General features: G+C 54.8%; 59 protein-coding genes and 1 pseudogene. 59 read left to right on the forward strand and 1 reads right to left on the reverse strand.

Features of this window, described 5'->3' with window-relative positions; translation table 11 throughout:
• Positions 1-79 precede the first annotated feature (79 nt).
• The 18 genes from AB8804_RS20250 to AB8804_RS20335 all read left to right on the forward strand — a co-directional run bounded on the left by AB8804_RS20250 (position 80) and on the right by AB8804_RS20335 (position 12,876).
• On the forward strand, positions 80-760 hold the full coding sequence (locus tag AB8804_RS20250) for a DNA methylase (protein WP_371189729.1): 681 nt from the start codon (positions 80-82) through the stop codon (positions 758-760).
• Positions 757-981 (forward strand): hypothetical protein, encoded by a 225-nt coding sequence (locus AB8804_RS20255; RefSeq protein ID WP_371189730.1) that lies wholly within the window; start codon positions 757-759, stop codon positions 979-981. The genes AB8804_RS20250 and AB8804_RS20255 overlap by 4 nt, the downstream gene beginning before the upstream one ends.
• A 48-nt stretch (positions 982-1,029) precedes the next feature.
• Positions 1,030-1,446: a DUF1380 family protein gene (locus AB8804_RS20260; protein WP_371189731.1), complete on the forward strand. Its 417-nt coding sequence runs from the start codon at positions 1,030-1,032 to the stop codon at positions 1,444-1,446.
• Positions 1,447-1,818: 372 nt separating this feature from the next.
• Positions 1,819-2,598: a hypothetical protein gene (locus AB8804_RS20265; protein ID WP_371189732.1), complete on the forward strand. Its 780-nt coding sequence runs from the start codon at positions 1,819-1,821 to the stop codon at positions 2,596-2,598.
• 402 nt (positions 2,599-3,000) lie between these two features.
• Positions 3,001-3,507 carry an antirestriction protein ArdA gene (locus AB8804_RS20270; RefSeq protein WP_371189733.1) on the forward strand — a complete coding sequence of 169 codons (507 nt, stop codon included), beginning with the start codon at positions 3,001-3,003 and terminating at the stop codon, positions 3,505-3,507.
• A 41-nt stretch (positions 3,508-3,548) separates the two neighbouring features.
• The gene (locus tag AB8804_RS20275) at positions 3,549-3,740 is read left to right on the forward strand and encodes a hypothetical protein (protein ID WP_371189734.1); all 192 of its coding nucleotides are present in this window, start codon (positions 3,549-3,551) and stop codon (positions 3,738-3,740) included.
• Positions 3,741-3,906: 166 nt separating this feature from the next.
• Positions 3,907-4,167, forward strand: a complete 261-nt coding sequence (locus tag AB8804_RS20280; protein ID WP_371189735.1) for a DNA polymerase III subunit theta — start codon at positions 3,907-3,909, stop codon at positions 4,165-4,167.
• A gap of 786 nt (positions 4,168-4,953) precedes the next feature.
• The gene (locus AB8804_RS20285) at positions 4,954-5,184 is read left to right on the forward strand and encodes a DUF905 domain-containing protein (RefSeq protein WP_371189736.1); all 231 of its coding nucleotides are present in this window, start codon (positions 4,954-4,956) and stop codon (positions 5,182-5,184) included.
• Between the two features lie 73 nt (positions 5,185-5,257).
• Positions 5,258-7,258 carry a ParB/RepB/Spo0J family partition protein gene (locus tag AB8804_RS20290; RefSeq protein WP_371189737.1) on the forward strand — a complete coding sequence of 667 codons (2,001 nt, stop codon included), beginning with the start codon at positions 5,258-5,260 and terminating at the stop codon, positions 7,256-7,258.
• Positions 7,259-7,300: 42 nt separating this feature from the next.
• Positions 7,301-7,732 carry a conjugation system SOS inhibitor PsiB gene (psiB, locus tag AB8804_RS20295; protein WP_371189738.1) on the forward strand — a complete coding sequence of 144 codons (432 nt, stop codon included), beginning with the start codon at positions 7,301-7,303 and terminating at the stop codon, positions 7,730-7,732.
• Complete coding sequence (locus tag AB8804_RS20300; RefSeq protein WP_371189739.1) at positions 7,729-8,457, forward strand: plasmid SOS inhibition protein A; 729 nt, start codon at positions 7,729-7,731, stop codon at positions 8,455-8,457. Before psiB ends, AB8804_RS20300 begins: the two co-directional genes overlap by 4 nt.
• Positions 8,454-8,777 carry a theronine dehydrogenase gene (locus AB8804_RS20305; protein WP_371189740.1) on the forward strand — a complete coding sequence of 108 codons (324 nt, stop codon included), beginning with the start codon at positions 8,454-8,456 and terminating at the stop codon, positions 8,775-8,777. Before AB8804_RS20300 ends, AB8804_RS20305 begins: the two co-directional genes overlap by 4 nt.
• Before the next feature lie 572 nt (positions 8,778-9,349).
• Positions 9,350-9,745 carry an ammonia monooxygenase gene (locus tag AB8804_RS20310; RefSeq protein WP_371189741.1) on the forward strand — a complete coding sequence of 132 codons (396 nt, stop codon included), beginning with the start codon at positions 9,350-9,352 and terminating at the stop codon, positions 9,743-9,745.
• A gap of 60 nt (positions 9,746-9,805) precedes the next feature.
• On the forward strand, positions 9,806-10,093 hold the full coding sequence (locus AB8804_RS20315; RefSeq protein WP_371189742.1) for a hypothetical protein: 288 nt from the start codon (positions 9,806-9,808) through the stop codon (positions 10,091-10,093).
• A gap of 47 nt (positions 10,094-10,140) precedes the next feature.
• Positions 10,141-10,497: a hypothetical protein gene (locus tag AB8804_RS20320; protein ID WP_371189743.1), complete on the forward strand. Its 357-nt coding sequence runs from the start codon at positions 10,141-10,143 to the stop codon at positions 10,495-10,497.
• A gap of 85 nt (positions 10,498-10,582) precedes the next feature.
• On the forward strand, positions 10,583-10,846 hold the full coding sequence (locus AB8804_RS20325; RefSeq protein WP_371189744.1) for a hypothetical protein: 264 nt from the start codon (positions 10,583-10,585) through the stop codon (positions 10,844-10,846).
• Between the two features lie 42 nt (positions 10,847-10,888).
• Entirely contained in the window at positions 10,889-11,719 is an 831-nt protein-coding gene (locus AB8804_RS20330) for an N-6 DNA methylase (RefSeq protein WP_371189745.1), read from the forward strand.
• 626 nt (positions 11,720-12,345) lie between these two features.
• Positions 12,346-12,876 (forward strand): antirestriction protein, encoded by a 531-nt coding sequence (locus AB8804_RS20335; protein ID WP_371189746.1) that lies wholly within the window; start codon positions 12,346-12,348, stop codon positions 12,874-12,876.
• Between the two features lie 48 nt (positions 12,877-12,924).
• Here AB8804_RS20335 and AB8804_RS20340 read toward each other — a convergent pair whose 3' ends face one another.
• Positions 12,925-13,401, reverse strand: a complete 477-nt coding sequence (locus AB8804_RS20340; RefSeq protein ID WP_371189782.1) for a transglycosylase SLT domain-containing protein — start codon at positions 13,399-13,401, stop codon at positions 12,925-12,927.
• A gap of 510 nt (positions 13,402-13,911) precedes the next feature.
• Between AB8804_RS20340 and AB8804_RS20345 the strand changes: the two genes are divergently transcribed.
• The 41 genes and pseudogenes from AB8804_RS20345 to AB8804_RS20545 all read left to right on the forward strand — a co-directional run.
• The gene (locus AB8804_RS20345) at positions 13,912-14,289 is read left to right on the forward strand and encodes a conjugal transfer protein TraM (protein WP_371189747.1); all 378 of its coding nucleotides are present in this window, start codon (positions 13,912-13,914) and stop codon (positions 14,287-14,289) included.
• A gap of 305 nt (positions 14,290-14,594) precedes the next feature.
• Positions 14,595-14,855 carry a hypothetical protein gene (locus AB8804_RS20350; protein ID WP_371189748.1) on the forward strand — a complete coding sequence of 87 codons (261 nt, stop codon included), beginning with the start codon at positions 14,595-14,597 and terminating at the stop codon, positions 14,853-14,855.
• Positions 14,856-15,124: 269 nt separating this feature from the next.
• Positions 15,125-15,634, forward strand: coding sequence for a hypothetical protein (locus tag AB8804_RS20355; protein ID WP_371189749.1), 510 nt, complete (start codon positions 15,125-15,127; stop codon positions 15,632-15,634).
• Positions 15,634-16,290 (forward strand): isoprenoid biosynthesis glyoxalase ElbB, encoded by a 657-nt coding sequence (gene elbB / locus AB8804_RS20360; RefSeq protein ID WP_371189750.1) that lies wholly within the window; start codon positions 15,634-15,636, stop codon positions 16,288-16,290. The genes AB8804_RS20355 and elbB overlap by 1 nt, the downstream gene beginning before the upstream one ends.
• 780 nt (positions 16,291-17,070) lie before the next feature.
• Positions 17,071-17,268 carry a TraY domain-containing protein gene (locus tag AB8804_RS20365; RefSeq protein WP_371189751.1) on the forward strand — a complete coding sequence of 66 codons (198 nt, stop codon included), beginning with the start codon at positions 17,071-17,073 and terminating at the stop codon, positions 17,266-17,268.
• A 400-nt stretch (positions 17,269-17,668) separates the two neighbouring features.
• Positions 17,669-18,073, forward strand: coding sequence for a type IV conjugative transfer system pilin TraA (locus tag AB8804_RS20370; RefSeq protein WP_371189752.1), 405 nt, complete (start codon positions 17,669-17,671; stop codon positions 18,071-18,073).
• 19 nt (positions 18,074-18,092) lie between these two features.
• A complete protein-coding gene (gene traL, locus AB8804_RS20375; RefSeq protein WP_017694217.1) occupies positions 18,093-18,398 on the forward strand; it encodes a type IV conjugative transfer system protein TraL in 306 nt (101 codons plus the stop codon).
• An 18-nt stretch (positions 18,399-18,416) separates the two neighbouring features.
• The gene (traE, locus tag AB8804_RS20380; protein WP_371189753.1) at positions 18,417-18,986 is read left to right on the forward strand and encodes a type IV conjugative transfer system protein TraE; all 570 of its coding nucleotides are present in this window, start codon (positions 18,417-18,419) and stop codon (positions 18,984-18,986) included.
• Positions 18,970-19,746, forward strand: a complete 777-nt coding sequence (traK, locus tag AB8804_RS20385) for a type-F conjugative transfer system secretin TraK (protein WP_371189754.1) — start codon at positions 18,970-18,972, stop codon at positions 19,744-19,746. Before traE ends, traK begins: the two co-directional genes overlap by 17 nt.
• Positions 19,739-21,097 (forward strand): TrbI/VirB10 family protein, encoded by a 1,359-nt coding sequence (locus tag AB8804_RS20390; RefSeq protein WP_058655884.1) that lies wholly within the window; start codon positions 19,739-19,741, stop codon positions 21,095-21,097. The genes traK and AB8804_RS20390 overlap by 8 nt, the downstream gene beginning before the upstream one ends.
• A 38-nt stretch (positions 21,098-21,135) precedes the next feature.
• Positions 21,136-21,474, forward strand: a complete 339-nt coding sequence (locus AB8804_RS20395; RefSeq protein ID WP_371189755.1) for a hypothetical protein — start codon at positions 21,136-21,138, stop codon at positions 21,472-21,474.
• Positions 21,475-21,500: 26 nt separating this feature from the next.
• Complete coding sequence (locus AB8804_RS20400) at positions 21,501-21,746, forward strand: hypothetical protein (protein ID WP_371189756.1); 246 nt, start codon at positions 21,501-21,503, stop codon at positions 21,744-21,746.
• 75 nt (positions 21,747-21,821) lie between these two features.
• Positions 21,822-22,409 (forward strand): type IV conjugative transfer system lipoprotein TraV, encoded by a 588-nt coding sequence (gene traV, locus AB8804_RS20405; protein ID WP_371189757.1) that lies wholly within the window; start codon positions 21,822-21,824, stop codon positions 22,407-22,409.
• Between the two features lie 2 nt (positions 22,410-22,411).
• Positions 22,412-25,027, forward strand: a complete 2,616-nt coding sequence (traC, locus tag AB8804_RS20410) for a type IV secretion system protein TraC (RefSeq protein WP_371189758.1) — start codon at positions 22,412-22,414, stop codon at positions 25,025-25,027.
• Positions 25,009-25,491, forward strand: a complete 483-nt coding sequence (gene trbI / locus AB8804_RS20415) for a type-F conjugative transfer system protein TrbI (RefSeq protein WP_371189759.1) — start codon at positions 25,009-25,011, stop codon at positions 25,489-25,491. The genes traC and trbI overlap by 19 nt, the downstream gene beginning before the upstream one ends.
• Entirely contained in the window at positions 25,484-25,699 is a 216-nt protein-coding gene (locus tag AB8804_RS20420; protein WP_032713693.1) for a TraR/DksA C4-type zinc finger protein, read from the forward strand. The genes trbI and AB8804_RS20420 overlap by 8 nt, the downstream gene beginning before the upstream one ends.
• Positions 25,699-26,325 carry a type-F conjugative transfer system protein TraW gene (gene traW / locus AB8804_RS20425; protein ID WP_371189760.1) on the forward strand — a complete coding sequence of 209 codons (627 nt, stop codon included), beginning with the start codon at positions 25,699-25,701 and terminating at the stop codon, positions 26,323-26,325. The genes AB8804_RS20420 and traW overlap by 1 nt, the downstream gene beginning before the upstream one ends.
• 2 nt (positions 26,326-26,327) lie before the next feature.
• Positions 26,328-26,720: a hypothetical protein gene (locus AB8804_RS20430; RefSeq protein WP_371189761.1), complete on the forward strand. Its 393-nt coding sequence runs from the start codon at positions 26,328-26,330 to the stop codon at positions 26,718-26,720.
• Positions 26,720-27,115, forward strand: a complete 396-nt coding sequence (locus AB8804_RS20435; RefSeq protein ID WP_371189762.1) for a hypothetical protein — start codon at positions 26,720-26,722, stop codon at positions 27,113-27,115. Before AB8804_RS20430 ends, AB8804_RS20435 begins: the two co-directional genes overlap by 1 nt.
• Positions 27,112-28,107, forward strand: a complete 996-nt coding sequence (gene traU / locus AB8804_RS20440; protein ID WP_371189763.1) for a conjugal transfer pilus assembly protein TraU — start codon at positions 27,112-27,114, stop codon at positions 28,105-28,107. The genes AB8804_RS20435 and traU overlap by 4 nt, the downstream gene beginning before the upstream one ends.
• 18 nt (positions 28,108-28,125) lie before the next feature.
• On the forward strand, positions 28,126-28,752 hold the full coding sequence (gene trbC, locus AB8804_RS20445; RefSeq protein ID WP_371189764.1) for a type-F conjugative transfer system pilin assembly protein TrbC: 627 nt from the start codon (positions 28,126-28,128) through the stop codon (positions 28,750-28,752).
• Entirely contained in the window at positions 28,749-30,611 is a 1,863-nt protein-coding gene (traN, locus tag AB8804_RS20450) for a type-F conjugative transfer system mating-pair stabilization protein TraN (RefSeq protein WP_371189765.1), read from the forward strand. Before trbC ends, traN begins: the two co-directional genes overlap by 4 nt.
• A gap of 119 nt (positions 30,612-30,730) precedes the next feature.
• A complete protein-coding gene (traF, locus tag AB8804_RS20455; RefSeq protein ID WP_371189766.1) occupies positions 30,731-31,423 on the forward strand; it encodes a type-F conjugative transfer system pilin assembly protein TraF in 693 nt (230 codons plus the stop codon).
• A 76-nt stretch (positions 31,424-31,499) separates the two neighbouring features.
• Entirely contained in the window at positions 31,500-31,733 is a 234-nt protein-coding gene (locus tag AB8804_RS20460) for a hypothetical protein (RefSeq protein WP_371189768.1), read from the forward strand.
• Positions 31,733-32,278, forward strand: a complete 546-nt coding sequence (trbB, locus tag AB8804_RS20465) for a type-F conjugative transfer system pilin assembly thiol-disulfide isomerase TrbB (RefSeq protein ID WP_371189769.1) — start codon at positions 31,733-31,735, stop codon at positions 32,276-32,278. Before AB8804_RS20460 ends, trbB begins: the two co-directional genes overlap by 1 nt.
• 56 nt (positions 32,279-32,334) lie before the next feature.
• Positions 32,335-32,676, forward strand: coding sequence for a hypothetical protein (locus AB8804_RS20470; RefSeq protein WP_115408831.1), 342 nt, complete (start codon positions 32,335-32,337; stop codon positions 32,674-32,676).
• Positions 32,669-34,036, forward strand: a complete 1,368-nt coding sequence (traH, locus tag AB8804_RS20475) for a conjugal transfer pilus assembly protein TraH (RefSeq protein ID WP_371189770.1) — start codon at positions 32,669-32,671, stop codon at positions 34,034-34,036. Before AB8804_RS20470 ends, traH begins: the two co-directional genes overlap by 8 nt.
• Positions 34,036-36,924: a conjugal transfer mating-pair stabilization protein TraG gene (gene traG / locus AB8804_RS20480; RefSeq protein ID WP_371189771.1), complete on the forward strand. Its 2,889-nt coding sequence runs from the start codon at positions 34,036-34,038 to the stop codon at positions 36,922-36,924. The genes traH and traG overlap by 1 nt, the downstream gene beginning before the upstream one ends.
• Entirely contained in the window at positions 36,925-37,500 is a 576-nt protein-coding gene (locus AB8804_RS20485; protein WP_371189772.1) for a hypothetical protein, read from the forward strand.
• A gap of 34 nt (positions 37,501-37,534) precedes the next feature.
• Positions 37,535-37,984: a hypothetical protein gene (locus AB8804_RS20490; protein ID WP_371189773.1), complete on the forward strand. Its 450-nt coding sequence runs from the start codon at positions 37,535-37,537 to the stop codon at positions 37,982-37,984.
• Positions 37,985-38,240: 256 nt separating this feature from the next.
• The gene (locus tag AB8804_RS20495; protein ID WP_371189774.1) at positions 38,241-38,474 is read left to right on the forward strand and encodes a hypothetical protein; all 234 of its coding nucleotides are present in this window, start codon (positions 38,241-38,243) and stop codon (positions 38,472-38,474) included.
• Positions 38,471-40,651 carry a type IV conjugative transfer system coupling protein TraD gene (gene traD / locus AB8804_RS20500; RefSeq protein ID WP_371189775.1) on the forward strand — a complete coding sequence of 727 codons (2,181 nt, stop codon included), beginning with the start codon at positions 38,471-38,473 and terminating at the stop codon, positions 40,649-40,651. The genes AB8804_RS20495 and traD overlap by 4 nt, the downstream gene beginning before the upstream one ends.
• Positions 40,651-45,813: a conjugative transfer relaxase/helicase TraI gene (gene traI / locus AB8804_RS20505; protein ID WP_371189776.1), complete on the forward strand. Its 5,163-nt coding sequence runs from the start codon at positions 40,651-40,653 to the stop codon at positions 45,811-45,813. The genes traD and traI overlap by 1 nt, the downstream gene beginning before the upstream one ends.
• A gap of 101 nt (positions 45,814-45,914) precedes the next feature.
• On the forward strand, positions 45,915-46,598 hold the full coding sequence (locus AB8804_RS20510; RefSeq protein WP_371189777.1) for a ProQ/FINO family protein: 684 nt from the start codon (positions 45,915-45,917) through the stop codon (positions 46,596-46,598).
• A 1-nt stretch (position 46,599) separates the two neighbouring features.
• Positions 46,600-47,400: a DsbA family protein gene (locus tag AB8804_RS20515; protein ID WP_371189778.1), complete on the forward strand. Its 801-nt coding sequence runs from the start codon at positions 46,600-46,602 to the stop codon at positions 47,398-47,400.
• Positions 47,401-47,547: 147 nt separating this feature from the next.
• Positions 47,548-48,094 (forward strand): annotated as a pseudogene (locus AB8804_RS20520) (phospholipase D family protein).
• A gap of 151 nt (positions 48,095-48,245) precedes the next feature.
• Positions 48,246-48,497 (forward strand): replication regulatory protein RepA, encoded by a 252-nt coding sequence (locus AB8804_RS20525; protein WP_371189779.1) that lies wholly within the window; start codon positions 48,246-48,248, stop codon positions 48,495-48,497.
• 233 nt (positions 48,498-48,730) lie between these two features.
• Complete coding sequence (tap, locus tag AB8804_RS20530; RefSeq protein WP_072207148.1) at positions 48,731-48,808, forward strand: RepA leader peptide Tap; 78 nt, start codon at positions 48,731-48,733, stop codon at positions 48,806-48,808.
• Positions 48,789-49,664 carry an incFII family plasmid replication initiator RepA gene (gene repA, locus AB8804_RS20535; RefSeq protein WP_371189780.1) on the forward strand — a complete coding sequence of 292 codons (876 nt, stop codon included), beginning with the start codon at positions 48,789-48,791 and terminating at the stop codon, positions 49,662-49,664. Before tap ends, repA begins: the two co-directional genes overlap by 20 nt.
• Before the next feature lie 991 nt (positions 49,665-50,655).
• Positions 50,656-50,997: a hypothetical protein gene (locus AB8804_RS20540; RefSeq protein WP_371189781.1), complete on the forward strand. Its 342-nt coding sequence runs from the start codon at positions 50,656-50,658 to the stop codon at positions 50,995-50,997.
• Positions 50,998-51,200: 203 nt separating this feature from the next.
• Positions 51,201-51,296: helix-turn-helix domain-containing protein (locus tag AB8804_RS20545; RefSeq protein WP_371189783.1), on the forward strand; the 96-nt coding region annotated here is incomplete at its 3' end.

Below are 51,296 nucleotides of genomic sequence, written 5' to 3' on the forward strand. Positions count from 1 at the left end.
CCCTGCATTCTCCGCTTATCGCCCGGCTGTCGTATCGGCACGGCGCAAAGGGTGCCGCATTCAGCAAAGGAGAAACATCATGTCCCGATTCGTCCTGGGTAATTGCGTTGACATTATGGCCGGATTCCCTGATAAGGCCGTCGATTTCATTCTGACAGACCCGCCATACCTGGTTGGTTTTCGCGACCGTTCCGGGCGCACTATCGCGGGAGACAAAACCGACGAGTGGTTACAGCCAGCCTGCAATGAGATGTACCGCGTGCTTAAAAAAGACGCGCTGATGGTGAGCTTCTACGGCTGGAATCGAGCCGATCGCTTTATAGCTGCGTGGAAAAATGCCGGGTTCAGCGTGGTTGGTCATATTGTCTTTGCCAAGACGTACACATCAAAGTCCGCCTACGTCGGATACAGCCACGAATGCGCCTACATACTGGCAAAAGGCCGCCCGCCGCTGCCGGAAACCCCGTTGCGCGACGTGCTGGACTGGAAGTACACCGGCAACAAACATCACCCGACGGAGAAGCCGGTATCGAGCCTTCAGCCGCTTATCGAGTCCTTTACCAGACCTGGTGGCATTGTGCTCGACCCCTTTGCTGGCAGCGGCTCTGCCTGCGTGGCCGCACTACAGGCAGGGCGGCGGTACATCGGTATTGAGCTGCTCGAACAGTATCACCGCGCGGGCGTTCAGCGGCTGGCCGCCGTTAAGCGCTCGATGTGTCTGCCTGCCGCCAACGGTGACTGGCTTCCGGAGGCCGCATGACCAACTACGCCGGAAACGAAGCGCTGCGGGCCGACGTTGCCGCCCTGGCAAACAGCATGTGCGACCTGCGCGCAACGCTCAACGCGCTGGAATCCCGCTATCGCTACGACGCGGAGAACCTGGCGGAGCGCCTGGCCCGCCAGACAATTTGCCGCATCAACGCGCTTTACCTCGAAGCATACCGGCAGGCGCTGGAGCTGGACGCCAGCTTTAAAGACTGAAACGGGCGGGCGCAAACGCCCGTCAGACGATGAATCTGGAGATTTAGTATGTACGGAACACGCGAAGAACTTTGTAACAGGCTCGAAACTATGTTCACCGCCGATGAGCCGCTGGTCCTCCTTGTCTGGACCGAAGAGGCGTTCTGTGTCGCCTGTAGAGAACTGGAGTTAAAGCCGGAGCCTGCCGAAATTCAGGGCCTGATGGAAGCGACCGGCAATACGGATATGGCCGTTTATCGCCGGGAAGGGGTGACAAATTCAGGCATCTGCGACCTTCTGGAACGACACCGCGAGGCCGTTGCTCTTGAAGTCAGCGTTCCCGCGGTGCTGCTCAGGCGCGTACTGCGGCGCCAGGAGGGCGATCTGGAAAATCTTATCGGGCAGGCATGGGAGGCCGGTCGCCCGACGCCTGAATGCCTTAAACAGGCGCTGCACGATGTCAGAGTGCTGATGGAACGGATCTGATGCAGGCCACAGGGCCGGGAGCAATCCTGGCTCTGCTCTGCCGGTCCTGCAAAGCAAAGGATGTCGCCGGCTCCGCTTATCAGGCCGCGCCGTTACGCGGCGGGCAGGTACGCCGTGCCTCCACTTTAGCCGTGCTGCGTCAGAGACAAGGGAAGCTGGCGCCGTCACTCTCACCCGGTCGCAGTTTTTTAAAGGCCATATCCGCCGTCTTTCCGTCGTTTTCCGGCTCATTTTTTCGCCGTCAAACCGTCCAGCCTGCTCCTGCTTTTTTACTGCGCTGCGGCTTCGGTGACGCCCTTGTTTCTGCCGCTGCCGCACGGCTGTCGTATCGGCACGGCGCAAAGGGTGCCGCATTTGAGAAAGGAGATCGTCATGAATACCGCATACCGTTTCATTCACCGTCACACCCGAAACACCCTCATCGCGCGCGGCTGGCCAGCAGAGATGGATATTCAGACCCGCCTCAGCTACTCGCAGGGCGACGGCGTGGCGTTCTACGGCTCCCTGACGGCGGCGCAGCTGGTTCATCTCCTGCCGGAAATTGCCCTGCGCGGCCTGATGGACGACAGGAACATGCGCGAACTCGTCGATGAAGTTGCGGGCAGTCGCCTGAGCGTTCGCCTGTACCCAAACAGGCTGAGCCGCCAGTATGCGCACAGCGGCACAATTTCGCTGGACTACAACGATTCACCTGACGGACTGAGCGAGCGCCACGCCGTGATGCTCATGAAGGCGCTGCGGGCTGAAATCAATCACGTCTGCGGCTGCGTGGCGGCGGCGGGCTATCGCGTGCTCGAGGCGTTTTCACCGTCTGAAGAGCCTCTTCTTGTCTGCCGGAAAACCCGAAATTTCACGCTCCGTATCGTTGAGGATGAACCGGAGGAAGACGCCGATACGTGGGATAACGAGGCTGTCGACAGGCTGCTGCTCGCTATTCTCGACGGCAATATTACCTACCGCACCATACTGATCCAGATTGAGGCGCACGGGCTGATGCTCGCGCAGAACACCGTCCGGTACGCATGGCGTAAGGACGGACTGCCCGTGCGCAGGTGGTTTGACCGAAGCTGGCTGCGCGTGGCGGTGCGCGATGCCAGAGAGGAGGTGCAGGTGCTTCTGGGGGCGCTCTCCTCGCTGCGGCCTGCCATCTGACGCTGATGCGGGGCACGTGCCCCGCATGTCCGGATATGCAAAACGGATGTCGCGCGCTCCGCTGTACCGGCGCGACCTCCACGGTGTTACGGCCGCGCAGTGAGTCACGTTCGTGCGGCCTGCGGCAAACGCCGTGCCTCTACTCTGGCCCGACCGCTGCGACTGCAAGGGTCCGCTGCGCCGACATCCTCGCCCGGTCGCAGTCATTTTCTGATGTCAGTCGCCGTTCTTCCCGTCGTTCTCTCGCTCAGTATTCGCTCGATAACCGTACAGACCGTCTCCGCTTTTTTTCTGCGCTGCGGCCTCCGGTGTCGCCCCTGCATTCTTCGCTTTTCGTCGGGCTGTCGTGTCGGCACGGCGTAAGCCGGAACTCAGACGACATCGACTATAGAGGATTTTTTTATGCGCACTATGACCGCCACGCCTGCTGTTTACGTGGGTACCTACCATAAATACAACTGCGGCAGCATTTTCGGCAAATGGTTTGATCTGACGGAGTTTGACGGCAGGGAGGATTTTTACGAGGCCTGTCAGGCACTGCACGCCGATGAATGGGATGCCGAGTTTATGTTCCAGGATTGTGAAGGTATCCCGTCGCAGTTCGTCTCTGAAAGCTCCATTGACTGGGATTTTATCGCCGCTTACAAACGCGCCGAAGAAGAGAGCAGGGAAGCCGCTTTTATTGCCTGGGCGGAGTATACCGGCGAGTGTGACTATGACGCGTTTGATGATGCGTACCGCGGCGAGGCGGAAAGCGAGGAGGACTATGCGCGGGAGATGGTTGAGGACAACGACCTGTTAAATGAGGTGCCGGAGCCGTTGCGCAGCTATTTCGATTTTGAAGCCTGGGCGCGTGACCTGTTCAGCAGCGGCTATGTGTTCCATGACGGTTATGTCTTCAGCAACTGATTAGGACGGGCAGGGGGAACCCTGCCCGCAGGGAGATTTACATGAAACTCGACCAACAGACCCGCGACATCCTGCGCCAGTACAAAGCGCTCATTAATGCCCGCCGCCGTGATTCCGGCCAGCGGGAGCTGACCACCGCGCAGGTGGTTGATGAAATCTGCTACTACATGACCTGTCAGTGTGCGGTGTATATCGGCGGGCACTTCATCCTGCAGGGCGGAAAGGGGGAGTGATGCTCCGGCAGGCGGTGATGCCGCCTGTCAGCCCGCGCGCAAAACCCTGCAGGCTCGCGCCTGCGGGGCAAGGACATGCGCCGCGCTTCGCGCCGCTGCCCGTCCTTTTCCCCTGCACTGGACAGGCGTACACTGGTCGCTCATTTCCTCTCCTGTGGAGTTTTCAGTGTCTCAGTTCAACATTGCAGCCAAATCGAAAGATGAACAGGACAAAGTCGCTGTGGACCTGTTGGCTTCTGCTGTCGCGTTCAAAGAGCGTATGAATATGCCGGTTGTGCCTGAAGTCGTGGCCAGAGAGCAGCCGGAGCATCTCAGAGAATATTTTATGGAGAGGGTGCGTCATTATCGCCAGCTCAGCATGCAGCTGCCGAACGCAAACGATCCGAAGTATATCGAGATGGCTGAAGCAAACGGTAAGCCGAAGTGAGCCATCAGAAGCAGACAAGAAAAATCAGATTCTTTCGCCTGATTTTAAGCTTACAACTAAAAGGGTTATAAAGTAAGTTATTCACGTAATACCCGTGGTCGCATGTATACCCATAATATTTTTGTTATACGCGTTTATTTAGAGTGTTCGCCGGGCTTGCCCAGTTTTTTTAGCATGGGCGTCCGGGCGGGCTGTCATGCTTCGCACAGAGCCTGCTGCGCCGTCTCTGCCCGGGCCTTACGCGCCCTGCGGTCTCTTCAGGCCAGCGGGTTTCCATCCCATGACGCAACATCCCCCGCTTGCAGCAGCCGTTCCGGCTGCGCCGCTCAGTCGCGCCGTTTCCTGCGCTTCCGGCATGTCATCGATTAACACCAACGGCATCGATGCCATGTAAGGCGCAACGCCGTTTCGCCGCGCGCGGCTTCCCGTCATTGCGGCGTGCCCCTGCTCATCCTCAGGATGTGCTCTCTCCCGTCTGAGTTCCTCCTCCGGGTGCTGATAACCCCACAGTCCTCCTGGCTGTCCAGGGACGGCCCTGCCTTTCGCAATAAATTTCCCCCGGCCATTACGCTTTGCTCCATTAGACCGGAATAAATTTCCCGCTCACCCCGGACATCTGCCTCGGCCGGTGGCGTTCACGCACCTGCGGCGAAGGTTCTCAAACGGGTGAGGTGTTTTATCCCCGGGATGGTTCAGCAGGCTCCCGCAAAACGTCAAAACCGCGGCTCCCGAAACTCAACGGGTGACGGGTTTTAAGGGCAAAAAAGGTTCAGAAGGAGGTTTTCAATGAGCGAGGCGGTGGCGGTCTTACCCGATGACACCTTTACCCGAGAACAGGCTGAGGCCGTTGCGGCGCAGTACGCCAACGTGGCCATCGAGGACGATTGGGGAACGCATTTTCGTCTGGTCGTGCGTAAGGACGGGGAGATGGTCTGGCGCACGTGGAACTTCGAGCCGGGCGGCACGTTCTGGCTCAACCGTTATATCCGCGACTACGGTATCCGCAAGGCGCTGTAGGCAGTAAGAAGGTGCCCTGCCGGAGGGGAAACTCCGCAGGGCCGGACAATCATCAATCAGTGAGGTATCAACTATGTCAGTAACCGATGTTAAAACAAAAGCACCCAAAAAAGCGAGCACAAAAAAAATCACGAAGGCGCAGGAAGTTACCCTGAAGGCCGCCCTTGAGGCCGCTGCGGTTGAACATGTTCCGCTGTCCGAACTCGTCAAATCCCCGCTGAACGTGCGCATCATCCCGTATTCCGTGGACAGCGTTCGCGGACTGGCCGACTCCATTGAGGCGCTCGGGCTGCTCCAGAACCTGATCGTTCACACCCTCGGAGACGGCAAATCCGGCGTCGCCGCAGGTGGCCGCCGTCTGACCGCCCTGCAGTTGCTGGCAGAAGAAGGTCGTCTTACTGCCGATCACACAGTGATGGTTAAGCGCGTTTCTGACGACATTGCCGCCCTTGCCTCCGTGGCCGAAAACGAGCAGCGCGCCGCCATGCACCCCGCCGAGCAAATCTCCGGTTTCCGCACGCTGGCAGAGCAGGGCAAAACCCCCGCGCAGATCGGCGACGCGCTCGGCTTCGGCTCCCGCCACGTCCAGCGCATGCTGAAGCTGGCTAATCTATCCCCCTCACTCATGGAAAAGCTCGCGCAGGACGAACTGACCGTTGAGCAGTGTCAGGCGCTCTGTCTCGAGGATGACCACACCCGTCAGGTTGAGGTATTAGAAAGCGTGAAAGCCAGCTGGTCGAACGCACCCGCGCACCTGATTAAGCGCGCCATTACCGACACCGAGATGCGCACCGATAACGTTAAGTTCCGGTTCATCGGACGTGACGCCTACGAGGCAGCAGGTGGGTATCTGCGTGAAGACCTCTTCAGTCAGGAGGACGGCGACGGTACGGCTGACAGCGTGCTGGTTGAGCGTCTGGTGCAGGAGAAGCTCGAGCGTATCGCGCAGGACATTCAGCAGCGCGAGGGCTGGACGTGGAGCCGCGGACGCGCAGCCCGCATCTGGTACCACGGCGAAGACGGGAAAGAGTTCGTTCAGCCCGACGAACCCGATGCGGTTTACACCCCCGAACAGCAGCAGCGTCTTGACGAACTGCACGAGCAGTGGAACGGCTACGATTCCCGCAGTGACGAGACGGACGCGCTGGAAGCCGAAATTAACGCCATTGAACAGGCTGGAGAAATCAGCGCGTGGACCGATGAAATGAAGTCAGGGGCTGGCGTGATGGTCAGCCTGTACGAAGGGCAGGTGTACGTGCAGCGCGGCATTCGCCTGAAGGCCGACGAGCCGGAAGAAACGGAAGCAAGCAGCAGCGATGCCACGGTGCCGTTCACCTCACGCCAGACGGATGCCGCAGAGGGGATCAGCGTCCCGCTGCTCACGAAAATGTCCTCTGAGCGAACTTTAGCGGTACAGGCCGCGCTGATGCAGCAGCCTGAAAAAGCGGTGGCGCTGATGGTCTGGCGCCTGTGTACCTGCGTCTTCTCGGGATGTCTGACCACGACGCATCCGTTCCGCATCAGCCTGACCGTGTCTCACGGCAGCCTCACGGAGAATGCCCCGTCAGGTAAGAGCGGCGCAGCGTTTGAGATGCTCATGACCGAAAAAGCGCGCCTGATAGCCCTGCTTCCGGAAGGCTGGGAGAAGGACTTCACTACCTTTTTTGCACTCGACGGCGCGGTGCTGATGTCGCTCATGGCATTCTGTACGGCGTGTTCGGTCGACGGGGTGCAGACCCGCGATATGGGGCACACCTCACGCAGTCCTCTCGATACGGTTGAGGCGGCAATCGGGTTCCACCTGCGCGACTGGTGGCAGCCGACGAAGGACAATTATTTCTCCGGCCTGAAGCACCCTCAGATTGTCACCTCCCTGAAAGAGGCGGGGCTGACGGGCGCGGCGGGTGACGCGGAGAAGATGAAGAAGGGCGATGCGGCAGCGCATGCAGAGCACTTTACGCAGCACACCCGCTGGGTTCCGGCATGGCTGAAAGGACCAGAGCCAGCGGTTGAATCCGGTGCTGACGACGCGGCTTCAGATACCGACACCACCAACACGGCACACGCCGCCTGATAACGGAGAGCCGCCCTGCGGGGCGGCAATAAGGAGATACCCATGCAAACTGTTCTGACCCCCGACGTTCTGAAAACAATGTCCCACGATGAGTTCGAGGACTGGCGGGACAGCTGCGAAGACTACCGCCGCGAACTGACCCACGCCGTCATGCGTGACCTGTCCTGCCCTGATAGCTGGGACATGAACGGCGAGTACCGCAGCGAGTTCGGTGGCTTCTTCCCCGTGCAGGTGCGCTTTACGCCCCCGCACGGCAACTTCCACGTAGCGGTATGCAGTCCCGGTGCCATCAGTCCCGTATGGATGATGGTGTTCGTGCCTGCCAGCGGTCGCCCGTTCTCCGTAGTGCGCACCCTGAAGGGCTACCAGCCGGAGCTTGTCAGCCACACCCTCAGCCTGACGGCGCGTCTCGATGCGGACGGCTACTCTCAGGCCAGCATCATCAGCATTCTGGCATCGGAGGGCGCGGCATGATCCCTTTACATCTCTCCCTGGTGCCCTTCAGCCCTGAGCGGCGCGCCGCGATGGAGGCCATTGCGGAGGCTGAAAGCAGGCGCTCACGCGGCGCGGTGTCGGCTCCGTATCCGTATGCCAGCGCTTTTTTCCGGCAGCTCACGGGCAGCACGCGCATCACGCTCAGGGAGATACGCCTGTTCGCGCCGGTGCTGACCGCGCAGGAGCTGCGGGGCGGCAGGGACAGCTGGCTCAGTGCCATCGATGCCATGATTGAAAGTCGCGGGACGCGTTGCTGGCTTCCACTTCCTGTCGGTGCCGGACAGCGCCTCTTTCCGGAGGTGGCCTTTCAGCAGACCGAGCGGGTTCGCTGTCAGGACGCCCTGCGGGATGAAAAATACACCCGCCAGCGGCACAAAGAACGGTGTCAGCGTGAACGGGCTTACCAGGCGCTGGCGGGGCAGGCGGAAATCGAGCTGGCCTTCCACACGCCGGAAACGGTCGGGAGCTGGAGCGCGCGCTGGTCGGGGACTGACCTGCGCCAGTACGACCTGGAGGAGATGTTCTGGCGCTGGAGCGAGCGTTTTCCGTCGCTGGAGCCGATGGAACGCTGGATGATGGAGAGTAAGCCTTTCTGGACGGTGATGGTTGAAACGGGGGCGCTGGCGCGGGAAAGCCCGGAATCTGTCAGGCAGCTGGAGCGCTGGATTGTCCCGAACAAGCTGACAGCACGGGACCAGGCATGAAATGGCGTTACTCGCTGCGCTGGAAGCGTCCCGGTCCCTGTCCTGGTCAAGCTGAACTGGCGTCAGAAGTGGTGGAGGCAGGGAAGCCCGCCCCTGAGTCCGTGATGTCACTGTGGGTGGCTGGAGCCGGATATGCTGTCTGCGTTGATTTTCTGTATGAACGGCCGATCAGGCGCTGGAGCGACGAGCGAAAGGCGGCAACCCGTCGACGGAATCTGGAGCGTCGTGTTAACAGGATCGCTCCCCTGTTTGCTGATGAACTCATTGGGCGGGAACTGACGGCTCGGCCTGACTATTTTCGGGGAAAGTCGCCTCGTTGAGTCTGATATCATACCCTGCCAGACATACGGTCGGCAGGGTGCTTAAAAGGAATAATGCCGCGCCACCACTGCAAGAATGCTGGTGATGCTGGCCTGGCTAATGAACTGGCTGGTATCACTGAAACGGCAGAACACGGGCGTCGTTCCTGACGGGACACGGCTGTCGTGAACAGAGCCAGCAAGCTGTCTCTGCCCTCCGGGCGTCCATCCTGACGCAACGTCAACCCCTGCGCTTGCTGCGTCCGTAAACGGACGCGCCGCTTCACCCTGTCGGCAATAAAAATGCCGACAGTCCTCTGACGCCCCGTCGTTCCGCCGTGTCGGGTGTGTTCATCCTCTCCACATACCTCTGGTGAGCCCTCTCCCGTTAAGTCCCCCGGCAGAGGGCTTGTCGTAGCACCGCCGTGTCGTCATCCGAAGGGTGAAATGAACTCCGCCAAAACTTTTTGCGAAGGACCGCAAAAACTTTTGTCTCCGCCCTTCTCCTGCCGCCCCGCCGTCGCTCCTTTGCCCTTTGCCGCCAGGGAACTCACCGAGAGATGGATTAACCACCAGATAAGAGGAAAAGCAGAATGAACACACAGAACGTCAACGTCAAAACCGCCACCAAAGAATCTTCCGAAAGATGGGGTACAGACCTGAAAGCGCGTCTGGCCTGTGTTATCGCAGAACAACGAGCTTACCTGCTGGAGCTTTGCCAGATCTGGAATCTCCAGCTTTCAGAGAACGACGAGGCGGAAGAGGTCTGCAACATCCTGTGCGCCATGAGCAAAAACGTATGGAACGAGGGCGTGACCGACTGGCACACCGACAAGCCGCTTCTCTCATTCCACATCGCCCAGCCGTGGCTACAGGCTAAGGCTCAGGCCGTGCGGTTATACGGTGAAACAGGTAAGGCGGCATGGGCGTATGCGAACAAGAGCCTGAAGGACTGCATGGCCTTTGAACGCGCCATGCTCACGCAGTAACCATCCTTTAATTTCAACCGTGGCGGCAGAAAATGCCGCCAGCGACGACGGAGAGACATCATGAGCAAAGGCAACCTAAACGACACATTCTGCTTCGATGCATGGGAGAAAAGCGCGCTGGGCGAACTTCAGACCCTGCAAAACAGCGTCAGCAAAGCCCTGTTCAAGTATCAGTGCAACGCCGATAAAACGGCGCTGGGCGAGTCTGCCGTGCGCTACATGGGCGAACTCAGAACCGCCGTGACGCGCATCATCAAAGCCACGCCAGCCATTCAGCAGAAGGTCGACGACATTGCCGACATGCTGCACCTGATGGCGCACTTTTCCGGCATCACGTTCGACCAATAACCACCACGGCGAAACATAAGCGCCACTAACCAGAAGGAGACATAACCATGCATTTACACCTGACTGAATCCAGCGCCGAAGCGGGCATTCACGCGACCAGCGAGGCCGAGCGCGCGTACTGGCTGAGCCGCGAAAGGTCATACGTTACCGCGCCCGTTGAAATCGACGTGACCGCGTTTCACGAGGCGGCGGGGCGCATGTACCCGATGAACTGGCAGTGCAACACGGCGCAGGACACGGAAACCTTCATGCTTCAGGAGATGATTTGCGGGAACGTCACGGAAATCTATGTGCGCTGCGGTCTGCGCTATTTCCGTATGCAGGACTACAGCAACACGAACCACGCCGACATTGTGCTCAAAGTTAAGGAGGTGTTCAGCCCGAAAACCACAGGCCAGAAATGAAAAAGGCAGACTTTCGTCTGCCATATCCCGCCGGATTGATTCGCCTAGGAACGATGAATCCGGCATTCACTAAAAGGAATTTGCTATGCAATTCAGTGAAGTTTCGATTGTTACACCGACCGCCCTGTATGTCCAGATCTGCGCGGCAGAAAATCAGCCCGTCAGAAAGCAGGTGCGGATCAAGCGCGGCGTAATCGCACCGGAGGCACTCAGTCCCGAAATGCGGGCGCTGGGCAGGCATATCGCAAAGTGCCGCAAAAAGGGGCGCGCCGTTCGTATTCCTGCCATGCGCGGGAGCGAGTGGGGGCAGGTGTTACGCACGCTCGAGCTAAAGCGGGCATTTAACTGACGAAGGAGCCGCCCCGCAGGGGGCGGCATTTAAGGAGGAACGATGTCTCAACTCAGTTTTGCCAGCTTCTTTGACCAGGCGAAAGAGGCCGCACCCGTCATGCCCGTGAAGCGCGCACTGCCCGCCGTGAACGCGCAGACGATGCCGCACCGGATGATGACCATCGAGGACGCCCGCCGCCAGTTTGTCGCCGTGTTTATGGACACTGCGCGCAATCTGCGCCGCTGGGAGGTATTCAGCGACTTTATCACCCTGGCGGCCAGCGAGCTTGATATGGCGCGGATCAGAACGCCGGAGAACATAGAGCGCAGCCGTGAAATCTGCGCGAAGTACTCTGAGAGCGATATCAGCAACCTGCACGCGCTTTTCGGCCTGATGGTCTGCGCGCTGGAGGCGAAATTCCATGACTTTCTCGGCGCGATCTTCATGGAGCTTGAGCTGGGCGACGACCGGAACGGGCAGTATTTCACGCCCTATAACGTCCAGTCACTGATGGCGAAGCTGCTGATGCCGGACGTCGACGAAACGATACGCCGCGAAGGATTCGTGACCGTCAGCGATCCGGCAAGCGGCGCGGCGGGGATGATTGTGGCGTATGCGGAATATCTGCTCGAAGCGGGCTATAACCCGTCTGAGCAGATGTTCGGGAGCTGCATCGATATCGACCCGATCGCAGCGGATATGGCGTTTATTCAGCTTTCCCTGCTGGGTATCCCCGCCGAGGTGGTCACGGGCAATACGCTCACGATGCAGCTTAGCAGGGTACGTTATACGCCCGTGTACTACATCAACAACTTTGAGAAGCGCCTGGACGATCAGCGCCGTATAGCTGCCATGCGAAAATTTTTGCAGGGACTCACGCAGGCCGCGTAACGGTATGCAGGGCAGGGGTTAACCCTGCCTTTTGTGGCATCAAAGGCCGCGCGCCTGCGGCGCAGAATAAAGCAGACTGCGCTGACGCGCTGCCTGCATTATTCCGGCGCGAGGTTGTCTGAAGTTCCTGTCTTTTGGTTAGCTGATTACTATTCTTCATTCTCCTGCTGGCGATGGTCTTTATTATTCTGTCGCTGATATGGATATTATCCTTTTTTTTCCGGGCGTCGTCCCTGAAGGGACACGGCTGTCGTGAACGGAGCCGGTAAACCGTCTCCGCCCTTCGGGCGTCCATCCTGACGCAAATTCAAATTCACGCTTGCTGCATCCAGAATGGATGCGCCGCTTTCACCGTGGCGGTAATAAATTACCTCCACTCTGAAGCCCGTAACGGTAATTCGTCTTACGCCGATTTTCCGTTACGGGATGTGTGCATTCTCCTGGTGTGACTATCGCCCGATTTCATCAGTTCGCGGAGGGCTGCTTTTAGCATCAGCCAGAAAGGAAATAAAGGGGTATATAAACGCTGCGCGCCCCTTTATTTCCTTTCTGTCAGCTGCTCATTGCCCTTCGCCGCTCAGTGATGAAGTCGAACGATGTAATAACCCAATGAGGAGAAAACCAGAATGCACACATTAAACGTCAAAACCACCACTCGTGAATCAGACGAACAATTTAAAATCGATGAACGCCAGCGCTACTCTGTTACAGATGGCGATGAACGTCTTGATTTTATTCCTGCGCTCTTTTTTACTCCTTCTGCTGATAATATGATTGCCAGCTGGTTACGTCAGCATTCAGATTATGATGGCGGTTTCTGGAATTACTGGATTATTCCGCAGGGCACTGGCGGAAACGTGGCTCCGAACTGTGTCAGATTCACAACCGGGCAAACAGGATATATCGCACCGGAAGGAGAACAGCGCTATAACATGGTTATTCCTGGTAATTACTTTGAAGAAGAGGTCAGTGCTGATGCTGCCGGAATTATTGCCACGCTGATGATCATGAACTGGTTGTCATGGCAGGTCGCAGATATGGGGCCTGAATACTCGAAAGTCTGTAAACACCTCGTCGCTCGTCAGGATGCACTGAAAGACTACATCAGTATCATAAAACACCCTGAAGTAGATTTAATTTATCGGGCTATTGATTGACGACATAAATACTGGATGAATAAAAAAGACCTCCTGTTGAGGTCTTTTTTATTGTTTCGGGAGAAACTGCTTTGCATTTTTATTTTTCTTTATCGCCCGATATGTTGCCTCGATTTTTCTGGCATAGACATATCTTCTCTGCGCCTGTTCTTCTGTTTTCCGGAAACCTGCATTATACGCCCCCACGGCCTGCCAGCTGACTCCCCACTTTTTGAATGCAATTGCAAGATAGTAAGCCCCGGTGTAGATATTCATACATGGGTCGGAAATAAGGTGCTCCGGTTTTATTCCATAACGAGCCAGTTCGTTAAAGTGCTGGGAGTCCACCTGCATAAGTCCGGAGCCAAAGCCCGAAACAGGATTGTAGCCTTTAATGTCTGTGCGGAAGTTCGATTCATTCCAGGAGATTGCCCGAAGCAGATCTGGATCTATATGATAATCTCTGCCAGCCATATCAAAACAATCTGCATTAGCATTCTGAGCGGCTATCAGTAGTAATGCTGCCAGAAGTAGATTCCTCACTATTATTTCCCTGTGATGTGTTTTAGATGCTCTGATGATCACATTATTACCTGCTCTCAGGCAAGCCAAATATGGCCGAGAATTACTCTATTGATGCCTGTGCTAATACGCTTCTCCGGTAGTTTCGTTCTCACACCCTACGCAAAATTCCATTTCGCAGGATTGTCCTTTTATTACAGTGACTTATCGATTAAATGTTTTTGCATTTTAGGCTCTGCCGCTTAAATGGAGCCCACTAATGTGGGCTTAGTGTGGGCTAAAGATGTGCTGATTCATGGTCTATTAGTGGTCACTCTATGATTTTAAAAGGAAAATTGTATTTGTGGGCTGGTTGTGGTCTTTTGAGGAGCTGTATGTGGTCATTGTTTAATGATCTGATTTTATTTGATTTAAACTCTTGAATGGGCTGGTTGTGGTCGTATAATGGTCTTATTGTGGTCTGTGTGTGTTTTGTACACGACCACAAGCGTGGTCTGATTTGACTGTGTAGTGAACATACGGAGAAAATGAACGGTGCCCAGAATTCATATTTATGCCAGCCAGAAGACAATAGACGGGATCAATGATCTGGTGGATGAAGGCCATGCAAATGGTGCCACCCTTTCCGAGGTGAATAAATCCAGTGTGGCAGCAGAACTGCTGGAGATCGGTTTACGTGTAAAGCGTATGAAAAAAAAGAAAGAAGCTGAAGGCGATTCCCCGGAAGACATTTATCGACAGGAATTATTTAGCGAATGTGTCAAATCAAGACTGGTCTCTCAGCAACTACTGAAGTTGATGTTCGATCTGCAGGATATAAAAAATGAGAGCAGAAATAACTATGACAAACTGGTTGACTGGCTGAAAAACCAGACGGATTCAAGGATTGAATCAGTTTTGGGGAAAGAATAGGTTTTATTAAGATTTTTCCGTGCTGAGTTACAACTCTGTCGGGAAAAATAGTTACTGGCGCTTTTAATTTAATAGTCCTATTGGTTTGTCGTTGTGGGGATTTCATGGAGGGTTTTTAGATAATATAAATGTGTTAAACGCAGGTCAATTTTTGAGAAAAATTATCCTGGTTTTTCAGAGGGTTTATGGTATATTCTTTATGTGACATGAGCTAAATGTCGCAGAAAATTTAAATTAGCGCTCACACAGAGGGTTGCCCCCCTCTGCATGAGCTAACCACAAGCCAACTTTACAGGAGTATGGTCATGGCTACACTCGATCCTACTGGATTTTCTGCAATCAGGGAAGGTTTTCCTTCACTTTCGGATGCTGAATTTAACGTTATCTTTTTCTATGCATGCGGCGCCTCTCTGGATGAAATGTCTGTTTCTCTTCATACAACAAAGCCAATGATTAAAAAAAGGCTTAATTCAAGTAAGATCAAACTCAGTTTAGAATCAGTTCAGGCTATTCGTACTATTGTTAATATTAAGCTAAATCTGGCTATTTTGAATAAACTTAGTTAATTATAAAACGTCGATTTGTTATTGAATCGACGTTTTACTTATTGTCGACGAATATCCCACATTTCCTTTTGCAGGAATTTTCTTATAAAATTCTCCGGGCCAGTATTCTTCTCAGTTAAATGCTTTACTATGATTTGTCGTGATCTTTATCACAATTCGTTTGTTTTTTTATTTTCATTCTTGCCTGCATTTTTATCTTGTGATAACGCTTTAGATGCTGGGGTTTATTAAGCAACTTTGTTTTAGGACACTATATTAAGGATGTTATAGTGAAAATAATTAAGGTGTTAGCATTAGCAGTGTTTGGGATAGTAGGAGTTGCAGGTTGGTATCAATATGATGCAGTACTTCGCAAGCCAATTGTTTCAAGAACGGTCGATAATTTGTCCTCAAACATGACAATCAATTATGTCAGAGCGATGGTTTGGTATCATTCCAGAGGAAAGTTACAAGAGCTTCGTTCTATACTACTTAATGATGATTTGAGCAAGCGAGAGCGTATTGAGATAAGAATTAAAAATATGCTAATGCATCGTTCATCTGCTTATATACGAGAATTTAACACTTTAAAGACACCAGTTAAAAGTTTGGGGGACTGGTATCAAAATAATTTCGATTTTGACAGTTTCCTTAAGGATGTGTATGAAATAGTTTTCGACCCGGGGCTGAATGTTGATGATAAAGTCCGTAATATCACGGATATTATGGAGGAGTATCAAAATATAACGAACCGGAAATTGCTAGAGACGTTAAATAAAATAAAGGGAGGTTCTGCCTGATGGCTAACAGAAAAGTAGCGATAATCCTGTCTGGATGTGGTGTGTACGATGGTTCTGAAATCAATGAGGTTGTTCTGACAATCCTTTCACTTGAACTCAGAAACGTTAGTTATCAATGTTTCGCTCCGAATATTGAACAATATCATGTAATTGATCACCTTAAAGGAAAAGATATTTCTGAATACAGAAATGTGCTTGTTGAATCAGCAAGGATTGTAAGAGGAAACATAAGCAATCTTATGGAGTGTAATCCAGATAAGTTTGACGCGGTTATCGTTCCTGGGGGCTTTGGTGTGGCAAAAAACCTGTCCAATTTTGCTTTCAAGGGGGCTAATCTAGAAATAAACTCTGAATTGCTTACAATCCTGAAAGAGTTTAAAGACAGAAATAAACCAGCAGGGTACATGTGTATTGCCCCTGTACTCTTGCCTTCGGTATATGGTTCTGGCGTGATTTTAACCATAGGTAATGACGCTGATACCATTTCGCTGGTACATGAAATGGGAGGGGTACATAAAACTGCAAATGTAGATGAGGTTGTTATAGATCAAACCTGTAAGGTGGTATCTACTCCTGCATACATGTTAGCCCAGTCTGTATCGGAAGCTTATGCTGGTATAGATAAACTAGTTGAGGAAGTTATCAAGCTGAGTTAACAGATGTGTTTATTCTTATGACATTAATAGAGGTTCTTCTTTACGCACTGCTAATGGCGCTACTCTATCATGAAGGGGCAGAAGAGGATGAAAGTAAATGTAGACCTTCTATTACTTATGACAAGGAGAACCGTCAGGTTCTCCTTGATGGGCGTTTTATAGTGACAACGTTCAGGAACTGTTCGCTTAATCGTACATTGTTCGAGTACCTTTATTCAAATCCTGGCCGAAAAATTACTTTTGAGGAGCTTGATCGTGAAATCTTCAAGGGAAGAAGCATAAATCTTGCGAAAATGGGGGACGCAATGGGTTTTAAATGCGAGCTTCGAAGGCTATTGTTTACGTGTGAAGCTGACACCATCACGTATCACCCTGATAAATTGTCAAGATGCAATGGCCCGTTGAAAATTACTTGATACCACAAGGGTACTGATGAAAAGTCGGTAATAACGACTCGCGTCAGTACCCTTTTTGCTGATTTTAATATTATTATGTGACGAACGTCACGTTCCGAATTCCTAGGGCTAGTTCTGGTCTCGTTCTGTTACTTTCCAACTTCTTCCGACTCGCTTTTTGGGTCTTCCTTTGCCCCTTTTATACCGATATTGTGAACTCAAAATTACCTCTATCCTTACTCTGTTCTGGTTGAGGCAGGGTGACTAAAGTTACCTTTACACAGGTTATTTTAGGTAGATAATACCTATTGTTGTGTATAGGTCTGGGACGTGAGTAAGAAGATTTCAGTAAATAGACACGATATGAATAGGTAACGGAAGATTTATGATGGAAGTAAGTAATGAAAAGGAGTACTTGTCTGTTTTCATAAATGTACAGCTTAGTAAGAAAGCCAATGAGCTTTTAACTAAGGCTGCAGGGCGAGCAGGCAGAACAAAACGTAAGGAGGCGATGTTACGCCTAGAAGATCATCTTCTACATTTTCCAGATATCGCTTCAACTGGTAAGCGTTTCACTGAGTGAAGTATCTGATGGTCCTTATTCGGTGGTGAGTTTTTAATATCAATCAGTAAATCAGTTTTATAGCAGTCGTAAATACACTTCATAGTTCCAGTTACAGCCAGGGAGGCCGTCATCAATACATCAATATCCATATGATTTTCTTTTGTCTCCTCAATTGAGGTGACTGGTTTTTCTTTGAATTTATTTTGTGCTTTTTATTTTCGGGTTCCCGGAGGGATTCTTTTTGCCCAAAAACGGTTCGGTCTTAATTAAGACCACGACAGGAGTGATGCCCTGGGGCGGTAGCATGTCTGAAGCCTGATTATATTAATTAGATGTTTCCCCGCTGCATCTTCATTGCGGGTGCAGCGGGGGTATTTCTGCCCAAAATAACGTCTATTTTTTTAAAAGGAAAGTAACGATGGCTGATATTTCAGTGATTGAAAGCGGGGCTGTGCCTTCCCGCCCAAAAAACAAATACGGGTTGTTATCACGCATGGTCTCTGCGGCGAAAGCTGTGCCGTCGCTGATGAATAACCGTACCGCGAAGACGCTGTTTAAGTATGTGGCAATGCCGCTGGCATTATTTCTGGCGGCGCGCGGTATGGCGCATGCCGAAGACCTGACGGCGGCCGGCAAACAGGATGCGACGGATACCTTTGGTGAAGACTCCACCATGATGTACTACTTCATGATCGCGGAAGTGGTGCTGGTCTTCCTGCTGTACCTCAAATCACATAACCCGGCGACCTTCCTGCTTATCCCGGTGTTTATCGTGATTACCAAAATCATCTTCTCCATCATTTCTGCCCGCTCCGGGGGCTGATCGGCACGGAGACTGGTCAATGGATGAGGAACGCGCTTCGCGCTTCATGTTTCCTCAGACACTGACAGAGCAGACACGGCCCATTGGACTACCGATGGATGAGACAATAGCCCTGTTCGCACCGATGGGATGGGGCTTTTATACCGGTAAGTACGTTACCGGTCTGGTCATTGCCGTTCTGCTCTGGTTCTGTCTGAAGTATTTCAAAAAGGGGAGAGGAACCGACTGGCTGCTTAATGCCTGTTACTGGTACCTCCCGTCTTCACTCTTCAAAGGCATGTACAAAGTCATTCCCGATTCGTCATTCCGGCTGTGGCTGCGTTGATGACCAGGAGGTATTACCATGGACCTGAAGGCAAAGCGCCTGTCGGCCCGCTACACATCATTCATCTTTCTGCTGCTTCTGGTGTTCTTTGGTCTGAGTCTTGCCGGCAACCTGGTTGCCTGGTTGCGACTCGATACGCTGATTAACAGCCGTGAAGAGACCTATATCCCGATGGGGTTTGATACCCCGTTCACACTGACGCGCAACCGGATGGATGCGAACTATCTGGAGCAAACTGCCGAATCGCTGGTCTTCCTGCGCTACAACGTGTCGCCGGAATCGGTGAAAGCCAATCACAAAGCGCTGCTGCGCTTCTTTGATAACGAAGAGCGCCCTGCCATGCAGGAAGTTCTGGCCAGCGAAGCACAGCGCGTTATCGACAATAACGTCACCACCGCCTTTTACCTGTCCGGTTTCGACACCTACCCGGCTTCGGGGATCGTCGATATTCACGGAACAGTACAGCAGTGGATAGGCAATCGTAAGCAGCTGCCGGAAGACAAAACTATACGGATGGCACTGCGCTATCACCGGGGCATTACCACCATTCAGGATTTCAGGGAGCAGGTGGATGAAAAGAAAAAATAACAGGCATGGCAGTCACCGTCTGGCATTGCTGGTCAGTCTGCTCTGTCTGAGCGGCACTGTGCTGGCAGAGCCGGTGGCGATGTTACCAGTAAAAATCCTCGTTTCGCCGGAGAGCCAGGTCCGGGTAGCGATCAGCAATACCAACCCGAATCTGCTGGTTGTGCCTGGCGATAAGATTATCGCCGTGGACAGTGCGCAGGGGATGTTTCTGAATGACAATAAGGCGCTGGGGCAGGCCAACGGTGGCGTGCAGTTGATGACCGCCCAGACTACCCCATTCACCTTCTATGTTCGCACGGAGGGGGGACTGACCGTTTCCGTTATTGGTGTCCCGCAGAAACGGGATGGCCGGGTGCTGCAGTTTATCTCAAGCCGTCCGGTACAGCATGATGATGCGCGGCGCTGGGAGCAGTCTCAGCCGTATGTGCGCACCCTGATCTCTGTTCAGCAGGCAGTACTGAGCGGCGGCGTACCGAAAGGGTTTACCGAAGCACCTGTCGTGGCGGTACCCACATTTTCCCTGCCGGGCTGGTTGTCGGTGACGCCTCAACAAATGTGGAGCGGTGGTGGGCTTCGGCTCTATCGACTGACGGTGCGTAATCGTGGTGCCAGTGTGCTGGCTATACCTGAACGACTGTTTCAGGCACCAGGCGTAAGGGCAGTGATGGTGTTTCCGTTCAGTACCACGCTGATGCCCGGTACCGATACGCAGGTGTGGGTCACGGTCAGTAACGACGGGGAGGGGCAGGCTAATGGCTAACATTAACGTGCTGACCCGTCGCAAGCAGATGGCGGTGCTGATCGCCGTGGCGCTGGGATTAAGCGCTATCGGCGGTGTCGCCTGGTATATCGGTGCACCCTCAAAGGTGTCCCCCGGTAAGAGCCAGGCAAAAAAACCAGTACCGGATATGACCGGCGCGGTGACCTCCAGTACCTTCGGTAAAAAAGTCAGCGATACGGCGGTGGCGGACCTGCAGCATACCGCGAATCAAGCCGATAAAAAGCTGGCCAGCTTCGAGAATCAGCTCAATAAACTTGCCAGTGAAAACAAGGCCTACCGGGAAAAAATTCAGTCACAGGATGATGATATCAAACTGCTGCAGACGCAGATTGATGCCATGAACCAGGCAGGCGATAGCGGCAGCGGTCATGCGTCGCCTGGTCCGGGCACGCCAGCCGGCACCCTGCCTGTCGGTGGCGGTTCAGGCGCGGTCCCACCGCCAACCGCCTTTTACCCGGGCGTTCCCGGCAATCAGACGACGGTGAATATCGCCCCACAGCTGAATCAGGGGCTGTCCACCATGAGTATCGATTACGGCGAAAAAAAGGATGATGCACCGGCGCTGCCGTATATTCCGTCGGGAAGTTTTGTCGGCGCGACGGTCATTGAGGGGGCGGATGCTAACGCCTCCGTCACGGGTGAAAGCGCCTCGTCACCCATGCAGTTTCGTCTGACCGGGAAGGTGATTTTACCGAACGACGGGGAATATGACCTTCGGGGCTGCTTTGTAACCGCAGCTGCTTACGGTGATATCTCCAGTGAACGCGCGCTGCTGCGTACCGACCGTTTGTCCTGCCGTGTTCATGGCCACGTTATCGACCAGCCCTTCAAAGGACACGTCTCCTTTATGGGTAAGAACGGCATCCGTGCTGAGCCGGTCATCCGCAACGGCAAGATTGTTGGCTACGCCTTTGCCGGTGGTGCCATCGATGCAATGGGCAGCGCCATATCGAACGTCGGCTCAACCAGCGTTGGTCTGGGGGCGGCGAATACCGTCAGCGGTGGCGATGTTGCCCGCGCCGGTTTCGGCGGTGGTACGTCACAGGCAGGCAAAACCCTCTCAGATTACTTCATCAAACGCGCCGAGCAGTACCACCCGGTTATTCCGGTAGGCGCTGGTGTGCAGGTCTCAGTCGTCTTCCAGGAAGGTTTCCAGCTGCAGTATGCCGACGTGAAGAAGGAGAAGAAGCCCGCTGTATCTTCTCAGGAAAAAGCGACCGGTAACGGTATAACCATCACCAAAGAAGCGCTGCGCAACCTCAATCTCGGGGACTCGGTGGGTGCCATGAAGGACCAGATACAGGCAGGAATGCAGGAGTCGATGCGATGAAAATGTTATGGACAGGAGTCAGAGCGGGATGGCGGGCGATGCAATTTCACTACACGGGCCCCGGAGCGGCGTTGCACGTCATGGCGCTGACCGTCCGCTGTCTGCTGTGGTGGGTGATGGGCTGCATTCTATTGCTTATGGCCTATGGCGGACAGCTGCTGTTTTATCTCGAACAGATGCCGGAACGGGTGGCATCAACGATTCCGGACCTGCTGGCGGTGGTTCATGAGGTGGTGGTTCGCTGGCAGTGGCAGTGCATCACGGTACTGAGCTGGAGCCTGCCGCTGTTCTGTCTGTGGGTGACGCTTGTTCGATTTATTCCGGAGTATCCTGCCGGCACTGACCGTACCCGCATTCTGTTCAACCCGCGTCGTTAATTTTTCTTCCCCACTCAGGAGATTGTATGCGTAAACCACAACGCTATCCTCCGGCTTCGTTGTCTTCCCCGGAGCTGGCGCAACACATTCTGGATAACTGCACGACGTTTATCACGCCGGGCCAGCCTGCTCACCCATTCTGCCTGCAGGGTGAGCCGCAAAGTGGCCATACGATAGTTGTCGGGCGTACCGGTGGCGGTAAATCCGACCTCTGCGCCCGCGTCATGAATGATGTGCTTCGCCGTTCCGGTGACGGGCGCGCTGATAAGTGATAAGCGTCGCTTCATCGGCGCACCGGCGGCCATAAAAACCTTCACCCGCTGAACCTCTTTTTCTCAGGATAAATCATGAATAAATTCATTATGCCTTTACTGGCAGGCGCTGGCCTGCTCTCCGGCTGTGCCGGGATGAACTCTGACTTTGACTGTAATACTGTGGCCCATGACCGCTGCATCACCATGGAGCAGGCTAATCAGCAGGCGGCAGGGCGTTCGTCGTCTTCCCCGGTGATGTCCGGCGTTGATGGTGATGCGGGAAAGACGGACGCGGCTGTTGAGACCCTGCCGCGCCTTGCACCGGTTCCGGTCTCACCCTCACCGCTGACCGGTATTCAGGCGGCCACCCGTGATGCGGGTACGCGATCGGTAAGAACGACGACGGGGAGCCTGCTGCTGCCCGCGTCGCGCCCGGTTCGTCCGGATGTGGGAGGCCCGGCAGTACCTTCTCACCGGCCAGCCGTTTCTCCTGCCTTGCCGACGCCATCACCTGTCACTGAAGCCCAGCGCTATGCCGATACCGGGGTCAGTCAGCCTGTACGGGTCAATCCAACCACGGCTCGACTGTGGATTGCGGGCTGGATTGACCGGGATGATGTTATGCATCAACCGTCGGTCGTGTCTTTCGTGGTGAAGCCTGACCACTGGGCCGGGAGCTGAATATGGCCCTGCATGATGAATTGTTCCGTCGCCTGATGACCGACTGGCAGCGGAAGGACGGTGCCGCTAAAGCCGGAGAGGCGCTGGATGATATGGACTACCCTTCTCTGGTCAGCGTGCTGCCTTACCAGCATTACGATAAAGACAGTGGCCTGTTTGTAAACCAGAACACCATGGGTTTTATCCTCGAATGTACGCCGCTGATTGGGGCCAATGACGGTATCGTGGAGGCCCTGGACAACTTCCTGCGTAACAAACTTCCCCGTGAACAGCCGCTGAGCGTGCTCCTCCTCGGGAGCAAGTGCGTCAGCCATCTGCTGGATAACGGTCTGTCAGACATGGCCTGGCAGGGGGAGCAGGCAACGCGCTTTGACCATATTACCCGCGCGTTTTATGAACACGGTGCACTGTACGGACTGCCCAACAACAAAGGCTACCCGCTGTCGCTGCGTAACTATCGCCTCTTTATCAGCTACGCCGAGCCGTTGCGTCGTGATGTTGATGAATTGTTTGCCTCTCTGGGCCAGACGCTAAGTATCGTGCAGCAGTCGCTGTTTGCTGCGAACCTGCACTCTGAGGTGCTGGATGACCGGGGGCTGGTCGGGCTGGTCCGTGAAATTGTGAACTTCCGCCATGATCGCATCACGCCACCGACTGATGAGGTGGACCCGTATGAAGAGCTGAATGCCCAGTGTGTTGCCCGCTCCATCAATCTGAAAGTGACGCCGGATTGTCTGCACCAGAGCCAGTCCTCCGCAGAGGGGGGGCGGGTGAAAGCCCGCATCATGAGTTACATGCCGGAGAAGAATCCGGTGAAGTTTGCGCTGTGGCAGGGCGGGAACAACCTCAGCAATCTGCTGGACCCGACGTCGACGGTGCCGTGCCCCTTTGCTATCACGCTGACGACAGAGCTGGATGTTCAGGCGAAGAGTCAGAACGAAGCGGTACGCAAGTTTGCCACCAACGATAAGCGGGCAAACTCCCCGTTCGGTAAGTGGGTGCCGGGGGTGAAAAAGGCCGCCCGTGAGTGGGACGGCTTGCGTGAGCGACTGTCTACCGGGCAGTCGGCGCTGGCGCGCTACAGTTTAGGCGTCACGCTGTTCTGCGAGGATGATAATGATAAAGCCCTGATGTGCGAACTGGCGCTGCAGAATACCTTCCGCGCCAATGGCATTTCGCTGTGTTCGCCCACCTTTATGCAGCTGCGTAACTGGCTGTCGCTGTTTCCGTTCATGATGCCGGAAGGGTTATGGAGTGATATGCGCCGCAGCGGCGCGACGCTCCGGGCTGAGTCCTTCAATGTCGCCAATCTGTTGCCGGTGGTGGCGGATAACCGTATCTGCCCGAAAGGCGTGCCCATTCCGTCGTACCGTAACCAGCTCTCGTATCTGGACCTGTTCGACAGCAAGTCAGGGCTGGGTAATGACAACTATAACCTCGGGGTGTGTGGCACCTCCGGGGGTGGAAAGTCCTTCCTGATGCAGACCATCATCCGGCACATCCTTGACAGCGGAGGGCGGGCCTGGGTGTTCGATATGGGGGATTCGTACAAAGCTCTGTGCGCCAACGTTGGCGGGGTCTACGTCGATGCCACCGACCTCAAGTTCAACCCGTTTGCCGGTATCGTCAATATTGTGGAATCGGCAGAGAGTATCCGCGACCTGTTGCTGGTCCTCTCCAGCCCGTCAGGCAAGGTCGACGATACCGCCAAGTCTATTCTGCTCAACGCGGTACAGGCGGTCTGGGAAGGGGAGGCTCCGTCGAAACGTCGTGGCAACGCGGTGCTGATTGACGACGTCTCCGACCTGCTCAACGTCTGGACCACAAGTGAGAAGTACCGGGATACCACCACGGTCCGCAGTCTGATGGAAGAGATGGTGGTGTCGCTGCACAAGTATACCACCGGCGGTATCTACGGCGAATACTTCAACAGTCCGGAGCCGGCGCTCGATGACAACGTTCGTTTCTGCGTGCTGGAAATGGGGCGCCTCAAAAACAAACCTGACCTGCTGGCGGCCATTATGTTCTCGATGATGATTTATGTCGAGCAGCGGATGTTCCTGTCGCCCCGTGATGAGCGTAAGGCGGCTATCATCGATGAGGCCTGGAAGCTGCTGGCCAGCGAAAATAGCTTTATCGGTGGTTTCATCGAGAACGGCTACCGCACGGCGCGTAAATATGGCGGCGCCTATATCACCATCACCCAGGGGATTGAGGATTTTGACGGCGATAAGGCCAGCATCGCGGCGAAAGCTGCCTGGTCCAACTCGTCGTTCAAAATCATCCTGCGCCAGAACCGGGAAGCCTTCCGCAAGTACAACCAGAAGAACGAAGGGCAGTTCAGCTCATCGGAGCAGACCATCATTGAAGGTTTCCCTTCGGCCAAAGATGCGCACTTCAGCGCCTTTATGCTGCGCGTGGCCGGGCAGGTTTCGTATCACCGTCTGATCCTCGACCCGCTGAGCCGGGTGATGTTCTCGTCCGACGGCGATGATTTTGAGTTTCGTGAACAGTGCCTGAAGGAGGGAAAAACTGTCCATGAAGCGCTCTGGTTACTGGCCTGTAAAAAATACGCTAAGGAAATGGAGGTGCTGGAACAATGGCAGATACAGTCGTGAATCAACCGGATTCCCCTGAATTACAACCTTCTGCGGACGTTACTCCGGCAGACGGAACGCGTCATAACGTCGCTTCAACATCATCCCATCAACGTCTTAGTCGCCGTCGTCTGCGCTGTCTGGTACCGGTGGCCTGTGTCACCGCTTTTATTCTGGTCATGAATGCAGGCATCTCGATGTTGCTGGCGCAGTGGCAGCGACCGGAGACGGTGAGCTTCGATATGACCGGTACGGTGAATAACTTTATGGCTCAGGTGGCCGGGCGTCATCTCAGCAATGACGAGGTAAAAGCCACCACCGCGCGTTTTAATACTGCCCTCAATGCCTCGCTGACCGACTGGCAACGCCATCACGGCGCCGTCATCCTGGTGGCACCGGCGGTGGTGGGTGGTACCCGCGATATCACTGCAGATGTTCAGGCAGAGGTGGCGAACCGGATGGCTGAGGGAGAGAGCCATGAGTGACGAAGTCGATGTGGCCCAGGACGTTGTTGAGCTGACGAATACCGTGGCGGTGCTGGCTATCCGCCATCAGTTGCAGGCAGCGGGGAGCGAATATTGCCAGTCATGCGGTGAAACTATCCCGGAGGCCCGGCGTCTGGCGGCACCGTGGGCAGACACCTGCACGCCGTGCCAGAGCGTACTGGAGCACCGAAATAAGGTGGGCTACTGATGCATAAACGATACCTGACGTTGTTGTTCCTTGTCTGTCCACTGGTCGGGCAGGCAAAAGATCTGGGCTCATGGGGAGATGTCTGGCCGGTGCAGGAGCAGAGCTTTCTGGCGCTGATTCGGGATCGCCTGCAGGGTTTGCAGGATAACGGCCAGCTGGCGGAGCTGCAACAACAGTTCCAGGACCGGGTGGTGGAGCACACTCTGCGCCCGACACCGGTAGAAGGGCTGGTTACAGACACGCAGGCACATACGTCCTGGTATGACCCGACCTTTGTGGTTGGCCAGACGCTGGCCGATGCGCAGGGGCAGGTCTTTGCGCGTCAGGGCGATACCCTGAACCCGCTGGATACGCTGGCGCTGAATAGCACCCTCTATTTTATCGACGGTGATGATACGCGTCAGGTCGCCTGGATGAAGGCGCAAACCCCGCCCACGCCAACCTACAAGGTCATTCTGGTCAACGGCAATATCAAAAGTGCCGCCGATGCGCTGTCAGAGCGTATCTACTTCGACCAGCAGGGTGTCCTGACGAAGAAACTGGGTATTCACTACATTCCGGCGATGGTCAGTCAGGACGGTAAGCGCCTGAAAATTACTTCTGCAGCCATGAAGGAGGCAAAATAATAATGGTTATCATGATGGCATTCAGTCTCCTCTGCGCCGGATTGCTGATTGTGGTGCGGCTTCAGCGGCGGGAATGCCGGCGACTGCGGGCGTATGCGGATGAACTTATCATACGCTATGGGGAGAGCGAGGCCCGGCTTGAGACCCTGGTTCTGGAAACCTCGAAATGCGGTGGTGTGCTTTACGATCTCATTGAGGTTGAACAGCTTACCGTTCTGGTGAGCCACTTGCCGGACTGTAACGATCGTGAGGTGGCTGATCGTATTCTAAAACGTTTGCACTGGCGAATGTGCAGGTTAATGAAACAGGTTGCTGACCGGTATCATCTGTCAGCGGAAAATAAGCAGCGCTGGCTGGTTGACGGTACCGGGCGTCCTGTTACGGAGGGCCAATAATGCCGATCCCATTTATTATTACCCTGCTGTGTTTCACCGTCGGTGTGCTGCTGTCGGTGGTGGCCTTCCAGCGCTGGGAATACCGACGGCTTCGCCGGGATGCTGACGGTATCGTGGTGCGCTATGTGAAAATAGCTGAACGTTATGAAAGCCTGGTTCGGGATATCACGGAACCTCATGGCGGTGTACTGAGCGGGCTCGAAGACGTGAACCGTTTGTCGACATGTCTTCCTTGTCTGCCGGATAAAGAACGCGCCACAGCACAGGTCGCGATAAACTGTCTCGAGCAGTGGTTGCGTCTTCTTCTGTGCCCGGTAGCGGATCGCTATCATCTGTCAGCGGAAGATAAACAGCGCTGGCTGGGTGACGGTGTCGGGCTGGAGGTGCGTGAATGAAGCGCTCCCTCTCTGCGTTGGTTCTGGCCTGTGGTCTGACTATCGGTACCGGTTCGCTTGCCTCAGAGCCTGAATGCCAGGGGCGGTTCGTCAATCCGATCACCGATATCTGCTGGGAATGTATGTTCCCGATGTCCATCGGTAATGCAACGGTGTCGTCCGGTTCGCTGCCGGATACGGAGAACCCGTCTTCCCCCATCCAGTTCTGCCCGGTTCCGCCGCCTGTCTTACAGCGTATCGGACTGGCGATTGGTTTCTGGGAGCCGTTTGCCCTGACTGATGTAACCCGTGCACCGTTTTGTATGGTGAATCTTGGTGGTGTGAGCATCAACGCCGGTAAACTCGGCAGTGGTGGAGGTAAGCGCCAGGCCGCAGACAATACCGGCGCCTTCTACCATGTACACTGGTACAAATACCCTCTGACCTGGTGGCTCAATATTATCACCGACCTGGGCTGCCTGCAGGGCGGGGACATGGATATCGGCTATCTGTCCGAACTGGACCCGACCTGGGATGACAGTTCGCTGGCCTCGGTACTGGCACCTGAAGCATTTCTGTTCGCCAATCCCATCGCGCAGGGGGCCTGTGCCGCTGATGCGCTGGCCAGTGCCGTTTCAAAACCCTTAAACCCGCTGTTCTGGTGTGCCGGTTCGCACGGCAGCATGTACCCGTTTACGGGGTTTGTCTCCAATCAGGCCAGCCCGCAGGCCGCCAGTGTGCTGCTCTCCGAGCGAATGGATTACAAGCTGCATCGCCAGGGGATGATCCTGAACAGTGTCGGCGCCGATACGGCCGTGTGCTATGAGTATCCGTCGCCCATTATGCCGAAAGATCGTTACCGCTATCAGATGGTCAACATGTATCCGGATGCGGGACGTTGCCACCCGTTTGGCCGTACCGTGATGGCCTGGGAGGCCGGGCATGCCACGCCGGCGAGCCGACAGAACTTTGGTTACCTCATCTGGCGCAAGCGTAACTGCGTCTTCCTCTGATTTTCCGGGAACAACCTGATGAACCATAAAATTTTTACCATGCTGGTCGGGTCGCTGCTGGCGGCTGCCTGCGTACAGGCCGATGGCCTGACAGACGAGCAGCAGCTTTTTCGTGCCCTGCGGGAGCAGAGTGCAGCGATACGCCAGCTTCCGCAGAACGCCGCAACCATGCCGGACGTCAACGCCCTTTTGCAGGACAAACTCTCCGGGGCTGATCGGCAGTGGATAGGTGATATGCAGCGCCGGGTGCAGTCATCTGTCGCTCCGGACAGTGAGGCCCGTCCGGACGCTTTGTATTTCCTGTCATTTTCCATCCCCGAGGAGGGGCTGAAGCAGATGGTCCCGGCGGCAACGCGCTTTCATATTCCGGTGCTGATTAATGGTCTCGTGGATAACAACTTCCGCAAAACTGTGGAATCGGTCTTTCGTCTGGCGCGGGAGAACAATCAGGGTGGGGTGCAGATAGATCCCCGTCAGTTCAGTAAATACGGTATCACCTCGGTTCCGGCCCTGGTGGTGACCTGTGATGCCGGATATGACCGCCTCACTGGCAACCTGAAGTTAAAAGAAGCGCTGGAGCGGATTGCTGCAGAAGGGGATTGTGCCGATACGGCGAAGAAATTGCTGAAGGAGGGTGCATCGTGAAAAAACAGCTGATACCGGGCATTTTGTTGCTGGCAACGGCGGTATCCGTACTGGCCAGCCCGCAGTATGACAAGGCGGCAAAGTATGCCGGCAGCGTGAAGAATCAGGGGATGAATGTGATGAAGGGGACCGACCCGGCGGCGACGATCCCCGGATACACCGCGAAACCGGATGAATCCGGTTATTACGGCGGGACCACCGCCACCAGTAATCCCGACCTAGAAAACGCCGGCAACAGTGAGATGCATAACGGAGAAGCCGGTAAGACCATCATGGAGGTCATTAAGAATCGCCCGAAGGATCTCATCTCCACCGACGCCCCCTTTATCAGCGGTTCGCTGGATATTGAGGACAAGGCTGAAACCATCATGTCCGGTACCGATACGCAGTGCAAGGATGTGAACGTCGATAAGACCCAAATCACCAATTACACATGCGAACGTACCCCGGCGGTGGAACTGGCCTGTACTCGTACCGCCGGAGCAGGCGGTGGTCACTATGAACCTACCACAGTGGTGTCGACCTACACCGTCACCAATGATCAGTTTAGTTACAGCTATGATGGCAACAAAAGTGTTTATTTTTCGTTCCGGGCTCCCGCATCAGGAACGGTTATTAGCGCTTCAGCAACGCTTCATTTCAATGACAGAAATATGTACTACCAGATGACATGGTGGGGCATCAATGAATCGGTTTCGGTTAACCAGAATAAATCCTGGGAAATCCCGGGAGCGCCAGGGGCTATCCTGAATGAGGGCAGCGCCTCCGTGCAGGGGGTGATTCTGAATAAAAACTGTCTGAATGGCAATCAGGGGCGCTGTCGGGAATACGCCCGTAAAACGCTGAACTGGCTGCAGGGTGGCTCTGAAGCGTGGATGAACGTCACGCTGACCATGCGTGTTACCGGGCAGAAATGGGTTCCGGACGTGGTGTGGTCGGAGAACTGCCCGTTTGATAAGACCGACCAGGTGCTGATTAATAGCGTCTGTACTGACCCTGGTGGCGATCGCACTTTTGCCGTCAACGGTGAGAATTATGTTCTGCACAGCGACTGCTGGCAGTACACCGACACGTATGTTTCTCAGTCGGCCGATAACGGCACCTGTAACGACTATATGCAGAACCCTGCCTGTACCGTCGGCTCCACGACCTGCCTCGACAGCCTGAACGGTACTTGTTTGCGTGAGCAGGTGGTCTTTTCCTGCGAGGAAAAGGTGAGCGGTAGTGCACAGCTGTGCGGTGGTGAACTGGTCTGTACCGGTGGCAGTTGTGACCAGCTGGATGACGGGAAGTCGAATGGGTTTCAGTCAGCCGTTTCGGGGCTGGCGGCGCTTGCGGCCGCCGGTAAAGATATCGCCGCCCTGAATGGTGTCAACGTATCCGCCTTTACCGGTGAGGGCCACAGCTGTCGTAAGGCTATGGCGGGTTTCAGCAACTGCTGCAAGGACAGTGGCTGGGGTAACGATGTCGGACTTGCCAGCTGCAACACCGAAGAAAAGGCGCTGGCGGAGGCCAAGAAGCGCAAGCTGAGTATCTACGTTGGGTCGTACTGTGCGCATAAGGTGCTCGGCGTCTGCCTTGAGAAGAAAGAAGAGTACTGCCAGTTTGAGAGTAAGCTCGCGAAAATCATTCAGGACCAGGGGCGTCGCGGCCAGCTGGGTATCGGCTTTGGTAGCGGAAGTTCGCCGAACTGCCGCGGACTGACGGTGGCGGAACTGCAGCGTCTGAATTTCAAAAACATTAACTTTGCCGACTTTTATGATGACCTGGAGAACGGTACCACGCTGCCGGCAGACCAGGATCTGCTTGACCGCGTTAAAGAACAGATAACCGGGAAGATGGCAGGAGGTGGCCAGTGAAGCAAACCCTCCCGACAGTATTGCTGTTGCTGGTTACCGGGGCGCAGGCAGCGACTGTCAGTCCTGACCCGTCACAAAGTGCATTTCCTCCGTCTGCCCTCTTATCCACCGGAACCTATGTGGATGCACCCATTGTGGGGTGGCACTGGTACAACGAGCCTCAACCAGAAGAGGTGGATGATCCGGACGATGACACAGTCCCGCTCAGCGCCCTGCCACCAAACCTGCAGATGTCGTTGCTACAGAAGCTGACAAAAGAAAAGCTCAACAGCGCCATATTGTCCCCTTCCCCGGAGAAAGCGGCGGACTATCTGCGCATGCAGTCTTATCTGATGAACCTGTCCGGGCAGTTTACGCAGTCGGCCAAAAAGGCCTTGCTGCTGTATCCGGACCTCGATTACAACCTGGAGCACAGCCGCTATAACGGTACCGCAACCCTGCAGCAGACGGCGGCCCGTCAGCAGCAGAATGATGCCATTCATAATCTGGGTCAGCGCTATGGCCTGTTTATGTTCTACCGGGGTAACAATCCGCAGGATCTGCAGATGGCGGCCACGGTGAACCAGTTCTCACAACAGTACGGACTGTCGTTGATCCCCGTCAGCATGGACGGCGCACGCAGCGAAGTCCTGCCACAGACCCGGCAGGACAGTGGCCAGGCGGCGAAGATGGGCGTCAGCCAGTTCCCGGCCCTGATGCTGGTTGAACCGGGCAGTGAGCAGTATCAGCCACTGGCCTGGGGCTTCATGACGCAGGACGACTTAGCCCGCCGCTTCCTCGATGTGGCGACTGATTTTAAGGCGCAATACTAAGGTAAGGGAAAATATGACAAAAGAATGCATTTCTCATCATAAGCACGAACAACAGATCAGGCAGGAGAACCTGCTGATGTTCTGTGGCATGGCCTTTATGGCAGCGGGGCCAGTGTTCTGGTATCTGGCGGGGATGGCGCTGGATGTGCGGGCTATTAGTCTGGGGCCGGACAAGGTTGATGTTCTTGAGTGGGTCAGTATTGCCGTTTCGCTATTGCTCAGTCTCTGTGGTGCCGCCCTGGGGCTGGCAGGCTGGGGGCTGGCGTCATGGCATGCCTGGCGAGCGGTACGGCAGCCGGGGGGACTGTGATGAAAATCCAATATCCAAAAGTGGCGCTGGGGCTGGTACTGATGATGAGCGGGTTTGTATTGATGGCGCACGCCTCGACGCTGGATGAGCTAAAGGCGCTGGAAGCCGGCAAGTCAGAACTGCAGCCCCGGGCAGAGGTAAGGTCAGTACCAGAGACTTCCACTACGCCTGCGGGGCGGGCATACCGTCTTCCGGATGGTCGTTCGATAAATACTGCCGATTATCGACTGGTGTTGTTTATGCAGTCTTCCTGTCATTTTTGTCAGCAGTTTGATCCGCAGCTTATCCAGCTATCCGCGCAGACGGGCTTTAAGGTGTTCCCCTATACGCTGGACGGAAAGGGCGATGTGAGTTTTCCGCAGGCGATCCCGGCCCCGCGTGCCGTTCTCGACCAGTTCTTTGGCCCCGGTAATAACGGCGTGACGCCCACGACCTGGCTGGTGAACGTGAATACCCTGCAGAGTTGGCCACTGGCGCAGGGTATAACGGACATGAACAGTTTGCTGCAGAGGATAAATCAGGCTCTGATGTTCCATCAGAGGTAGCGCCCCACTGACCGCTTCATATAACCCCTTTTATCTGTAACTTCCGGAGAACTTCAATGAAACAGGCATCTTTTCTGATGAAACTTGCTGTTGTCTTTTTTCTGCTGGCGATCGCCTGTGGCTTTGCTGGCTGGGGCGCATGGAAATACTGGAACGCCATGTTCAGTGCGCTCGGTTATGGCATTGCGGACTTTGTGACGCTAAATGCGGAAAATCAGGCGATGAAAACCCCGCTCAATCTGACTATGTATGCCATGCCGGTCGGCTTCTGGTGTGCAGCGGCCGGCTTTCTTGCCGCATCCGGTGTGTCTTTTCTCCTTGATGTTATTGGTGATATCAAAACGCATTTCGTTGATTTGTATTTAGCCATGCGTAGTAAGGATGATAACCATGCGTAAAACGCTTCTGGCCGGGATACTGGCGCTGGTCTGTAGCGCGTCCACGTATGCAGATGTGAACGGCGATCTTAATAACTACTTCAACAAGCTGGGTTTTGAAGGTAATGCCACCGGCGCTGCTGCCTGGCAGGGGCAGGCGGCAGGTTATATGACCGGCGGTAACCTGTTTCTCAGGAGCCCGGTCAAACAGATGCAGGTGATGTCGTTTACCCCGCCGTCACTGAATGCCGGCTGCGGCGGCATCGATGCCTACCTGGGGTCGTTCTCATTCATTAACAGTGATCAGCTGCAGCAGTTCATCAAAAACCTGATGGCCAACGCCCAGGGGTATTTCTTTGACCTGGCGCTACAAACCGTGGCGCCGGAGCTGAAGGACGCCAAGGACTATCTGCAGAAGCTGGCGGCGGACATGAACAGCATGAACATCTCCAGCTGCCAGGCGGCGCAGGGCATCATCGGCGGCCTGTGGCCGAAGACCCAGGTCTCCCAGCAGAAGGTCTGTCAGGACATTGCGGGGGAAAGCAACCTCTTTGCCGACTGGGCGGCATCCCGACAGGGCTGCACGGTCGGCGGAGAGATGAACAGCGTGCTGGATAAGGCTGGTGACAAGGACAAGGACCGGGTGCTGCGTAACAAAAACCTGATGTGGGAGTTGCTGGGGCGTAATGCCATGCTTGACGGGGATACTGAACTGAAAGAAATGGTGATGAACCTGACCGGGACGCTGATATTTGACCGCAATGGCGCGGCAAAATCTCTTATACCGGAGGTAAACCACCAGGGATTACTGGTCGCCCTGATGAAGGGCGGTAATGTTGAGATCCAGCGCTGCGTCTCGAGCGGCGACTGCCTGGAGCTGAAAAACGGGTCCGTGACTATCAGCAGTAACCGCGCCCTGATATCGCGGGTGAGAGACATGATTGGCAGTATCCGCGATAAATTGCGAACTGATGAACCGCTGTCAGCGGCGGAGAAAGGGTTTATCCAGAGTACCTCCATTCCGGTGCTGCGCTACCTGGTGGACCCGATGCAACTGAGCCTCAATGTAGACATGCTGTCCTCACTGTCGGATTACATCGCCTACGACATTATGCTGCAGTATCTGAAAGAGCTGATTGAACAGGCCAAACTCTCTCTGGCCAGCCGGAATTATGATGAAGAGGTGATGAAACCGCTGAGGGCCAACATCAGCGAATCCAGCCGTCAGGTGGAGGCCCTGCAGCAGGAAGTACAGGTGAAAAGCGATGCGCTGGCTGAGATGGACCGCCAGATGAGCTATCTGCGTCAGCAGACCTCAAGCCAGCTGCTGGACCGCTATCAGCAGAACTACCGCTTCGGCGACAGCGAAGGGGGCCTGTGATGGATGCGGTTTACGTCCTGAGCGGCGGGGAGTTCCTGACGGCCATCTTTAACGGCGTGGCTGTCCTGATGGGGACCACCGAGTGGGCCTCGATGTTTCGTATTGCGGCGCTGATGTCGGTTATGGTGTTGTTTGCCACCTACATTCGCGGTCATGACCCGCTGGAGGTGCTGAAGTTTATTGCTTTCTTTATGTTTCTCACCAGCGTGCTCATCATACCCAAGCGAACGGTGCAAATCATTGACCGCAGCGACGCAACCAGTGTGCATACGGTCGCTAATGTGCCGCTGGGGCTGGCGGCACCGGCGAAGTTTATCACCGGCATCGGTACTGCCCTGACGGAAGGCTTTGAGGCTGTATTCCATACCCCGGATTCAGCCACCTACAGTAAAACCGGGATGCTGTTCGGCGCCAACCTGGTGGGGACTGCAACCGACTTTGCCTTCCGTAATGGTGACCTGGCAGAGTTGTTTACCGCTTATGTGCGAAACTGCGTGGTAGGCGATATGTTGCTTAACCACAAATACTCATTCCAGGAGCTGATGAACACCGAAGATCCGTATTCGCTGATATTCAGCAAGCCCAGCCCACTGCGCGGTGTGATGGTGCCGTACGGTAATACGATGGCAAACCGGGAAGGGTTCTGGACCTGTCAGGAGCTGGCAACCGGCGTGCTGCAACCCCAGCTGACCACCGACACCCAGAATGGCGGTAAAACCTGGGACTACTATGTTGCCCGCCTTACCGGCGGAAAACCCAATGCCAGCGCGCTGTTTGGTACCCTGCTGGGTGACAGCTACAGCTATTACTATGGCGGTGGGAGTGGTGCCAGCCAGATTATGCGACAGACCGTGGTGATGAACGGCCTGAAGCAGGGCATCGCCTCTACCAGTGCGCAGAACGGCGATGCCGCCGGTCTGGTCAACCTGGCCTCGCAGTCGTCCTATACCAAGATGCGTCTGAGCCAGGCCACGTCAACCAGCATTGCCACCACCTACCTGCCTTTGCTCAATACCGTGCTGCTGGCGATGGTGATTGGCCTGTTCCCGGTGATTATCCTGTTGGCCTCCATTCATACCCTGACTATGGAAGTGCTGAAGGGGTATATCTTCACACTGATATACCTGCAGGCCTGGGGGCCGATGTTCGCTATCCTCAACTACGCGGTCAGTATGTATCTCACGGGTAAAACAGGGACGCTGAGTTTTTCGCTGTCGAACCTGTCGGTTATCCAGCAGACCCATGCGGATATTGGTTCGATTGCTGGCTGGCTGTCCCTCTCCATTCCGTTCCTTGCCTGGGGTATCGTGAAAGGGTTGGGTAGCGCAGTGTCGCAGGCCGGTAACTACCTGGGTACAGCAATGAACAGTACGGCTTCTTCTGAATCCTCCCGTGCCGGCGACGGCAGCTGGGCCTTTAATAATCTGCAGACCGACAACGTTGCCGGCAATAAGTGGGACACCAACTACGCCAGCCGTAGTGGAATGGCCATGACCCAGATGGGAAACGGTGCCACGGCGACCCGGACACAAAGCGGTGCATCGGTCTACGATACCACCGGTGCGATTTCCCGGCTGCCGACCGATATTCAGCTGGACCGTTCGGCTGTTAGTGGATTCCAGCGTCAGCAGCGTGAAGCAGAGAGTCAGCTGCAGAGCCTGAGCAACTCGCTGAGTCACTCGGCCAGTACCGGGACCTCACAGCTGTCGCAGTGGGCCAGCCAGCGAGGGAGCAGTGATACTGTCAGTCGTGGCGCTGATAACAGCATCAGCGCGAATGATGCGGCGGCTATCAGTAAACTACAGAGTGCCGTGGCGCGTTATGCGCGTGACAATAATGTCAGCCAGGCTGATGCACTCAGAACGGCAATGGAACAAAGCCAGAACGCCTCGTTTAATGTTGGTGCTGGTGTGTCTGCGGGTATTGATACCAGTAAGTCCATTGGAGGCAAGGCAGTCGAATGGACAACCGGGCTGAGTGGTAAGCTGGAAGGCCATATTAAAGGAGATTACACCGGTAACAATGGTTCCTCGCACGGCACCAGTTCGGATATGAGCAACCGAACCAGCCATACGAAGGACTTCAGCGCTCAGGATCTGAAAGATATCCGCCATGGCGTTGATGTGGTTGCCAGCCACCGTACGACCGATAGCAGCAGTCATACGGATAACGCCTCTGGTTCGTTACTTAACCAGATGGCAGCGACCTTCAGCGACATGCGTACTCAGGCCAGTCAGTACAGTGACACACAAAATCGCAGCCATGAATATGCGCAGATGGCAAGTTTTGTGGAGAACAACAGTGCGGCCATCCGTAGCAATGCCACCCAGGAGTTTGTTGAATATGCGAAACAGAATCATCCGGATGCTGAACGTGTGCTGACTGACGTATCCAGCCCGGAAGCGCGTGCCGAGCGAGAGGCACTGGCCGGACGCTTTGTGGAAGAGCGCATGATGCCGCAGCTGGAAGCGCAGTTCCGTGCCAATCAGGGACGGGCCACAGAAGGAATGGGCGATACGGTTTCTGCCAGTGGATTGCAGGGCGTCAGTCACAGTGACTTTGCCGACCAGCAACAACATATGGCGCAGACGGCTGCCGGGCATGGCGTGAAAGCCGATGGTGAGGTGGCTGGTGAAGTCACACAATCGAGAGCGAATGCACAACGAAGTGTTGATTCTGCTCAAGAAAAAGTCAATCATCAACAGTCAGAGGTGAACAAACAGTATACTAATCTTGAGCAGGAACATCAGGTGCAGGGACGTCGTTTTGATGAAGCCAATAAGGCAGAGCATGTGCGGCAAGAGGCCCGTCCCGTTATAGATATAACCGACAGTAATAAGGCCAAAGAAATGTTGGATGATTCTATGAATAAATTTAAGGGGAAGTAAATGGTGTTAAAAAGTGATATTGAAAATGATGCGAACAAAATAATTGATTCACTAAAGAAAGATTATCGCATACCTACATCCGGAGAAATTATTTTCCCGGTAATTAAAGTTATGTCAATTGTCTATGCAATGCATATCATAGCAATTTTTGGGAACGAATTTGTATATAAGAAAGATATATGGTTTCCAGGCGTAATTATGTGGTTGGTTTTATCTTGTGGGATACTTACTGTTGTTGCTCTAATGATGACATATGCTAATCTCTCCATGTTAATGTGCATCCCAAAAGATGTGCGGGATAAATCAATCCTGCTTAATGTTGGTAAGCAAAAGCTGAAAATATATGGATGTATCATTATCGCTATAAACATCGTTGTTGCTATCGTATTAATCAGTGAACGATCTGATTTTATCATCGGCTACGGATTTTCTTGGTTTGCTTCTTTCCTAATTGGTGGGGTTGTTTTCAGCATGTCCATGAGTCGATACATGACCCCCGCGGTGGTCGCCACGCTCGATAAAATTCGCCAGGTGGTTTCCTCTCCTCAAATGTCATCGAATAGCGAAGAAGTTTAATAATAATTTTGGTGTGGTTTTGGTTTGTGGAGGGATGATGATGTTGGGGTTTAAACGGAATAAAAAGGAAAAGCAGGAAAAGCAGGAAAAGCAGACGAGTCCAGTTGATGTTAGCCTTGGAGTCAAAAAACATTTATTTGCATTAATTGTCAATAGAACCAATAAAGAATGGTATGAAAAGAATGGGGCGATTGGTTTTATCAATTTCATTGGTTCTTATGATGGCGAGGAGTTATTGCCCGTTAATATAGAATACCCTTTTGTATACACATGGATGGACCTCGCTCATGAAGGTGGGATGCGTATGAGCTTTAATACGCGAGATATGAAGTTTTATTGCCAGGCCGTCATTGAATCTTTGGGTATTGACGAGGTTAATGAGAATTCAGATGGCATTATCAACGAAGTGGTTGACGATTTTGTGAAAATACACACAGGGGCTTTCTTTAAATTGATTGAGGAAATCGATAAGGGTAATTTTTAATCGTCACCACTGTGAGTGGTTGTTATTTTTATATTCAATTAATGTAAGTGTGTTTTGATGAGGTTTATGCGCTGACATTGAATTCTAGGTTAAGGGGCAGGATTCCGTTCTGTCCGAACTTACTAGGTTTGTTAAAGGCTGTTTTCTATTTTTACTCCGAGATTCGAAGTCGACCCATTAAATATCTAATCCGCCATGCCATCGTGCTGTCAATCCTGCCAGTGCTTGCTGCTCATATCTAAATTAAGGTTACGTTATGAATTGTTCTGATAATGTCAGTTCTGATGCCGTGTTGTCTGAAGAAAATATTTTGTCTTCGCGCCAGACAGGAATGGGATACGCCCATATAAACCAGCTTCTGCCCATGATGAAATGGAATAATAATGACCTCATTATCATTTATGATCCGACTGCTGCATTTCGGGATGTGTTTTCTGATTCGCTGATTGTGTCAACGCCTCCATGTGAATATGCCGGGAGGGATAAATGAGTTCCACCAAGCATATTACCCAGGGCGGGCAGGTATTCAGCTATATGCTGAATATGTTTATGCAGGTCAACCGCCGTATTGCCTTCTGGTTGTTAAATCTCTTTTTTGTGCTGACACCGTTATTTTTCTGGATGCGGGTGCCGTGGCAGGATATGCGTAACGGCGGACTGTACTGGTGGTTATACCTTTCCGCTGGCGGTGAAAAAGCGTTGTTCAATGTACCGCCCGTATATGATGTTCCTTATGACGGGCAAATCCTGCATTTTACCTCTGCAGCCATTCTGAAAGACCCCTATATGACCTATGCAGGTCAGCTGACGCTGCAGGAGCTGTTTATTGCGGTATTCCTGGCGAGCTGTGTGGTGCTGGCGGTGGCTTATGGCGTCTATTACCTTCTACGCCGACTCGGCGAGAAGCAGGCCCAGGATGATCTGGTGGGCGGCCGTTCGCTCACGGAGGACGTAAAATCAGTGGCCAGAATGCTGCAGAAAGAGGGTAAAGCGTCCCCCCTGCACATTGACCAGTTGCCGCTGGTCAATGGTGCTGAAGTTCAGAATATGTTGATGCACGGGACTCCGGGGGCCGGTAAATCTAACGCTCTGAACAAGTTGCTGAAGCAGTTGCGACAGCGCGGTGACATGGTCATTGTCTACGACAAGGGCTGTTCATTAGTTAAGCGTCATTTCAATGAGAATGTCGACAAGCTGCTCAACCCGCTTGATAAACGATGTGAGTTCTGGGATCTGTGGCTGGAATGTCAGAGCACTCCTGACTATGACTCTATGGGGAACACGCTGATCCCCCAGGGAACCAAAGAAGATCCATTCTGGACCGGGGCTGCCCGGACCATCTTCACTGCCGTGTCATCCCGCCTCAAAAATGCCCCTGACCGTTCGTATAACCGGCTGCTACGCACCCTGCTGGCCATTAACCTTAAGGCGCTGCGCGAGTATGTCGCCGGATCTGAAGCTGCCAACCTGATGGAAGAGAAGGTGGAGAAGACCGCAATTTCTATCCGTGGTGTGCTGACCAACTACGTGAAGGCATTGCGCTACCTTCAGGGGATTGAGCGGACCGGTAAGCCCCGCTTTGCCATCAGGGAATGGATGAAACAGGTGAATGAACCTGACCAACGTAACGGATGGCTGTGGATCACCTCGAATGCCCGCCAGCATGAGTCCCTGAAGCCGCTGATCTCGATGTGGCTGGCCCAGGCGGCTAACTGCCTGCTGGAGATGGGGGAGAACCCGACCCGGCGAGTGTGGTTTATTTTTGACGAACTGTACTCCCTGCATAAACTCCCAGAGCTGCCGGGCGTCCTGGCGGAGGCCCGTAAGTTCGGTGGTTGCTTTGTCCTCGGCTTCCAGAACAAACCGCAGATGGATGTGATTTACGGTTCTGATTTTGCCACCGCCATGATGGATCTACTTAATACGCGTTTCTTTTATCGTTCTCCGGATGAAGAAGTGGCGAGCTACGTGATGCGACAGTTGGGCCAGCGCCGGGCGAAGGTGTTTAACGAGCAGTACAGCTACGGTGCAGATACTGTGCGTGATGGGGTGTCGTTCAGCAAACAGGAAGAAGATCAGTATCTGGTCAACTACTCTGACATTCAGTCCCTGCCGGATTTGAGCTGCTATGCCACGCTGCCCGGAAAATACCCGGTGGTACGTATGAATATGACCTACGAAAAAATGGATTTTATCGCGGCAGAGTTTTTGCCACGGGAGCTGAATGACAGTCTGGATCAGGAGATTGAAGAGGAAATTACCCGTCGCGAGCTGGATGAAGACAGCATCGACAGGTTGCTTGCGGTACAGAGCAGTGAGCCTGCTGTACCGGCAACAACGGCATCAGCTGCTGCCGTATCTCCGGCCATTGCTGCAACAGAAACCATCAATTCATCCCCTCTGCCGCCGGCCGCTGTATCGTCCTCCGCATCTGACATCCAGGCAACGACCAGTCAGGTCCAGAACGGTGGCCGGGTGAAGGAATATGACGGACTGCAGGTGGATACGCAGACCGGTGAAATTCTGACTGAGCCAGATCGTTACGAAGACTATGCGGCGTACGAGCAGGAGGCCCTGCAGACGATGAAGGAAGAAGAGAAAAATATCCTCGTTCACCGTGAACATGACGAACCGGACAGGGAGTATGAGCCGGGGGACCGCTGGTAATGCTGACCGTATCATCGACGGCTGGCGGCGGAGCCAGCTACTACATGGCGAAAGATAATTATTACTTTCTCGGCAGTATGGAAGCGTCCTGGATGGGGAAAGCCGCAGAGCTGTTAGGGCTGGAAGGCCCCGTGAATGCGAAGACATTCGATGATGCCCTGGCTGGTTTTTTCCCGCAGGGCGTCGATCTCTCCCGGATGTCGGGCGGTCAGAATGTTCACCGGCCGGGTTACGATCTGACGCTGTCGGCACCCAAAAGTATTTCCGTGCTGGGTGTGGTACTGGGCGACAGCCGTATTCTGGAGGCCCATCAGCGTGCTGTCGGTGTGGCCATGGGAGAAATTGAACGACTGGCCAGTACGCGGGTCATGGTGGATGGGGTCAGCCAGACAGAGATGACCGGTAAGTTGCTGGCCGCCGCTTTCCATCATGACACCTCGCGGGAGCTTGATCCGCAGCTGCATACGCATCTGATAGTGATGAACCTGACGGAGTACCTGGGGGAATGGAAGACACTTTCCAGCGATAAGGTCGGCAACAGTGGTTTTATCGAGAACGTCTATGCCCTGCAGGTGGCGCTGGGCAAAATCTACCGTAACGAACTGCGTCAGGCCGTGGAGGAGATGGGATTCCGGACCGTGGTGACCGGCAAAAACGATCTGTGGGAAATCGAGGGTGTTCCGGTAGAGATATTTTCACAGCGTACGCAACAAATTCGGGAGGCCGTCGGGGATGGCGCGTCCCTGAAATCCCGTGACGTGGCGGCTCTGGATACGCGTAAGGCCAAACAGAAAGATCCCGACCGGGTAGAACTGCTGACCGACTGGATGAACCGTCTGGAGCAGGAAGGATTCGATATCGGCGCGTTTCGCCAGGAGGCTGAAGCTCGTCTGAAAGCTATGGATAGTGACAGAGCAATACGCCCGGAGACGACCCCGGACGATGTCCGTCAGGCGGTAAGCCTGGCGATTTCTCAGCTCAGTGAAAAACGTACCCGTTTTACTTATTCCGATGTGCTGAACCGGACGCTGAACAGTCTCGATGCGCGGGAGCAGATTGCGGTGATGGCGCATTCTGCCATTGAACTGGCGATTGAGGACCAGCAGCTGATACCGCTGGATCGGGAGAAAGGTCTGTTTACCTCCTCCATTCATCTGCTGGACGAACTGAGCCTGCAGCAACTGGCCGGGGAGATGAAATCCACTGTGGTGGTCTCTGGCGGTGTTCCCGCCCGGTCCTCTCCGTCTGCACCGGTGATGCAGCAGATTGAAGCAGATCGTCCTTCACTGGCGATTGTCAGCCAGCCCGGAGGCGCGGGTGGTATGCGTGAATCGGTGCTGGCAGGCGTGCAGCTGGCGCAGTCACAGGGGCGGGACGTGGTGGTGCTGGCCACCGACCGCACCAGTGAGCGCTGGCTGGCTGAGCAACCCGGGTTGACGGATAAAGTGATAACCCTGAAAGGGCTGTCAGAGGTCCCGTTGCCGGCGAACAGTACGCTGATTGTGGCCGGGGCGGAGAAGTTCTCCGTCCGTGATGCGCTGACGGTCACCGACCAGGCGCTTCGCGCGCAGTCGCAGCTTCTGCTGATGGACAGTGGCGGGCGCAGCGGGACAGGTAATGCCCTGCAGACGCTGGAGGTGGCCGGGGTGACCCGCTACCGGGTGGAAACGGAACGTACCGTGGCCGTCAGCGTGGTCAGTGAGCCGGACAAGCGCCAGCGTTATACGGCACTGGCCCGGGATTATGTGGCGATGGTGAGCCAGGGAGAGAACGTGGTGGTCCAGGCCAGCGGCGAGCGCGAGCAGCAGTCGCTGACGGCAGAGCTGCGGCAGGCGCTGCTGGAAAAGGGACTGCTCGGGAGTAAAACAGCGACCATCGACACGCTGGTTCCGCAGTGGCTGGACAGCAAAAACCGGCGCCAGCTGGATACGTACCGGGAGGGCATGGTGCTTGAGCAACGCGCGCCGGACAGCCGGGTGTCTCAGCGCTATACCATTGACCGCGTCAGCGCGGAGACCCGTTCCCTGATGCTGGTCGGGGAGGATGGCCAGCGACAAGGGATGAAGCTCAGTCAGGTGGACAGCAGCTGGAGCCTGTACCGGTCACAGACCGTTGATATTGCCGAAGGGGAGAAACTGACCTGGCTGGCGCGACAGGGAAAACAGCGTGCCGGTGACAGTGTCACAGTCACTGCCGTGCGGAAGAACAGTCTGGTGGTGGAGCAGGACGGGCAGAAGCGCGTGATTCGTACCGACGAACCGCTGAAGGCTGGATATGGTTACGTTACCTCACCGGGAAAGCGTGTCAGCGAGCAGGGCACGGTGCTGGCGGCTGTGTCCGGCCGGGATACCGGGGCGACGATGCTCAATACCCTGGCCCGCAGCGGCGAACACATACAGCTTTTCACCCCGCTGGCGAACGATGAGGCCGAACGACGCCTGTCCCGCTCGCCGCTATACCGGACCGCGCTGGCGCAGGTTAACCCGCAGAACGGTGAGCTAGCTGACGCGCTGTCGGCGGCGCAGGAGGCGCTGATGAGTCCGGCAGAGAAAGCGGTGCGTCAGGCGGTGTCGCTGGCCCAGGGGAGTGAAGTGGTGTTCAGCCGACCTGATGTACTGGCAAATGCCCTGCCGCTGCACCCCTCCCTGCGTCAGGGGGATGTGGACCAGGAGCTGGCCCGTCAGGTGCAGGCGGGGGAACTTATCCCGGTGCCGGGACCGAAAGGCATCGCACAGCAGCTGTACGTGACGGCCGCGAGTTATGAGGCGGAGAAGCGCGTCATTCGTCTGGTGGTGGAGGGGCTGGACACGCAGGCGCCACTCCTGAGCCACGCCGACCCGGCGTTATTCGCCGGGCTGACGGCCGGACAGCAGCAGGCCTCCGGCCTGATACTGGAGAGCACCGACCGCTTCATCGGCATACAGGGCTACGCCGGGGTGGGGAAAACCACCCAGCTGAAAACCGTACTGGCGGCCCTTGATACGCTGCCGGCAGAACAGCGTCCTGATGTTGTCGGGCTGGCCCCGACCCACCGGGCGGTGGGCGAGATGGCCGATGTGGGCGTCAAAGCGCAGACGCTGGCGAGCTTCCTGATGGACATGGAGCGCCGCATTCAGGGCGGAGAGAAGCCCGATTTCAGTAAAACCCTGTTCCTGGTGGATGAGAGCTCGATGGTGGGTAACCGGGATATGGCTGATGCGATGGGCCATATTGCTGCCGGTGGTGGTCGTGCGGTGCTGAGCGGTGACCGGGACCAGCTGCTGCCGGTGGATAACGGCGCACCGTTCACCCTGCTGCAGGAGCGTAGTCCGTTAGATACCGCCATTATGCAGGACATTGTGCGTCAGAGTCCGGCGCTGAAACCGGCTATCGAATCGGTAATTGCCCGCCAGGTCCCGGCGGCACTGGATACCATCCGCAGCGTGACGCCGGATACGGTGCCGAGAACGCCGGGGCGCTGGTCACCGACGCAATCCGTGGTGGCCATCCCCCAGACGAAAGAACAGACGAAAGAACAGAAGGAAGAGCTGGGGGACCGGGTAATACAGGCCATCGTCGATGACTTTACCGGTCGTACCCCGGAGGCGAGGGACAATACGCTGATTGTCACCCAGACCAACGCCGACAAGAACGCCATCAATACCGCCATCCACGCTCAGCTGCAGGAGCGCGGTGAGCTTGGCCGGGAGGTCACGATTACCGTACTGGACCGGGTGAAAACGCAGACCGACAGGCTGAAGTCGGTAGCAGGGATGGCTGCGCAGCACGGTAATATTGCGCTGATTAACGACCATTACTACACCATTCGTGCCGGGCAGGACAGCCGCCAGAACGGCTATGTCGAACTGATTGATGAGACCGGTCAGGCACAGGCATTGTCGGCCTTTGAGAGCAGCCTGCGGGACATCGCGGTGTTTAAACCCCGTGAGATTGCTGTATCGGTCGGGGAGAAAGTCAGTTTCTCCCGTTCTGACCGCGAGCGCGGACGCGAAGCGAACAGCAACTGGACCGTCACCGGCGTGACAAAGGACGACGAGCTGCAGCTAACTCAGGGGGAGGAGACCCGTACCCTGAACCCGAACGCCGACCTGGCCGACCGTCATCTGGACTACGGCTATGCCGGAACAGCGCACAAGGCTCAGGGCGCCAGCGCACTGTATGTCATCGTACTTGCCGGCGTGGACGGTGGCCGCCAGGCACTGGCCTCCCTGCGCGATGCGTATGTCGGCCTGTCGCGTGTAAAAGCACATGTACAGGTCTATACCGACAATCTGGGCAAGTGGCTGACGAAGGTCTCTCAGCCTGCAGAGCGGCAGACGGCCCACGATGTGTTGCTGGCAGATAGCGACCGTCAGGCAGCGACCGCGCAACAGCTATGGGAAAAGGCCACGCCGTTGTCTGACAGCGCCCTGGGGCGGGCGCTGGCAACACAGTTACCGGAGGCGGGCGAGGCCCGCTTTATCCACGGCAGCCGGAAATATCCGGCGCCGCATGTGGCGCTGCCGGTACACGATGCCAGCGGCGTGCAGCGGGCAGTATTATTGCGGGAGGTACAGCTTGATGGCGATGGCCGGTTACGGGGCTTAAGTGATAACGCCCGCCTGCTCGGAGGTGAAGAGGCCACACTGGTGATATTCCGGCAAAGTGAAACCGGCCTGACCCGTCAGGCCACGGATCTGGCAGAGGCCCGACAGCTTGGGCTGCAGCATCCCGGTGACGGTATTGTGGTCGTCAGTGGTGAATCACCCACCGATGCCATCATGAAGCGCCTGAGCGGTGGTCTGGTTCTGCCGGACAGTGCCGACATTTCCCGTCACCCGGGAAGCAACCCGACAGACACGCCTGACCCGGTGAGCCTAAAAACGCCGGAAGAGCAGCGGATGGCGAAAGCACTGGCTGAAGAGGTCCGACGCCAGCAGCATCAGGAGGCCGCCCCGCATTTCCCTGGTGACCCGGAACGCCCTGATGCTCTGCAACAGGCGGAGCGTGCTGAATCCCGTGCGCTGCAGCGTGAGGCTGAACAGTCCCGGCAGCAGGAGCAGGCCGGGCTGAGTCAGGTCATACAGCAGGATCGTCAACAGACGCGTCAGCGGGAAAGCGTGACCGACCAGCTTCACCGGGTTGAGCACGAGGTAGTGAAAGAAAAAGAAATTGGTGAGTAACCGGCATCTGTCGCGCAATATCAATGCCGCCAGCGTCGGTCCTGTGGAATACTTCACATATTAGTCACCCCGAGCTATCAACACACTACAGGAGTCTGCCTGTGAATGATGACAAACCCCGTCCGCGCCTGAGTCTGAAGCGTAAGGCCCCGCCAGCAGACGCGTTCGTACCTGTCAGCGAGGCGGGGGCGGACATCACGGTCTCCCGGCGTAAAATGGTGGTGGTGAACACCGGGCCAAAACGCAATAAAAAGCCGCTGGCGGATGACCGACCGCCTGCCTCCCGGGTGCTCCAGCCGGGCAAAGGGCAACCCAAAAAGACAAAGGAAAAAAAACAACCAGCACTCCCACCCAACAAAGCGGTGGAGGTAATACCTCCTCCACCGAAGAAAAAGCCACGCCCTGGCCGTTCGGCGCGGCTGATGCGCACGGCGGACGCCGTGCAGACGCTGAGTACACACTGGCCGGGCCTGTACGCTGGCGGCCAGCTGCGCCCGCTGGCCATCGGGGTAAGCGAACAGCTCTTTGCCGATGCAGAACGCCGGGCACTGCCGTTGTCGAAGAAGATAATACGCCGCTGTCTGAAAACGCTGACGCGGACGGAAACGTATCTGAGCGGCCTGACGGCAGGAGTCGCATGCTATAACGCGGATGGCTCTGTTGAATCACTCATTCCGCCTGAGCGTGAACGTGCAGCCACGGCAAAGCTTGCGAGGGTACAGGCAGACAAACCGAAGCAACAGGCGGCAAACGCACCCGCCATAGATGAAAAAAAGGAACATTAAAATGTTAACAGTAAAGCGCACCGCACTGGCGGTGCTGATGACCAGCACTCTGTTGTCCGGTATGGCAAATGCGGCGGAGAAAGCCACACCTGACTTTACTCCGGAGCAGGAGGCCCGCATTGGTGAAATCGCGAAAGACTACCTGCTGGCTCATCCTGAAGTGCTGGTTGAGGTCAGTCAGAAACTGCAGGCACAGCAGCAGGAAAAGCAGCAGCAGGCGATGACGGCGGCCGTGATTCAGCATCAGGCCGCGCTGCTCAACGATAAAGGCACGCCGTCATATGGCCCCGCCGATGCCAAAGTGACGGTCGTGGAGTTCTTCGATTACCAGTGCATCTACTGTGCCCGCCTGGCCCCTGAACTGGAGAAGGTGATAAAAGCCAACCCAAGCGTGCGCTTTGTGTTCAAGGAATTCCCGATATTTGGCCAGCGCTGGCCGGTGTCGCTGAGTGCGGCGAAAACAGGACTGCAGGTCTGGAAGCAGAAGGGAGCCGACGCTTACCTTAACTATCACAACGCGATTTACGCCACCGGTCACAACGAGGGCAAACTGACCGATGCTGATATAAGCGCGGCCGCAAAAGCCGTGAAATTTGATGCGAAGACAACCCCTGACGTTCAGGAAACCCTGGATGGCATAAACACGCTCGCGCAGCAGTTGGGCTTCAGCGGTACGCCAGCCCTGGTGGTCCTCCCTTCAACCGGCACCAACGCTGATAACGTGACGGTTATCCCGGGATACACCAGTGCGGAGGCCCTGCAGCAGGCCATCCGTCATGCAGCCGGCGATACCAAAAAATAATTAGGCGTCCGCCACCTGATTCCGCTAAAAGATACTGACGCCTTCGCCCTGCTCAGTAGTCCAACCCCGGAGAAGGGTAAAAGCAAGTTTTCCCCGTCTCCGGCGTTTCTGGTTAACACATCCGAACAGTATTTCTGAGGTTATTTAATGCGTAAGTTCACCTTTCGCCAGCTGGCCGTGTCCGGTCTGGTTTGCCTTTCGCTGAGCTGTATTCAGCCCGCAGTTGCTGCTCCCTCCGTTCAGATCGGTTTTTCACCTGAAGGCAGCGCGTTGCAGCTGGTCCTTAAGACTATTGAGTCAGCACAGCACGACATTCGGCTGATGGGCTACTCATTTACGTCTCCGGAGGTGGTTAGCGCAATTGTCAGAGCAAAACACCGGGGTGTGGATGTGAAAATCGTGCTTGATGAGAAGGGAAACAAAAGCAAAGTCAGCCAGGCGGCGATGAACGTTGTGGTGAATGCCGGTATTCCGCTGCGTACCAACGGCCACTACGCCATCATGCACGATAAAGTCATTATTGTTGATAATCAGACGGTTGAGTCAGGCAGCTTTAATTACACCGCGCTCTGCGGCCTCGAGAAATAGTGAGAACGTGCTGGTGATTAATGACGTGCCGGAAGTGGCACAAGCCTACCTTCAGCACTGGCAGTCGCGCTGGGACGGGGGAACTGACTGGCATTCTTCATACTAATCAGCATCGTAATTTGATCTGCAATCTACATCCATCTAGGTGAGCCATGCGCCAACATGGCTCACACTTTCGCGTAAAGTTAAGTCGCTGATTTCATGAATCTGTAGTATCCTCTGCGAAACGATCCTTGCTTGATCCTTGAGGAGGCAATATGTCGCAGGTCGGAAATGTAGTAACTTCCTCATCGAAACGCGCTTACAGAAAGGGTAATCCCCTTAGTGAAGCTGAGCGACAGAAAATTGCTTCGGCTAAAAAAAGGGCTACGCATAAAGAACTGAAAGTATTTATTAAGCCCGAAATCAAAGAGTATCTTTCTAACCTCTGTGAAGAAGATGGTGTTACTCAAGCTGAAGTGTTAGAAAAGTTGATTGAAAGGGAAGCTTTTAGTCGAAAAGCATCGTGATGGACTCACTTTCTTGATACTTAAGATTTTGAGTGCTAGATTACTGATCGTTTGAAGAATTTTGGCTGGCCACGCCGTAAGGTGGCAGGGAACTGGTTCTGATGGGGTGTCTACCCGGGACCAGAAAAGACAAAACCCCGATAATCTTCACAAGGTTTGGCGACTCAGAGAAGACTAACGGGGCTTACCTAAACTGTATAGAAGCTGTTGCTCTATGCAGGGAGTATAGTTTTATGCTCAGAAAAGTTCAATACCTGTTTCTGTGCCTTTTGCTCCTTCCGTGCAACATAAGTGCGGGAAGGTGTGACTGACGCTCAGACCCTGTTCTCTCATTACCGACAGGTCAAAAACCCGAATCCGGCATTCACGCCGCGCGAGGGGAAAAAGACCCTGCCGTTCTGTCGTAAGCTGATGGCGAAAGCCGAAGGCTTCACGTCCCGTTTTGATTTTTCCGTCCATGTAGCGTTCGTACGCTCGCTCGGTAAGCGTCATCGCATGCCGCCGTTGTTGCGCCGTCGTGCCATTGATGCACTGCTTCAGGGACTGTGCTTCCACTATGACCCGCTGGCCAATCGTGTACAGCGTTCCATTACCAATCTGGCCATCGAGTGCGGGCTGGCCACGGAATCGAAAAATGGCAACCTGTCCATCACTCGCGCCACGCGCGCACTGAAGTTTATGGCGGAGCTGGGGCTGATTACCTACCAGACCGAGTATGACCCGCAGATTGGCTGCAACATCCCGACCGATATCTCCTTCACGCCGGCACTGTTCTCCGCGCTCGACGTCTCTGACGTGGCTGTTGTGGCCGCCCGCCGCAGCCGTGTCGAATGGGAAAATCAGCAGCGTCAGAAGCAGAGCCTGAAGCCGCTGGAGATGGACGAGCTGATAGCGAAATCCTGGCGGTTTGTGCGCGAACGGTTCCGAAGTTACCAGTCTGAACGTAAACAACATGGCCTGAAACGTGCCCGTGCACGTCGTGACGCGGACAGAACCCGCAAGGACATTGTGACGCTGGTGAAACAGCAGCTGACGCGGGAATATGCCACCGGGCGCTTTACCGGAGGGCTCGATGCCATGAAGCGCGAGCTGGAACGTCGCGTGAAAGAGCGCATGCTGATGTCGCGTGGCAACAACTACACGCGGCTGGCCACCGTCCCCATATAACCCTACCTGACTGAAAAATCCGGCTGGCGCCGGAGGATTTCGCACGTCTGTTGTCTGCCGCTGCTTATTTTCTGCGCTAAATGGTAAAGCTGCTCAGCGAATCCCACGTCCTCTCGCCATCCGAATGGCCATAAATCTCATCGCTGGTGTCACTTTCGGTCGCTGAGTTCAGTTATCCACAAAAAACTGCAAGGGACCTTTCCATAAGGTTACAACCGTTATACTGACAAAGCGCCATACGACCTGATTTCAAAGTGCGTGGTTTCCTTTAAAAACCTGCTCTGTACTTCTTTTAAATATCTTTTATTTCATTCATATAAATATATAACCTGTTCGTCGCCTGGCCTGTGGACAGGCTCCTGAAAATGCCCGCCCTTGCGGCGGACTTACGTCCGCGCCGGTTCGGAAAAAAAATAAAAAGTAGCTCCCTCCGCTACGCGTCGGGCATAACAGAGCCGATAGTTACAACATGCAAAAGACTTCGAATACCTTACCGTGCACAGCGGCAACACCTGAGCCGGGACCCACCACTGAAAAGCGAGGCCGCCCCGGGCCGAAGGCCCGGAACAACGTCGCTTTTAATGATGGATGTTGTAACTAGATTTCTGAGCAGCTGTGAGTGGTATCGCTGGAGGTCTTAAGTACACGCCCGTAAGCGGCCCTTACGGCCCGCTAACGCGGAGATACGCCCCGACTGCGGCTACGCCTTGTCGTGACCACTCCGAAGGCGCACAGAACGTTCTTCACTGCAATTAGCGGGTTATTGCTTAGCAGGGAAGGGGGGGTTAATAGCGATCCTCTATTGTTCAACCGGCTACGCCGGGCTACGGCGCCAATTAGCAGTACAGCCACATTCAACTACGGCTGGCGCCTTCATGCGCCTGCGGCGCATTTTTACTAGACTGGCCGAGGAACAAATCGGATATGTACTTCACGTAAAAACCAGGTTATGAATAATGATTACTCAAATTTTATAAGGAAATTCATATAAATGAGCAATCCATCATTATTCGACTCGATGGTTGACAGCATGCTGAGTATTGAGCGCAAAGACGTGCTAATTGATACATGTCGTAACCTATTCATTGAAAAGGATTTTTCATGCATGCAACCATCCGTTCAGAAGGAGCTAAAAGCTATTTTCGATGATGATGATATTCCTGTTTCTGAATCACCTCGATTAGCATTAGGGATGTGTGCCCTGCTTCTGGCGAAAGAATTAAACAATGATGCGCTGTGGCTATTAGCAAATGAAATCATGAAAATATCCGATAAAGCAACTTTGCAGACAGCATTCGAAATGGTCAGACAACAACTGCAAGTTCCTCGCTAGCGGATAGGTCTCCGGCGTACTGCGCATCCGTGCGTAGTACGTATATCAGAAAATACTTCTTACTATCAGATTGTTGTAGTATTGAAGGATGGAAAGCACATGGATAAAAATGAAGGATATTTGTATTTCTTTAAAAAATCCGCTTACGGGCCGTTTCATAAGCTTTTTGGTCTTCCCTTTTACCTACTGCGACCACCCATATAATAAACCGGAAACAAGTATTATCTCTACGGCAGAAAGGCTTAGGGGCGTCAGAAATATCCCGGCAGCTTAATATTGCCCGCTCAACTGTCTATAAA

This window comes from Enterobacter sp. KBR-315C3_2022 (assembly GCF_041399425.1).
GTDB lineage: Bacteria > Pseudomonadota > Gammaproteobacteria > Enterobacterales > Enterobacteriaceae > Enterobacter.

Bases quoted from the DNA above. Each gene is read 5' to 3' on its own strand.
- AB8804_RS20250 (WP_371189729.1), top strand. From the start codon at position 80: ATGTCCCGATTCGTCCTGGGTAATTGCGTTGACATTATGGCCGGATTC.
- AB8804_RS20255 (WP_371189730.1), top strand. From the start codon at position 757: ATGACCAACTACGCCGGAAACGAAGCGCTGCGGGCCGACGTTGCCGCC.
- AB8804_RS20260 (WP_371189731.1), top strand. From the start codon at position 1,030: ATGTACGGAACACGCGAAGAACTTTGTAACAGGCTCGAAACTATGTTC.
- AB8804_RS20265 (WP_371189732.1), top strand. From the start codon at position 1,819: ATGAATACCGCATACCGTTTCATTCACCGTCACACCCGAAACACCCTC.
- AB8804_RS20270 (WP_371189733.1), top strand. From the start codon at position 3,001: ATGCGCACTATGACCGCCACGCCTGCTGTTTACGTGGGTACCTACCAT.
- AB8804_RS20275 (WP_371189734.1), top strand. From the start codon at position 3,549: ATGAAACTCGACCAACAGACCCGCGACATCCTGCGCCAGTACAAAGCG.
- AB8804_RS20285 (WP_371189736.1), top strand. From the start codon at position 4,954: ATGAGCGAGGCGGTGGCGGTCTTACCCGATGACACCTTTACCCGAGAA.
- AB8804_RS20290 (WP_371189737.1), top strand. From the start codon at position 5,258: ATGTCAGTAACCGATGTTAAAACAAAAGCACCCAAAAAAGCGAGCACA.
- psiB (WP_371189738.1), top strand. From the start codon at position 7,301: ATGCAAACTGTTCTGACCCCCGACGTTCTGAAAACAATGTCCCACGAT.
- AB8804_RS20300 (WP_371189739.1), top strand. From the start codon at position 7,729: ATGATCCCTTTACATCTCTCCCTGGTGCCCTTCAGCCCTGAGCGGCGC.
- AB8804_RS20305 (WP_371189740.1), top strand. From the start codon at position 8,454: ATGAAATGGCGTTACTCGCTGCGCTGGAAGCGTCCCGGTCCCTGTCCT.
- AB8804_RS20310 (WP_371189741.1), top strand. From the start codon at position 9,350: ATGAACACACAGAACGTCAACGTCAAAACCGCCACCAAAGAATCTTCC.
- AB8804_RS20315 (WP_371189742.1), top strand. From the start codon at position 9,806: ATGAGCAAAGGCAACCTAAACGACACATTCTGCTTCGATGCATGGGAG.
- AB8804_RS20320 (WP_371189743.1), top strand. From the start codon at position 10,141: ATGCATTTACACCTGACTGAATCCAGCGCCGAAGCGGGCATTCACGCG.
- AB8804_RS20325 (WP_371189744.1), top strand. From the start codon at position 10,583: ATGCAATTCAGTGAAGTTTCGATTGTTACACCGACCGCCCTGTATGTC.
- AB8804_RS20330 (WP_371189745.1), top strand. From the start codon at position 10,889: ATGTCTCAACTCAGTTTTGCCAGCTTCTTTGACCAGGCGAAAGAGGCC.
- AB8804_RS20335 (WP_371189746.1), top strand. From the start codon at position 12,346: ATGCACACATTAAACGTCAAAACCACCACTCGTGAATCAGACGAACAA.
- AB8804_RS20350 (WP_371189748.1), top strand. From the start codon at position 14,595: ATGGCTACACTCGATCCTACTGGATTTTCTGCAATCAGGGAAGGTTTT.
- elbB (WP_371189750.1), top strand. From the start codon at position 15,634: ATGGCTAACAGAAAAGTAGCGATAATCCTGTCTGGATGTGGTGTGTAC.
- AB8804_RS20365 (WP_371189751.1), top strand. From the start codon at position 17,071: ATGATGGAAGTAAGTAATGAAAAGGAGTACTTGTCTGTTTTCATAAAT.
- AB8804_RS20370 (WP_371189752.1), top strand. From the start codon at position 17,669: ATGGCTGATATTTCAGTGATTGAAAGCGGGGCTGTGCCTTCCCGCCCA.
- traL (WP_017694217.1), top strand. From the start codon at position 18,093: ATGGATGAGGAACGCGCTTCGCGCTTCATGTTTCCTCAGACACTGACA.
- traE (WP_371189753.1), top strand. From the start codon at position 18,417: ATGGACCTGAAGGCAAAGCGCCTGTCGGCCCGCTACACATCATTCATC.
- traK (WP_371189754.1), top strand. From the start codon at position 18,970: ATGAAAAGAAAAAATAACAGGCATGGCAGTCACCGTCTGGCATTGCTG.
- AB8804_RS20390 (WP_058655884.1), top strand. From the start codon at position 19,739: ATGGCTAACATTAACGTGCTGACCCGTCGCAAGCAGATGGCGGTGCTG.
- AB8804_RS20395 (WP_371189755.1), top strand. From the start codon at position 21,136: ATGCAATTTCACTACACGGGCCCCGGAGCGGCGTTGCACGTCATGGCG.
- AB8804_RS20400 (WP_371189756.1), top strand. From the start codon at position 21,501: ATGCGTAAACCACAACGCTATCCTCCGGCTTCGTTGTCTTCCCCGGAG.
- traV (WP_371189757.1), top strand. From the start codon at position 21,822: ATGAATAAATTCATTATGCCTTTACTGGCAGGCGCTGGCCTGCTCTCC.
- traC (WP_371189758.1), top strand. From the start codon at position 22,412: ATGGCCCTGCATGATGAATTGTTCCGTCGCCTGATGACCGACTGGCAG.
- trbI (WP_371189759.1), top strand. From the start codon at position 25,009: ATGGCAGATACAGTCGTGAATCAACCGGATTCCCCTGAATTACAACCT.
- AB8804_RS20420 (WP_032713693.1), top strand. From the start codon at position 25,484: ATGAGTGACGAAGTCGATGTGGCCCAGGACGTTGTTGAGCTGACGAAT.
- traW (WP_371189760.1), top strand. From the start codon at position 25,699: ATGCATAAACGATACCTGACGTTGTTGTTCCTTGTCTGTCCACTGGTC.
- AB8804_RS20430 (WP_371189761.1), top strand. From the start codon at position 26,328: ATGGTTATCATGATGGCATTCAGTCTCCTCTGCGCCGGATTGCTGATT.
- AB8804_RS20435 (WP_371189762.1), top strand. From the start codon at position 26,720: ATGCCGATCCCATTTATTATTACCCTGCTGTGTTTCACCGTCGGTGTG.
- traU (WP_371189763.1), top strand. From the start codon at position 27,112: ATGAAGCGCTCCCTCTCTGCGTTGGTTCTGGCCTGTGGTCTGACTATC.
- trbC (WP_371189764.1), top strand. From the start codon at position 28,126: ATGAACCATAAAATTTTTACCATGCTGGTCGGGTCGCTGCTGGCGGCT.
- AB8804_RS20460 (WP_371189768.1), top strand. From the start codon at position 31,500: ATGTTCTGTGGCATGGCCTTTATGGCAGCGGGGCCAGTGTTCTGGTAT.
- trbB (WP_371189769.1), top strand. From the start codon at position 31,733: ATGAAAATCCAATATCCAAAAGTGGCGCTGGGGCTGGTACTGATGATG.
- AB8804_RS20470 (WP_115408831.1), top strand. From the start codon at position 32,335: ATGAAACAGGCATCTTTTCTGATGAAACTTGCTGTTGTCTTTTTTCTG.
- traH (WP_371189770.1), top strand. From the start codon at position 32,669: ATGCGTAAAACGCTTCTGGCCGGGATACTGGCGCTGGTCTGTAGCGCG.
- traG (WP_371189771.1), top strand. From the start codon at position 34,036: ATGGATGCGGTTTACGTCCTGAGCGGCGGGGAGTTCCTGACGGCCATC.
- AB8804_RS20485 (WP_371189772.1), top strand. From the start codon at position 36,925: ATGGTGTTAAAAAGTGATATTGAAAATGATGCGAACAAAATAATTGAT.
- AB8804_RS20490 (WP_371189773.1), top strand. From the start codon at position 37,535: ATGATGATGTTGGGGTTTAAACGGAATAAAAAGGAAAAGCAGGAAAAG.
- AB8804_RS20495 (WP_371189774.1), top strand. From the start codon at position 38,241: ATGAATTGTTCTGATAATGTCAGTTCTGATGCCGTGTTGTCTGAAGAA.
- traD (WP_371189775.1), top strand. From the start codon at position 38,471: ATGAGTTCCACCAAGCATATTACCCAGGGCGGGCAGGTATTCAGCTAT.
- traI (WP_371189776.1), top strand. From the start codon at position 40,651: ATGCTGACCGTATCATCGACGGCTGGCGGCGGAGCCAGCTACTACATG.
- AB8804_RS20515 (WP_371189778.1), top strand. From the start codon at position 46,600: ATGTTAACAGTAAAGCGCACCGCACTGGCGGTGCTGATGACCAGCACT.
- AB8804_RS20525 (WP_371189779.1), top strand. From the start codon at position 48,246: ATGTCGCAGGTCGGAAATGTAGTAACTTCCTCATCGAAACGCGCTTAC.
- tap (WP_072207148.1), top strand. From the start codon at position 48,731: ATGCTCAGAAAAGTTCAATACCTGTTTCTGTGCCTTTTGCTCCTTCCG.
- AB8804_RS20540 (WP_371189781.1), top strand. From the start codon at position 50,656: ATGAGCAATCCATCATTATTCGACTCGATGGTTGACAGCATGCTGAGT.